Origin of the sequence: Pseudomonas sp. R37(2017) (genome assembly GCF_002113375.1) — a bacterium.
Taxonomy (GTDB): domain Bacteria; phylum Pseudomonadota; class Gammaproteobacteria; order Pseudomonadales; family Pseudomonadaceae; genus Aquipseudomonas.
The window spans coordinates 1-57,671 of the sequence record NZ_NEHO01000015.1 but is presented as its reverse complement, the minus strand read 5'-3'; the positions used below and the strand labels follow the sequence as shown (position 1 = coordinate 57,671).

51 protein-coding genes are annotated in these 57,671 nt (G+C 60.9%); 28 read left to right on the top strand and 23 right to left on the bottom strand.

What is annotated here, in order from left to right:
- The first annotated feature begins 173 nt into the window (after positions 1-173).
- Entirely contained in the window at positions 174-1,463 is a 1,290-nt protein-coding gene (locus tag CAG47_RS21380; RefSeq protein WP_085727120.1) for a hypothetical protein, read from the top strand.
- Positions 1,464-1,538: 75 nt separating this feature from the next.
- The gene (gene nhaB, locus CAG47_RS21375) at positions 1,539-3,041 is read left to right on the top strand and encodes a sodium/proton antiporter NhaB (protein ID WP_085727117.1); all 1,503 of its coding nucleotides are present in this window, start codon (positions 1,539-1,541) and stop codon (positions 3,039-3,041) included.
- A 196-nt stretch (positions 3,042-3,237) separates the two neighbouring features.
- Here nhaB and zwf read toward each other — a convergent pair whose 3' ends face one another.
- The gene (gene zwf, locus CAG47_RS21370) at positions 3,238-4,752 is read right to left on the bottom strand and encodes a glucose-6-phosphate dehydrogenase (protein WP_085727115.1); all 1,515 of its coding nucleotides are present in this window, start codon (positions 4,750-4,752) and stop codon (positions 3,238-3,240) included.
- Positions 4,749-5,753, bottom strand: a complete 1,005-nt coding sequence (gnd, locus tag CAG47_RS21365) for a phosphogluconate dehydrogenase (NAD(+)-dependent, decarboxylating) (RefSeq protein ID WP_371917234.1) — start codon at positions 5,751-5,753, stop codon at positions 4,749-4,751. Before gnd ends, zwf begins: the two co-directional genes overlap by 4 nt.
- A gap of 249 nt (positions 5,754-6,002) precedes the next feature.
- Between gnd and CAG47_RS21360 the strand changes: the two genes are divergently transcribed.
- The 3 genes from CAG47_RS21360 to CAG47_RS21350 all read left to right on the top strand — a co-directional run bounded on the left by CAG47_RS21360 (position 6,003) and on the right by CAG47_RS21350 (position 8,496).
- Entirely contained in the window at positions 6,003-6,185 is a 183-nt protein-coding gene (locus CAG47_RS21360) for a DUF6026 family protein (protein WP_085727111.1), read from the top strand.
- 197 nt (positions 6,186-6,382) lie between these two features.
- Positions 6,383-8,119, top strand: a complete 1,737-nt coding sequence (locus CAG47_RS21355) for a phosphoethanolamine transferase CptA (protein ID WP_085727108.1) — start codon at positions 6,383-6,385, stop codon at positions 8,117-8,119.
- 167 nt (positions 8,120-8,286) lie between these two features.
- Entirely contained in the window at positions 8,287-8,496 is a 210-nt protein-coding gene (locus CAG47_RS21350; protein WP_085727106.1) for a hypothetical protein, read from the top strand.
- Between the two features lie 82 nt (positions 8,497-8,578).
- Here CAG47_RS21350 and CAG47_RS21345 read toward each other — a convergent pair whose 3' ends face one another.
- The 5 genes from CAG47_RS21345 to CAG47_RS21325 all read right to left on the bottom strand — a co-directional run bounded on the left by CAG47_RS21345 (position 8,579) and on the right by CAG47_RS21325 (position 13,076).
- A complete protein-coding gene (locus CAG47_RS21345; protein ID WP_085727104.1) occupies positions 8,579-9,070 on the bottom strand; it encodes a GNAT family N-acetyltransferase in 492 nt (163 codons plus the stop codon).
- Between the two features lie 118 nt (positions 9,071-9,188).
- A complete protein-coding gene (locus CAG47_RS21340) occupies positions 9,189-9,770 on the bottom strand; it encodes a DinB family protein (protein WP_085727102.1) in 582 nt (193 codons plus the stop codon).
- Between the two features lie 26 nt (positions 9,771-9,796).
- Positions 9,797-10,915 (bottom strand): cell division protein ZapE, encoded by a 1,119-nt coding sequence (gene zapE, locus CAG47_RS21335; RefSeq protein WP_085727255.1) that lies wholly within the window; start codon positions 10,913-10,915, stop codon positions 9,797-9,799.
- A gap of 93 nt (positions 10,916-11,008) precedes the next feature.
- Positions 11,009-11,968 carry an agmatinase gene (gene speB, locus CAG47_RS21330; RefSeq protein ID WP_085727100.1) on the bottom strand — a complete coding sequence of 320 codons (960 nt, stop codon included), beginning with the start codon at positions 11,966-11,968 and terminating at the stop codon, positions 11,009-11,011.
- A gap of 16 nt (positions 11,969-11,984) precedes the next feature.
- Complete coding sequence (locus tag CAG47_RS21325; RefSeq protein WP_085727098.1) at positions 11,985-13,076, bottom strand: polyamine ABC transporter substrate-binding protein; 1,092 nt, start codon at positions 13,074-13,076, stop codon at positions 11,985-11,987.
- Positions 13,077-13,177: 101 nt separating this feature from the next.
- On the opposite strand from CAG47_RS21325, the gene CAG47_RS21320 reads away from it, so the two are divergent.
- The 3 genes from CAG47_RS21320 (at position 13,178) to CAG47_RS21310 (ending at position 16,480) form a co-directional block, all read left to right on the top strand.
- Entirely contained in the window at positions 13,178-14,071 is an 894-nt protein-coding gene (locus CAG47_RS21320; protein ID WP_085727096.1) for a LysR family transcriptional regulator, read from the top strand.
- A gap of 147 nt (positions 14,072-14,218) precedes the next feature.
- Positions 14,219-15,325 carry an enoyl-CoA hydratase/isomerase family protein gene (locus CAG47_RS21315; protein WP_085727094.1) on the top strand — a complete coding sequence of 369 codons (1,107 nt, stop codon included), beginning with the start codon at positions 14,219-14,221 and terminating at the stop codon, positions 15,323-15,325.
- Positions 15,326-15,328: 3 nt separating this feature from the next.
- A complete protein-coding gene (locus CAG47_RS21310) occupies positions 15,329-16,480 on the top strand; it encodes an acyl-CoA dehydrogenase family protein (protein WP_085727092.1) in 1,152 nt (383 codons plus the stop codon).
- A gap of 122 nt (positions 16,481-16,602) precedes the next feature.
- On the opposite strand, the gene CAG47_RS21305 is transcribed toward CAG47_RS21310, so the two are convergent.
- The 6 genes from CAG47_RS21305 to CAG47_RS21280 form a co-directional block, all read right to left on the bottom strand.
- A complete protein-coding gene (locus CAG47_RS21305) occupies positions 16,603-17,376 on the bottom strand; it encodes an enoyl-CoA hydratase (RefSeq protein ID WP_085727090.1) in 774 nt (257 codons plus the stop codon).
- A gap of 15 nt (positions 17,377-17,391) precedes the next feature.
- A complete protein-coding gene (locus CAG47_RS21300; RefSeq protein ID WP_085727088.1) occupies positions 17,392-18,519 on the bottom strand; it encodes an acyl-CoA dehydrogenase in 1,128 nt (375 codons plus the stop codon).
- Between the two features lie 134 nt (positions 18,520-18,653).
- Entirely contained in the window at positions 18,654-19,847 is a 1,194-nt protein-coding gene (locus CAG47_RS21295; RefSeq protein WP_085727086.1) for an acetyl-CoA C-acyltransferase, read from the bottom strand.
- 12 nt (positions 19,848-19,859) lie between these two features.
- On the bottom strand, positions 19,860-20,621 hold the full coding sequence (locus tag CAG47_RS21290) for an SDR family NAD(P)-dependent oxidoreductase (protein ID WP_085727083.1): 762 nt from the start codon (positions 20,619-20,621) through the stop codon (positions 19,860-19,862).
- A gap of 16 nt (positions 20,622-20,637) precedes the next feature.
- Positions 20,638-22,302, bottom strand: a complete 1,665-nt coding sequence (locus tag CAG47_RS21285; protein WP_085727081.1) for an AMP-binding protein — start codon at positions 22,300-22,302, stop codon at positions 20,638-20,640.
- Between the two features lie 135 nt (positions 22,303-22,437).
- The gene (locus tag CAG47_RS21280) at positions 22,438-23,361 is read right to left on the bottom strand and encodes a carbon-nitrogen hydrolase family protein (RefSeq protein ID WP_085727079.1); all 924 of its coding nucleotides are present in this window, start codon (positions 23,359-23,361) and stop codon (positions 22,438-22,440) included.
- A gap of 84 nt (positions 23,362-23,445) precedes the next feature.
- Between CAG47_RS21280 and CAG47_RS21275 the strand changes: the two genes are divergently transcribed.
- Positions 23,446-24,354, top strand: coding sequence for a LysR family transcriptional regulator (locus CAG47_RS21275; RefSeq protein WP_085727077.1), 909 nt, complete (start codon positions 23,446-23,448; stop codon positions 24,352-24,354).
- Between the two features lie 9 nt (positions 24,355-24,363).
- On the opposite strand, the gene CAG47_RS21270 is transcribed toward CAG47_RS21275, so the two are convergent.
- The gene (locus CAG47_RS21270; protein ID WP_085727075.1) at positions 24,364-24,618 is read right to left on the bottom strand and encodes a hypothetical protein; all 255 of its coding nucleotides are present in this window, start codon (positions 24,616-24,618) and stop codon (positions 24,364-24,366) included.
- A 479-nt stretch (positions 24,619-25,097) separates the two neighbouring features.
- Here CAG47_RS21270 and CAG47_RS21265 point away from each other — a divergent pair, with 479 nt between their 5' ends.
- Positions 25,098-25,367 (top strand): YqjD family protein, encoded by a 270-nt coding sequence (locus CAG47_RS21265; protein ID WP_085727073.1) that lies wholly within the window; start codon positions 25,098-25,100, stop codon positions 25,365-25,367.
- 136 nt (positions 25,368-25,503) lie between these two features.
- Here the strand turns inward: CAG47_RS21265 and CAG47_RS21260 are convergent, their stop codons facing one another.
- Positions 25,504-26,544: an Ldh family oxidoreductase gene (locus CAG47_RS21260; protein WP_085727071.1), complete on the bottom strand. Its 1,041-nt coding sequence runs from the start codon at positions 26,542-26,544 to the stop codon at positions 25,504-25,506.
- A gap of 234 nt (positions 26,545-26,778) precedes the next feature.
- Here CAG47_RS21260 and CAG47_RS21255 point away from each other — a divergent pair, with 234 nt between their 5' ends.
- Both CAG47_RS21255 and CAG47_RS21250 read left to right on the top strand, forming a co-directional pair.
- Positions 26,779-31,599 carry a dermonecrotic toxin domain-containing protein gene (locus CAG47_RS21255; RefSeq protein ID WP_085727069.1) on the top strand — a complete coding sequence of 1,607 codons (4,821 nt, stop codon included), beginning with the start codon at positions 26,779-26,781 and terminating at the stop codon, positions 31,597-31,599.
- 174 nt (positions 31,600-31,773) lie between these two features.
- Entirely contained in the window at positions 31,774-32,775 is a 1,002-nt protein-coding gene (locus tag CAG47_RS21250; protein WP_085727067.1) for a FecR family protein, read from the top strand.
- Between the two features lie 57 nt (positions 32,776-32,832).
- Here CAG47_RS21250 and CAG47_RS21245 read toward each other — a convergent pair whose 3' ends face one another.
- The gene (locus tag CAG47_RS21245) at positions 32,833-35,178 is read right to left on the bottom strand and encodes an acylase (RefSeq protein WP_085727065.1); all 2,346 of its coding nucleotides are present in this window, start codon (positions 35,176-35,178) and stop codon (positions 32,833-32,835) included.
- A 248-nt stretch (positions 35,179-35,426) separates the two neighbouring features.
- Here CAG47_RS21245 and CAG47_RS21240 point away from each other — a divergent pair, with 248 nt between their 5' ends.
- On the top strand, positions 35,427-35,798 hold the full coding sequence (locus tag CAG47_RS21240; protein WP_015094968.1) for a hypothetical protein: 372 nt from the start codon (positions 35,427-35,429) through the stop codon (positions 35,796-35,798).
- On the opposite strand, the gene CAG47_RS21235 is transcribed toward CAG47_RS21240, so the two are convergent.
- Positions 35,799-35,987 (bottom strand): hypothetical protein, encoded by a 189-nt coding sequence (locus CAG47_RS21235; RefSeq protein WP_085727064.1) that lies wholly within the window; start codon positions 35,985-35,987, stop codon positions 35,799-35,801. It lies immediately after the preceding gene.
- A 156-nt stretch (positions 35,988-36,143) separates the two neighbouring features.
- Here CAG47_RS21235 and CAG47_RS28770 point away from each other — a divergent pair, with 156 nt between their 5' ends.
- The gene (locus tag CAG47_RS28770) at positions 36,144-36,281 is read left to right on the top strand and encodes a hypothetical protein (RefSeq protein ID WP_177409050.1); all 138 of its coding nucleotides are present in this window, start codon (positions 36,144-36,146) and stop codon (positions 36,279-36,281) included.
- 152 nt (positions 36,282-36,433) lie between these two features.
- Here CAG47_RS28770 and CAG47_RS21230 read toward each other — a convergent pair whose 3' ends face one another.
- On the bottom strand, positions 36,434-36,964 hold the full coding sequence (locus CAG47_RS21230; protein ID WP_085727062.1) for a hypothetical protein: 531 nt from the start codon (positions 36,962-36,964) through the stop codon (positions 36,434-36,436).
- Between the two features lie 358 nt (positions 36,965-37,322).
- On the opposite strand from CAG47_RS21230, the gene CAG47_RS21225 reads away from it, so the two are divergent.
- From CAG47_RS21225 to CAG47_RS21200, 6 genes are all read left to right on the top strand, one after another.
- On the top strand, positions 37,323-37,769 hold the full coding sequence (locus CAG47_RS21225) for a DUF411 domain-containing protein (protein ID WP_085727060.1): 447 nt from the start codon (positions 37,323-37,325) through the stop codon (positions 37,767-37,769).
- Positions 37,766-38,203, top strand: a complete 438-nt coding sequence (locus tag CAG47_RS21220) for a YqaA family protein (RefSeq protein ID WP_085727058.1) — start codon at positions 37,766-37,768, stop codon at positions 38,201-38,203. Before CAG47_RS21225 ends, CAG47_RS21220 begins: the two co-directional genes overlap by 4 nt.
- Before the next feature lie 90 nt (positions 38,204-38,293).
- Positions 38,294-39,247 carry a D-2-hydroxyacid dehydrogenase family protein gene (locus tag CAG47_RS21215; protein WP_085727056.1) on the top strand — a complete coding sequence of 318 codons (954 nt, stop codon included), beginning with the start codon at positions 38,294-38,296 and terminating at the stop codon, positions 39,245-39,247.
- Positions 39,248-39,656: 409 nt separating this feature from the next.
- Positions 39,657-40,199 carry a tetratricopeptide repeat protein gene (locus CAG47_RS21210; RefSeq protein ID WP_085727054.1) on the top strand — a complete coding sequence of 181 codons (543 nt, stop codon included), beginning with the start codon at positions 39,657-39,659 and terminating at the stop codon, positions 40,197-40,199.
- 66 nt (positions 40,200-40,265) lie between these two features.
- Positions 40,266-40,748, top strand: a complete 483-nt coding sequence (locus CAG47_RS21205) for an RNA polymerase sigma factor (RefSeq protein WP_085727052.1) — start codon at positions 40,266-40,268, stop codon at positions 40,746-40,748.
- Positions 40,748-41,509 carry an anti-sigma factor gene (locus tag CAG47_RS21200; protein WP_085727050.1) on the top strand — a complete coding sequence of 254 codons (762 nt, stop codon included), beginning with the start codon at positions 40,748-40,750 and terminating at the stop codon, positions 41,507-41,509. Before CAG47_RS21205 ends, CAG47_RS21200 begins: the two co-directional genes overlap by 1 nt.
- Before the next feature lie 45 nt (positions 41,510-41,554).
- Here the strand turns inward: CAG47_RS21200 and CAG47_RS21195 are convergent, their stop codons facing one another.
- From CAG47_RS21195 to CAG47_RS21185, 3 genes are all read right to left on the bottom strand, one after another.
- Positions 41,555-41,830, bottom strand: a complete 276-nt coding sequence (locus CAG47_RS21195) for a hypothetical protein (RefSeq protein ID WP_085727048.1) — start codon at positions 41,828-41,830, stop codon at positions 41,555-41,557.
- A gap of 116 nt (positions 41,831-41,946) precedes the next feature.
- A complete protein-coding gene (locus CAG47_RS21190) occupies positions 41,947-43,248 on the bottom strand; it encodes an ATP-binding protein (protein WP_085727046.1) in 1,302 nt (433 codons plus the stop codon).
- Positions 43,249-43,252: 4 nt separating this feature from the next.
- Positions 43,253-43,954 (bottom strand): response regulator transcription factor, encoded by a 702-nt coding sequence (locus CAG47_RS21185; protein ID WP_085727044.1) that lies wholly within the window; start codon positions 43,952-43,954, stop codon positions 43,253-43,255.
- 291 nt (positions 43,955-44,245) lie between these two features.
- On the opposite strand from CAG47_RS21185, the gene CAG47_RS21180 reads away from it, so the two are divergent.
- From CAG47_RS21180 to CAG47_RS21145, 8 genes are all read left to right on the top strand, one after another.
- Positions 44,246-45,403: an efflux RND transporter periplasmic adaptor subunit gene (locus CAG47_RS21180; protein WP_085727042.1), complete on the top strand. Its 1,158-nt coding sequence runs from the start codon at positions 44,246-44,248 to the stop codon at positions 45,401-45,403.
- Positions 45,404-45,418: 15 nt separating this feature from the next.
- Positions 45,419-48,517 (top strand): efflux RND transporter permease subunit, encoded by a 3,099-nt coding sequence (locus CAG47_RS21175; protein ID WP_085727040.1) that lies wholly within the window; start codon positions 45,419-45,421, stop codon positions 48,515-48,517.
- Positions 48,518-48,684: 167 nt separating this feature from the next.
- The gene (locus CAG47_RS21170; RefSeq protein WP_085727038.1) at positions 48,685-49,326 is read left to right on the top strand and encodes a DUF1345 domain-containing protein; all 642 of its coding nucleotides are present in this window, start codon (positions 48,685-48,687) and stop codon (positions 49,324-49,326) included.
- 173 nt (positions 49,327-49,499) lie between these two features.
- On the top strand, positions 49,500-50,525 hold the full coding sequence (locus CAG47_RS21165) for a LacI family DNA-binding transcriptional regulator (protein WP_085727036.1): 1,026 nt from the start codon (positions 49,500-49,502) through the stop codon (positions 50,523-50,525).
- A gap of 151 nt (positions 50,526-50,676) precedes the next feature.
- Positions 50,677-51,459: a sugar phosphate isomerase/epimerase gene (locus CAG47_RS21160; protein WP_085727035.1), complete on the top strand. Its 783-nt coding sequence runs from the start codon at positions 50,677-50,679 to the stop codon at positions 51,457-51,459.
- On the top strand, positions 51,452-52,438 hold the full coding sequence (locus CAG47_RS21155; RefSeq protein ID WP_085727033.1) for a sugar kinase: 987 nt from the start codon (positions 51,452-51,454) through the stop codon (positions 52,436-52,438). The genes CAG47_RS21160 and CAG47_RS21155 overlap by 8 nt, the downstream gene beginning before the upstream one ends.
- A gap of 88 nt (positions 52,439-52,526) precedes the next feature.
- On the top strand, positions 52,527-53,825 hold the full coding sequence (locus tag CAG47_RS21150) for an MFS transporter (RefSeq protein WP_085727032.1): 1,299 nt from the start codon (positions 52,527-52,529) through the stop codon (positions 53,823-53,825).
- A 21-nt stretch (positions 53,826-53,846) separates the two neighbouring features.
- Positions 53,847-54,824 carry a D-glycerate dehydrogenase gene (locus CAG47_RS21145; protein WP_085727030.1) on the top strand — a complete coding sequence of 326 codons (978 nt, stop codon included), beginning with the start codon at positions 53,847-53,849 and terminating at the stop codon, positions 54,822-54,824.
- 146 nt (positions 54,825-54,970) lie between these two features.
- Here the strand turns inward: CAG47_RS21145 and CAG47_RS21140 are convergent, their stop codons facing one another.
- Entirely contained in the window at positions 54,971-56,158 is a 1,188-nt protein-coding gene (locus CAG47_RS21140) for a pyridoxal phosphate-dependent aminotransferase (RefSeq protein ID WP_085727028.1), read from the bottom strand.
- 87 nt (positions 56,159-56,245) lie between these two features.
- Positions 56,246-57,388 carry a glycerate kinase gene (locus tag CAG47_RS21135; protein WP_085727026.1) on the bottom strand — a complete coding sequence of 381 codons (1,143 nt, stop codon included), beginning with the start codon at positions 57,386-57,388 and terminating at the stop codon, positions 56,246-56,248.
- Between the last annotated feature and the right edge of the window lie 283 nt (positions 57,389-57,671).

Below are 57,671 nucleotides of genomic sequence, written 5' to 3'. Positions count from 1 at the left end.
CGATACTTTGCAGGCTTGCCATTGGTTCGAAAAGACACTGTTGTGGCACACAGCGACTCTCCGTCCGTTAGTTATCACAGTTGTGCAACTCCCCATTCAGGGATTGAATATTCTCCCTACACAGTCGCCACCCCAACTTCCGGATCAGGACGACTCGCAAGGAGGTGCGGTTCATGCCAATCCAGTCCGCTATTGCCTACTCTCCCACCCGGAAAACTGCTGGCGCGCTCGATACGACGTTTGCCGCCCAAGGCAAAACCCAGGTGTATTTCGCCGACAGCCTTTACAGCATGACCAACGACATTGCGATCGATGCCCAGGGCCGTTTGCTGGTGGCGGCCAAGATCACCACGGCCGAAGGCAGCCGCTTCGGCCTGGCCCGTTTGCTGGAGGATGGTTCGGCAGACCTCGCGTTTGGCAAACAAGGCAGCGTCATCGGGCAATTCGAATCGGGCTTCGAAGCCATGGGCGCCAAGGTACTGGTCATGCCCGACGGCAATATCCTGTTGGCCGGTCTGCAATACGAAAACGCCCATCGTACGCTCCCTGCTCTGGCATTGTTCGATCAAGAGGGGCACCTGGTTCAACGCTTTGGCGACAACGGCCGCCGGGTCGTGCGCTTGCCTGGCGGCCTGTCCCTGGGCATACGCGATCTCTGGCTGCCACCCGGTGTGCCAGGCGCGGAAGCCTGCGATGTGGACATACAACAAGACGGCCGGATCCTGATCCTGGCCAATCATCACTACGAACTGGCCGATCACGTCGGCCTGTTGATACGACTGGATGTCGAAGGCTCACTGGACTGTTCGTTCAATGACCGCGGTTTTGTCGTGGTCAGACACCTATTGACGAACACCTGGCTCAGCAGCCTGACGGTACAACGCGACGGTCGGATTCTGGTGGGTGGATCGATCAACTTCCCCGAGGAAGGCTTGCTGGCACGCTACCTGGCTGATGGCCGCCTCGACGACAGTTTTGCCGTGGATGGGTTCATGACCTTCAAGGCGCAAGGGCTTGGTGCTCAGGTCCGTCAAGTGGTCCAGCAACTCAATGGCGATATCCTGTGTGTGGGCAGCAGCCACGAACCGATGCATTGCCTGACCTACAAAATGCACAGCAACGGTCGCCCCGACAAGCACTGCAACGGCGGCAAGCCACAACGCCTGTCTATAGGCCACAGTGGCTGCCAGTGGAATGCCGCGCATCTGCAGCCCGATGGCCGTGTGCTCATGGCGGGCGCAACCATCGGCGGCGTTGAGGCAGACTTCATTGTCGGGCGGTACCTGGCCGACGGCCATCTCGATTGCCGTTTCGGCACAGGCTGCGGGTTTACGCGTAGCCGCCTCGGCCCCAGCCTGGATACGGCCACCTGTGTCGCGGCGCAGACCGATGGAAACATCGTCGTAGGCGGCTATTCGCTGCAAGGGAATTACAAGGCAATTGTCGCGCGATATCTGGGCTGAACCGTTGCATCCCCGCGCTTGATCTTCTCGCCCGCTTACGGCAAGTTGCGCGCTTCTTAAAACAAGGAGCAGCCGATGTCCGGTTCAATGGCCCAGGCGTTCGCGCACAACTTTCTCGGGAACTCGCCCCGCTGGTACAAGGCCTGCATCGTCGGCTTTCTGATTCTCAATGCCCTGGTGCTGTGGACACTGGGCCCTGTGGCCGCTGGCTGGCTGCTGGTATTGGAGTTCATCTTTACCCTGGCCATGGCGCTCAAGTGTTATCCGCTGATGCCCGGCGGCCTGTTGTTGATTGAAGCCCTGCTGCTGAAGATGACCACGCCCCAGGCGCTGTACGACGAGTTGCAACACAACTTCCCGGTGATCCTGCTGCTGATGTTCATGGTGGCCGGGATCTATTTCATGAAGGACTTGCTGTTGTACCTGTTTTCGCGCCTGCTGCTCGGGGTTCGCTCCAAGGCCCTGCTGGCGCTGATGTTCTGCTTTTTGTCGGCCTTTCTGTCGGCGTTCCTCGATGCCTTGACCGTGACGGCGGTGATTATCAGTGCCGCCGTCGGCTTCTACTCGGTGTATCACCGCGTCGCCTCGGGTAACGATCCGCGCCAGGACAGCGAGTACAGCGACGACAAACATCTGCCGACCCTGCATCAGGGCGATCTCGAACAGTTCCGCGCCTTTCTGCGCAGCCTGCTGATGCACGGTGCCGTGGGCACCGCATTGGGCGGTGTCTGCACACTGGTCGGCGAACCGCAGAACCTGCTGATCGGCCATGAAATGGGCTGGCACTTCTCCGAGTTCTTTACCCAGGTTGCGCCGGTATCCCTGCCGGTACTGGTTGCCGGGCTGCTCACCTGCGTCCTGCTGGAAAAACTGCGCGGGTTCGGATACGGCACGCTGCTGCCGGATAACGTCCGCGCGGTACTGGCCAACTACGCCGCCGAAGACGATGCCGAACGGAGCACTCGCCAGCGTGCCGCGCTTCTTGTGCAAGGCGTCGCTGCATTGATTCTGATTGTCGGGCTGGCGTTCCACATTGCCGAAGTGGGCTTGATCGGCTTGATGGTGATCGTGTTGATCACCGCGTTTACCGGCATCACCGATGAACACCGACTCGGCACCGCATTCAAGGACGCCATGCCGTTTACCGCATTGCTGGTGGTGTTTTTCGCCGTGGTCGCGGTGATTCACGATCAGCAACTGTTCGCGCCACTGATCCGCTGGGTGCTGACGCTGCCGGCGGATCGACAGCCAGGCATGCTGTTCATTGCCAACGGCCTGCTGTCCGCCATTAGCGACAACGTGTTCGTGGCAACCATTTACATCACCGAAGTGAAGCGCGCATTCCTGGCGGGCGAGATGACCCGGGAGCATTTCGAGACGCTGGCCATTGCGATCAACACCGGCACCAACCTGCCAAGCGTGGCGACACCCAACGGCCAGGCGGCATTTCTGTTCTTGCTGACCTCCGCGATCGCGCCGCTGGTGCGTCTGTCTTACGGGCGGATGGTCTGGATGGCGCTGCCATACACCGTGGTGATGGGTGTGCTGGGGTGGTATGCGGTGAGTTACTGGCTCTGACACCGCCGCCCCTTTGTGGCGAGGGAGCTTGCTCCCGTTGGGCTGCGCAGCGGCCCCAAAACCTGCAACAGCGGTGTATCAGGTACTCCCCGTACGATGAAATTGCGGCTGCTTCGCAGCCCAACGGGAGCAAGCCCCCTCGCCACAAAAGCTCGCTCCCACAAGGTTTATGCGTTGTTGGAGAGGGAGGATTCGTTCATCCAAGACGGTGCCAGACGCGGCCGTCACGGGTGAGCAGCTCTTCGCCGGCCTTGGGGCCGTTTTCCCCGGCGAAATAGCTCTGCACGCTGGAATCCTGCTGCCAGGCATCCAGGAACGGCTGTACGGCGCGCCAACCGTTTTCGATGTTGTCAGCGCGCTGGAACAGCGTCTGGTCGCCCGTCAGGCAATCATAGATCAGGGTCTCGTAGCCGGTGGACGGCTGCATCTCGAAGAAGTCCTTGTAGGCAAACCCCAATTCGATGTTATCCATCTTCAGGGCCTGACCAGGGCGCTTGGCCAACAGGTCGAACCACATGCCTTCGTTCGGCTGGATCTGAATCCGCAGATAGGTCGGCTGCAATTCGTCGACCTCGGTATCGCGGAACTGCGCATAGGGCGCCGGCTTGAAACAGATGACGATCTCGGTGTCACGCACACTCATGCGCTTGCCGGTACGCAGGTAGAACGGCACCCCGACCCAACGCCAGTTGTCGATCATGACCTTGAGGGCCACATAGGTTTCGGTTTTGCTGTCGGGTGCGACCCTGTCTTCCTGGCGATAGCCCGGCAGTGCCTTGCCGTCGATTTGACCCGCGGCGTATTGACCGCGCACCGAGTTGGCGCGGGCCTCCTCGACCGTCCAGGGCCTGATCGCGCCGATGACCTTGGCTTTCTCCCCGCGCACCGCATCGGCGCCAAACGCGGCGGGAGGCTCCATCGCCACCATCGCCAGCAGCTGGAACAGGTGATTGGGCACCATGTCCCGCAACGCGCCGGTGTGCTCATAAAAACTGCCACGGGTTTCCACCCCGACGGTTTCGGCGGCGGTGATCTGCACGTGGTCGATGTAGTGATTGTTCCAGAACGCTTCGAACAGGCTGTTGGAAAAACGGCTAACCAGAATGTTCTGTACCGTTTCCTTGCCCAGATAGTGATCGATCCGGTAGATCTGTTTTTCCGTCATCACCTTGAGCAGGCAGGCATTCAAGGCCTCGGCCGTTTGCAGGTCGGAGCCGAAGGGCTTTTCGATCACCACCCTCCTGAACGCCTCGGGGGTTTCTTCCAGCAAGCCGGCGGCACCCAGACGGCGTGCCACTTCACTGAAGAAACGCGGCGCGGTGGCCAGGTAGAACACCGCATTGCCGGTTCCGCTGTCGGCGATTTTCGCCGCCAGCTTTTGATAGGTGCTGTCGTCCAGGAAATCACCCTGGACATAGCTGATGCCTTTGGCCAGTTTCGACCAGACCGCTGGGTCAAGGGTGTGGTCACCCTTGCCAGCCATCTCGTTTCGAATGAAGTCTTCGAGCTTTTGCGCAAAGCCTTCATCGCTGATGGCGTTGTGGTCAACGCCGATGATCCGCAGTCCATCCCCGAGCAGGCCGTTGCGCTTGAGGTTATACAGCGCCGGCACCAACAGCCGCTTGACCAGGTCACCATGGGCGCCAAACAGAAACAGCGTCGTCGCGGGCGCGGGCTCAGCCTTGGACTTCCTGCGGATCACATGGGTCATTTTTTCGCGGTCTCCACATGACCGCCGAAGCCGAAGCGCTGGGCCGAGAGAATCTTGTCGCCAAAAGTGCCCTGCCCACGGGAACGGTAGCGCGAGAACAGCGAGTTCGACAGCACCGGTACCGGCACCGCTTGCTCCATCGCGGCTTCGATGGTCCATTGGCCTTCACCACTGTCAGCCACCGACCCGGAGAATCCGTCGAGCTTCGGATCGCTGGCCAAAGCATCGGCCGTCAGGTCGAGCAGCCACGAGGACACCACGCTGCCACGACGCCAGACTTCGGCGATGTCGGCGACGTTCAGGTCAAAACGCTGCTCTGGCGGCAGGCTCTCGCTGTTTTTGGTTTGCAGGATGTCGAAGCCTTCGGCAAAGGCCTGCATCATTCCGTACTCGATGCCGTTGTGGATCATCTTCACGAAATGCCCGGCGCCGGCAGGACCGGCGTGGATGTAGCCACGCTCGGCACGATCGTCGTCGGACTTGCGGTCCTTGGTGCGCGGGATGTCGCCCAGGCCCGGGGCCAGGGTTGCGAACAGCGGGTCAAGACGCCTGACGGTCTCGGTATCGCCGCCGATCATCATGCAGTAGCCACGTTCCAGGCCCCAGACGCCGCCGGACGTACCGACGTCGATGTAATGCAGACCCTTTTCCGCCAGGGTCCTGGCCCGGCGAATATCGTCCTTATAGAAGGTGTTGCCGCCGTCGATGATGGTATCGCCGGCTTCGAGCAAGGTGCTCAGGGTGTCGATGGTTTCTTCGGTCGGCGCGCCAGCTGGCAGCATGACCCACACCGCACGAGGCTTCGCCAGGCCAGCGACCAGCGCCGGCAGATCGGTGACGCCGGTGGAACCCTCTGCGGCCAGGGCTTCGACAAAGGCGGTATTGCGGTCATAAACAACGGTGGTGTGCCCGTTGAGCATCAGGCGCCGTGCAATATTGCCGCCCATGCGGCCCAGTCCAATAATCCCGAGTTGCATGTGCTGATGCTCCCTACTACAAATAAAATGTGTGTCAAAGGTTATAGCCCAACGGGACTCATGAGGTTAGTCCAGAGCGTTGGCGTGAAGTTTCCGGGCATTGTGCCCGATCCTGATGGATAACGTCGGGAATCAAACCGAAGACACAACGACAATGAAAAATAAAAAAGTTCCATTCTGGAGCAAAAGAAATCAAGATTGGCGCCGATAGTAGATCAGCCGTTGATTTCGAGGCGGTTCTACAGTTGAGACACGCCATTTGCGAGGTGAGCAATGGGCACAGTACACACCGCACTGCCAGCACAAACCCTTTACGTCACTATCCGTCGCGATGAATTGCGTCAGTTGAAGGACGAACGCGATCAATTGAAACAGGAACTGGCACAGTTACGCATGCTGCTGCAAGCCGGACAGACCCACCCCCTGACTGTGACACAGCGCGCCCCGCTCGCCTGATTCTCCCCCCTTCAAGCGGGAGCAGCCTGCGCTGCTTCCGCACCGGCTCACGCCCTGCCGGCTCCGGCAACTCACAAATTTTTCACAATTGTTTCACGACAATTACCTGTTCAGGTCGCCCGATTCCGCGCGGCCATCGTTCGTCGTCCGCGATCCAAGTCCCGGCGGTGGTAGTGATTTCTCGGCTGGAGCGCTGAATGTCTTTGTTCAAACGCAGCAATACGACTGCGGCAGGTTTTGATTGGGCCGGGTTTATCTGGCTGTTTGTTTTCTTCTGGTACTTTTCCGGCATTACCCAACTTTTGATCCAACTGACGGGCACCTCCGGCTTTACCGGATTCCGCCAGGCCTTCGTCATGAGCGCGATCTGGCTGGCGCCGATGCTGCTGTTCCCCAGACAGACCCGTGCCATGGCCGCCGTGATTGGCGTCGTGCTCTGGGCGTGCTCCATGGCGAGCCTGGGCTACTTCTTCATTTACCAGCAGGAGTTTTCCCAGAGCGTCATCTTCATCATGTTCGAGTCGAACGTGGCTGAAGCCGGCGAGTACATGACCCAATACTTTGCCTGGTGGATGGTCCCGGCATTCCTGGCCCACAGCGCTTTTGCCTATTTCCTGTGGACTCGCCTGCGCCCGGTGTATCTGCCCCGTGGCAAGGCCATCGCGGCAGCGGTGGCCATTGTCGTGGCGGTGGTGGGATATCCGCTGATCAAACAGACTTCGCGCACCGGCAGTTTCGCCGAAGGCTTCGACAAGTTCGAAACCCGCATCGAGCCGGCAGTGCCATGGCAGATGGCCGTGGCCTATCACCGTTACCAGGAAACCCTGGCCGGCATGCAGGACATGCTCGACAGCGCCAGCAGGATTCCACCACTGCACAACCTCAAGGACGCCATGGCGAACACGCCTGCGACCCTGGTGCTGGTGATCGGCGAGTCCACCAACCGTCAGCGCATGAGCCTGTACGGTTACCCACGGCAAACCACGCCGGAGCTGGACAAGCTCAAGGATCAACTGGACGTTTTCGACAACGTCATCACCCCGCGCCCCTACACCATCGAGGCGCTGCAGCAGGTCCTGACCTTCGCCGACGAAGAAAACCCGGATCTGTACCTGTCGACGCCATCGCTGGTCAGCATGATGAAACAGGCCGGCTACAAGACCTTCTGGATCACCAACCAGCAGACCATGACCAAGCGCAACACCATGCTCACGACCTTCTCCGAACAGGCCGACGAACAGGTGTACCTGAACAACAATCGCAACCAGAACGCCGCCCAGTACGATGGCGACGTGATCGAGCCGTTCAACAAGGCCCTGGCCGATGCGGCACCGCGCAAACTCATCGTCGTGCATTTGCTGGGCACGCACATGAGCTACCAGTACCGTTACCCGTCGACCTTCGACAAGTTCCAGGACCGCACGGGTGTGCCTGCCGGTATTCGCGATGACCAGTTGCCGACGTACAACAGCTACGACAACGCCGTGCTGTACAACGACTTCGTGGTGTCCAGCCTGATCAAGGACTATGCCAAGAGCGATCCGAACGGGTTCCTGTTGTACCTGTCCGACCACGGCGAAGACGTGTTCGATTCCGTGGGCCACAGTACCCTGGGGCGCAACGAAAACAAGCCGACTGCGCCGATGTACACCATTCCGTTCATGGCCTGGGCTTCGCCGAAGTGGCGGGCAAGCCATGACTGGAACCTCGCCGGCGATCTCTCGCGCCCTTACAGCAGTTCGCACCTGATCCACACCTGGGCCGATCTGGCGGGCCTGAGCTTCGACGAACTCGATCGCAGCAAAAGCCTGGTCAGCGACAGCTTCAAGGCCCGGCCACTGATGATCGGCAACCCCTATGAGCGTCAACAGCGCGCGTTGATCGACTTCAGCCTGATGAAGCCAAAGGCGTCACCCGCGCTCGCCCAGCAATAATCCATTCAGGGGCCAATTCCGGCCCCTTTTCATGCTCCCGTTACAGCCATGAAGGTCGCTGGTGAAGTTAATTCCCATTTAACCGAATCGGCGGATAATGTCATTTCGACACTGATTCATTGATTCATGGACGAAAGGCATCCGACATCCGTAGTGGGAGGCAAACCATGAAACGCACCGCATTGATCCTCGCGGGCCTGATGGCCCTGGGCTCAACCAGCGCTTTTGCCGAAGGCGGGGCAGAACGCATGCGCTATTACTTCGAAAGTCTGCGACTGGCCCAGCAACAAGCCCTGGGCCACCCCATCCAAAGTACCGAGTTGCGGGTTCCGGACGACCAGACCGCACAAATGACTGAAACCTACAGACCGAAATGATCCATGTGCCTCTGACTGCGGCTCTACAGTTGGAGATCATTGTCGGGCGTCCTGATGGACGCCCCTTTTTTTGCCTGTCGGGTCAGAGGCTCTTGGTCCAGAACAGCATCCGCCCATGGGCCGGGTCGAGCATCCCGGCGCTGAAGCCGGCTTTTTCATAGGAACCCTGCGCCACGGCATTGCCTTCCAGCACTTCGAGGGTGAGTTTGCAGCAACCACGCTGACGGGCGATGTCCTCGACCTTTTGCAGCATTTTCTGGCTCAGGCCCAGACCGCGAAATTTTTTCACTACCGACACGTCATGCACATTGACCAGGGGCCGGCAGGCAAAGGTGGAAAAACCCTCGAAGCAATTGACCAGCCCGGCAGGCTCGCCACCGACAAAGGCCAGCACACTGAAGGCATGTGGACGCCGGGCAAGCTCTGCCGGGAGTTGCTCGAGTACAGCGGGCGGCAACGACTGGCCACCCCCCATCGGGTCCTCGGCGTAGTGGTTCAACACCAGACAAATAGCCTCGGCATGCACCGGATTGGTGTAGCTGGCCTGAAGCACAAGAATTTCTGCGGAGTCCATTTCCATCCTCGATCACACATGAAGTAGCCCCCAGCATGTATGTCACGCTGAAGTGCCCGCCGACCATAGCGCGAGCACTGTGTTATCGACAATCGCTACCGCACAAAATCTTTGAGGCTCAAACGCCCCAGATCAAGGCTTCCGTCCACCCCAGCTCGGCAAAATCCTCAGCTCGCAAGTGCGATTCACCTGCGCAGAAGAACTCGTCGAGCTGCGGCGGTTTGACCGAAGTGCCGCTGAGCATGGCGTGAACCTGGCCGCGGTGGTGGATCTGGTGTTCGAACAAATGCGACAGCAGGCGTGATCGGCTGTCGTATTGCGGGGTTTCGCGGGCGATGGTCACGATTTTGCCGAGGTCGGCGTCACGCATCTGCTCGCAGTAGGCAATCAGCCGGCGGTCGACGCGGGCCTGTTCAACCATCAGGTCCGTCGCCAGGAGGCAGGGCTCGTCTTCCTTGAAAAACACCCGGCATTCGGGATGCGGATCGTCGCCGCGCAGTTCGCGCTCCAGGGCGTCTACATAAAACCAGTCACAGGTAAGGATGTGGTTGAGGGTGGCACGGATGCTGGGGAAAAAACTGACCCGGGGCGCGCTCAGCTCCTGCGCGGTCAACTGTCGCCAGGCCTTGGCCAGTCGGTGATTGGCCCAGGCGTTCTGATAGGCCATGGTCAACAGATGGTGGGACAAGGGCTGGTTCATGTTCGCTGCTCCCGAACGAATCCCGATCAAACTTCGGCAAACCGTTGCAATTGCATTTCCTGCAGGCGGCTGAGGGTGCGGCGGAACGGGAACTCCAGATAACCCTCGGTGTAAAGCGACGCCATTGGCACTTGCGCTTCGAGGTACAGCGGCACCTTGCGGTCATAGCACTCATCCACCAGGGCAATGAAGCGGCGTACACCGTCGTCATGCACCGACAACTGCGGCAACTCGCGATCCCCCGCCGCCACCCGCTCAACACCGTCTTCGGTGCCGCGGGCAATGCGCCCGGCGCGTTTCTGCGCACTGAGGTTGGGGACATCACCCAACAGAATAGCGCTGTAGGTATCGCACAGCGCGATGAAATCCATGGCCGCGAAAGGTTGCTCACACAACGCGGCGTAACATGTCCAGAGCACTGTCGGGCTGGCATTGACTACGTCAAGCGAGCGGTAGCCGACCTGGATCGGCTCGCTCGATACCGACTGGCCGACGCTCAACCCCTGGAACACTTCACCCAGCGCGCCTGGCTCACCGGGCTCGGTCACCCAGTAGCGCTGCGAACCGGCCCCGGGATGCAAGCGATGGTCTTCCCCGCCATCCACCGCAATCACTTGCATATGCAGCTTGATCGCCGTGATGGCGGGCAGGAAACGGTCGCGATTGAAACCGTCGGCGTACAACTGGTCCGGCGGCAGATTGGAAGTGCAGACCACCACCACGCCCTGCTCGAACATCACCTGGAACAGGCGCCCGAGAATAATCGCATCGCCGATGTCATTGACGAACAGTTCGTCGAAACACAGAACGCGCACTTCTTTGGCCAATTCACGGGCCAACGCCTTGAGCGGATCGGCGGTGCCGGTCAGTTGAAACGAGCGCTGGTGCACCCAGCCCATGAAGTGATGAAAGTGCTGACGGCGAGCCGGTACGCGCAGGCTTTGGTAGAACTGGTCCATCAACCAGGTCTTGCCCCGCCCGACCGGCCCCCACAGGTATACGCCGGAAATGGGCGAACGGCCTTCGTGCAGCGCTTCGTGGCATTTTTGCAGCGCCCACACGGCGTGTTCCTGGGCCTCGTCCTGGACGAAGCCCCTTTGTTCAATGGCACGCTGCCAGGCGCTCAAGGGGGAATCGATAGTCATGGGCGGCAGTATGCCATTGCGCAGGGGCAGTTTTGTGCAGGAAGACATGAAAAACTGTAGGAGCGGGTGCTCGCTCCTACGGGTTCGGGTGCATTATTTGTCGACCTTGTGTCTGGCCGCGTACAGGCACAGCATCTCCATCGCCAGCGTCGCCGCCGCCAATGAGGTGATCTCTGCGCTGTCATAGGCCGGCGCCACTTCCACCACGTCCATGCCCACCAGGTTGATCCCGCGTAATCCGCCGAGAATCTCCAGCGCCTGCACCGTACTCAAGCCGCCACACACTGGTGTTCCAGTGCCAGGCGCATACGCCGGATCGAGGCAGTCGATGTCGAACGTCAGGTACACCGGGTTGTCGCCGACCCGTGCGCGAATCGCCTCGACTATCGCTTCGCAGCCACGGCGATGCACTTGTCGCGCGTCCAGCACCTGAAAGCCCTGGTGATCGTCATTGGTGGTGCGCAGACCGATTTGCACCGACCGCGACGGGTCGACCAGCCCTTCCCTGGCCGCGTGCCAGAACATGGTCCCGTGATCGATGCGCTTGCCCTCTTCGTCCGGCCAGGTGTCGCTGTGGGCGTCGAAGTGGATCAGCGACAAAGCCCCATGCTTGCGCGCATGTGCCTTGAGCAACGGGTAGGTGATGAAGTGATCGCCACCAAAGGTCAACATTGCCGTGCCAGCATCGAGGATGTGCTCGGCGTGGGCTTCGATGCATTCCGGGGTCGATTGCGGCGAGCCGTAATCGAAATCGCAATCGCCGTAGTCGATCACCGCCAGGTGATCGAACGGATCGAAGGTCCATGGCCAGTGCCGTTCCCAGGCGATCCCTGCCGAGGCGGCGCGAATCCCCCGTGGCCCGAAACGCGCTCCGGGACGGTTGCTGGTGGCCGTGTCGAACGGCACACCGCTGACCGCTACGTCTACGCCACGCAAGTCACGGCTATAGCGACGACGCATGAAACTGGTAATGCCGGCGTAGGTGCTTTCGGCGGCCGTGCCGTAAAGGCTGTCACGGGTAAGGGCCTGGTCGTTCTGCATCGGGACGTCCATTGATGTCTCCTTTTTATTAGTGGCGGCTACGGAAAGTGGTCCACAGGCGGGTGCGCTGGCGCATGTCCTTGAGGCTCATGCTGCGGTCGGCATACAGCCGCTCCCGCACATCGGCCAGGGGGTAGATGTCCGGATCGGTGCGCACCGCTTCATCCACCAGCGGCGTGGCGGCCTGATTGGCGGTGGCGAAGAACAACGTATTGGTCAGTGCCGCAACGGATTCGGGACGCAACATGAACTCGATAAAGGCCCGGGCGGCCTCGGGGTGCGGCGCATCCTTGGGAATGGCCAGATTGTCCTGCCACACGAGGGTGCCTTCCCTGGGAATCCGGTAGGCGATTTCATAGGGTTTGTTGGCCTTGCGCGCCTGATCGGCGGCCATGCTGGCGTCGCCGTTGTAGGTCAATGCCAGACAAACGCTGCCATTGGCCAGATCGCTGATCTGCCGCCCGGTGGCAACGTACAGCACGTTCGGCTGTAGCTGATGCAGCAAGGCCTCGGCGGCTGACAGATCGCTCTTGTCCGTGCTGTAGGGATCTTTACCCAGGTAATGCAGCGCCAGCCCGATGACCTCTTGCGGCGAGTCGAGGATAGCGATGCCGCAGTCCTTCAACTTGCTGGCGTACTCGGGCTTGAACAGCAGGTCCAGGCTGTTGAGTGGCGCATCCGGCAAACGCTGCCTGACCGCCTCGACGTTCATGCCCAGACCCAGGGTGCCCCAGGTGTACGGCACGCCGTAGCGATTGCCCGGGTCGACGGCGGCGAGCTTTTCCAGCAGGTCCGGATCAAGGTTGGCGTAGCCCTTCAGGCCTTCATGGGGAATCGGTTTCAACGCCCCCGCCGCAAGCCCCCGGGCCAGCACGCTGGAGGACGGCACGACTACGTCATAACCGCTGCCGCCGGTGAGCAACTTGGTCTCCAGCACTTCCGAAGAGTCGAAGGTGTCGTAGCGCACATGGATGCCGGTTTCCTGCTCGAACCGTTGCAGGGTTTCGGGAGCGACGTAGTCGGCCCAACTGTAAAGATTGACCTCCTTGTCCTCGGCCTGGGCCGAAGCGGCGACGGCGAGTAACAGCGCGGGTAAACACAGCTTGAACATGGGAGCCATGACGAACACCTGACCAGAAGAAGTGGTTGCAGGATGCGTCGTCGGATACATTGGTAAAATACCAAGTTAATTATCCTGACTTTATGACGGAGTAATGTTTGATGCTCGGCCAACTCCACGATCTGGATCTGCAATTGCTGCGACTGTTTGTCAGCGTGGTGGAATGCGGCGGTTTCAGCGCTGCCCAGGGCGATCTGGGCTTGAGCCAGTCGAGTATCAGCCAGCAAATGGCCAAACTCGAAACCCGCCTTGGTTATCGCTTGTGCAGTCGCGGCAAGGGCGGATTCAGGGTCACCCCCAAGGGCGAACAACTCCTCAGCGCCACCCGTGGATTGTTCCAGTCCATCGAAGCCTTCCGCCATCAATCCAATGGCGTGGCCGGGCGCTTGATCGGCGAAGTGCGCCTGGGACTGTCCGAGGCCCTCGATCAATCGGTGCTGCAACGGGTGGCCGAGGCGATCCGGCACTTCCGTGAGCGGGACGAATCAGTGCGCATCGAGCTGATCAGTGCCATGCCCGGCGAAATGGAGCGCCTGCTGCTGCAACAGCGCCTGGACCTGGCCATCGGCTATTTTTCGCAAGTGCAAAGCGCGTTCGACTACCGCCAATTGTTTGTTGAAACCCAGCATTTGTACTGCGCCCCCGGTCATCCGCTGTTCGACAACACCGCCCCGGACGATCAGGCTCTGCAGGCCAGCGACCGGGTCGATCACCCCTACCGTTTCCTGCGCAGTGACGAACCCTTTCAGGGCAAGCGGTGTTCCGCACGCTCGGAGCAGGTCGAAGGCACCCTCGCCTTCATCCTGTCCGGCAAGCATGTCGGCTATCTGCCCAGCCACTTTGCCCGTAGCTGGGAGGACAAAGGGTTGCTCAGGGCCGTGCGTCGCAGCGATTTGAGTTTCGATGTAGCGTTTCACCTGGCCCGGCACCGGGCGCAGGTGGCCGGCGATGCGCAGAAAGCCTTTGAAGAGGATCTGCTGGCGGCGTTTGCCTGAATACCCGGCCTACCCACAACGACATGCAAAAATGCACAGACAACCTGCACTTATCCGGGTTGTACACGGCAAATTTGCACTGATACGATCCCACATCGCTCGCGCGCGAGCATCTCGATAAAGAACAATAAAAGCAGGGAGTTAGTGATGACTGCTCAAGTTTCATCGAAGGGAGTGCAGTCCATGGAGGCCATGCAAAACGAAGTGCTGGCCGAAGTGCGCAACCACATTGGTCATCTGACCCTCAACCGCCCCGCCGGCCTCAATGCCCTTACCCTGGACATGGTGCGCACCCTGCACCGCCAGCTCGACGCCTGGGCCCAGGATTCGCAAATCCATGCCGTGGTCTTGCGTGGCGCCGGCGAAAAAGCCTTCTGCGCCGGCGGTGACATTCGCTCGCTGCATGACAGCTTCAAAAGCGGCGACACCTTGCACGAAGACTTCTTCGTCGAGGAATACGCCCTCGACCTCGCGATCCACCGTTACCGCAAACCGGTGCTGGCGCTGATGGACGGTTTTGTCCTCGGCGGCGGCATGGGCCTGGTGCAAGGCGCAGATTTGCGCGTGGTCACCGAAAAAAGCCGTCTGGCGATGCCGGAAGTCGGCATCGGCTATTTCCCGGACGTCGGCGGCAGTTACTTCCTGCCACGGATCCCCGGTGAACTGGGGATATACCTCGGCGTCAGCGGCGTACAGATTCGCGCTGCCGATGCACTGTATTGCGGGCTGGCCGACTGGTACCTGGAAAGCGACAAACTGGGTGCCCTGGACGAGAATCTCGACCAGCTCGAATGGCGCGACACGCCACTCAAGGACCTGCAAGGCCTGCTGGCGAAATGTGCCGTACAGCAACTGCCCGACGCGCCACTGGCGTCTTTGCGCCCGGCCATCGACCACTTCTTCGCCCAACCCGATGTGCCGAGTATTGTGAAACAACTGCGCGAGGTAACGGTCGCCGACAGCCACGAGTGGGCTGTCACCACCGCCAACCTGCTGGAAACCCGCTCGCCGCTGGCCATGGCCGTGACCCTGGAAATGCTCCGGCGCGGGCGCGAGTTGCCGCTTGAGCAATGTTTCACCCTGGAGCTGCATCTGGACCGCCAGTGGTTCGAGCGCGGCGACCTGATCGAAGGCGTACGCGCCTTGCTGATCGACAAAGACAAGACACCACGCTGGAACCCGCCTACCCTCGAGGCGCTGGACGCCGAACACGTGGCGAGCTTCTTCAGCGAGTTTGACCAAAGCGGGAGCTGAGCCATGCACGATATCGAATTGAGCGAAGAGCAAGTGATGATCCGCGACATGGCCCGGGATTTTGCCCGTGGCGAGATCGCGCCCCATGCCCAGGCCTGGGAAAAGGCCGGCTGGATCGATGACGGTCTGGTGGCGAAGATGGGCGAGCTGGGCTTGCTGGGCATGGTGGTCCCCGAGGAATGGGGCGGCACCTATGTCGACTACGTGGCCTACGCCCTGGCCGTGGAAGAAATCTCTGCCGGCGACGGTGCGACCGGCGCTTTCATGAGCATCCACAACTCCGTGGGTTGCGGGCCGGTGCTCAACTACGGCAGCGAAGAACAGAAACAGACCTGGCTGGCGGACCTGGCCAGCGGCCAGGCCATCGGCTGCTTCTGCCTGACCGAACCCCAGGCCGGTTCCGAGGCGCACAACCTGCGCACCCGCGCCGAACTGCGCGACGGCCAGTGGGTGATCAACGGCGCCAAGCAGTTCGTCAGCAACGGCAAGCGGGCCAAGCTGGCGATCGTGTTTGCCGTGACCGATCCGGACCTGGGCAAACGTGGCATCTCGGCGTTCCTGGTACCCACCGACACCGCTGGTTTTATCGTCGATCGCACCGAACACAAGATGGGCATCCGCGCTTCCGACACCTGCGCGGTGACCCTGAACAACTGCACCATCCCCGAAGCCAACCTGCTCGGCGAGCGCGGCAAGGGCCTGGCCATCGCCCTGTCCAACCTCGAAGGCGGCCGCATCGGCATTGCCGCCCAGGCGCTGGGCATCGCCCGCGCGGCGTTCGAAGCGGCGCTGGCCTATTCCCGCGACCGGGTGCAGTTTGGCAAAACGATCAATGAACACCAGAGCATCGCCAACCTGCTGGCCGACATGCACATGCAGTTGAACGCAGCACGCTTGCTGATCCTGCACGCCGCACGCCTGCGCACGGCCGGCAAGCCCTGTCTCTCGGAGGCCTCGCAAGCCAAGCTGTTTGCCTCGGAAATGGCGGAAAAGGTTTGCTCGTCGGCCATGCAGATTCATGGCGGTTACGGCTACCTGGAAGACTATCCGGTGGAGAAATACTATCGGGATGCGCGGATCACACAGATCTACGAAGGGTCGAGCGAGATTCAACGGATGGTGATTGCCCGCGAACTGAAGAACTACCTGGTGTGAAAACTCAATAGCTTCGTCGGAACGCCGCCCGGAGCAAGCCCGCGCCCACAAGGGACCTCATAGATGCTGAGACCCAATGTGGGAGCGGGCTTGCCCGCGAAGGCGTCAGTCAGACCGCCATTTTACTTATCCTGGAACTCGGCCTCACGCTTGGCAATGAACGCCGCCATCCCTTCCTTCTGATCCTGCGTCGCAAACGCCGCATGGAATACCCGACGCTCAAAACGCACACCTTCGGCCAGGCTCACTTCAAAGGCGCGATTGACGCTTTCCTTGACCATCATCGCGATCGGCAGCGACTTCCTGGCGATCAATGCCGCGACTTTCAGCGCTTCATCCAGCAGCTCATCGCTAGGCACGATGCGCGCCACGATCCCGCAACGCTCCGCTTCCACGGCATCGATCAAACGCCCGCTCAGGCACATTTCCATGGCCTTGGCCTTGCCCACGGCACGGGTCAGGCGCTGGGTGCCGCCCATGCCCGGCAACACGCCGAGGTTGATTTCCGGCTGGCCGAACTTCGCATTGTCGCCCGCCAGAATGAAGTCGCACATCAACGCCAGTTCGCAACCGCCACCCAGGGCGAAACCGTTGACCGCCGCAATGATCGGCTTGCGGCGGTTGGCCACGCGGTCGCTGTCGCTGAACAGATCGTCAATGTAGATCTGCGGATAGGTCAGCTCGGCCATTTCCTTGATGTCGGCACCGGCGGCGAAGGCTTTTTTCGAACCGGTCAGGACGATGCAGCCAATGTTCGAGTCAGCCTCGAAGCCATCAAGGGCATGGTTCAGCTCGCTGACGATCTGCGCGTTCAACGCGTTCAGCGCCTGTGGACGGTTGAGGGTAATCAGACCCACGCGGCCGTGGGTTTCCAACAAAATCGTTTCGTAGCTCACAGGGGGCACTCCTTCTTATAAATTGCGCGAAATGACCATGCGCTGAATATCACTGGTGCCTTCGTAGATCTGGCACACCCGCACGTCACGGTAGATGCGTTCCAGCGGGAAGTCGTTGAGGTAACCGTAGCCACCGAGGGTTTGCAGCGCCGAGGAGCATACCTTCTCGGCCATTTCCGAAGCGAACAGTTTGGCCATCGAGGCCTCCACCAGGGCCGGTTTGCCACTGTCACGCAAGGCGGCAGCGTAATGCACCATTTGCCGCGCAACGGCGATCTGGGTCGCCATGTCCGCCAGGCGGAACGCCACGGCCTGGTGCTCGATGATCGGCTTGCCAAAACTCTCTCGCTCACGGGCGTAATCGCGAGCCGCTTCGAACGCGGCGCGGGCCATGCCCACCGATTGCGAAGCGATGCCGACGCGACCGCCTTCAAGGTTGGCCAGGGCGATTTTGTAGCCTTCGCCCTCTTCACCCAGGCGGTTTGCCACCGGGACCTTTACGTCTTCAAAGAGAATCTGGCAGGTGTCGGACGCATGCTGACCGAGCTTGTCCTCAACCCGCGCGACGGTGTAGCCCGGCGAGTCGGTGGCCACGATGAACGCACTGATGCCGCGCTTGCCGGCGTTCGGATCGGTCACCGCAAACACGATCACCACCCCGGCATTCTGGCCGGAAGTGATGAATTGCTTGCTGCCATTGAGTACGTAGTGATCGCCTTCCAGGCGGGCACGGGTTTTCAGGCCGCTGGCATCGGAGCCGGCCTGGGGCTCGGTCAGGGCAAAGGCACCGAGCATCGCACCGCTGGCCAAAGGCTTGAGGAAACGCTCTTTCTGGTCGTCGTTGCCGTAGTTGAGGATCGGCACACAACCCACGGAGTTATGCACGCTCATGATGGTCGAGCAGGCACCATCGCCGGCGGCGATTTCTTCCAGGGCCATGGCGTAGGCGAGGTAACCGGTGTCACACCCGCCCCACTGCTCCGGCACCAGCATGCCGAAGAAGCCCAGCCCGGCCATCTCGCCGATGGCCTCCTTGGGAAAGCGGTGCTCGCGATCCCATTCGGCGGCGAACGGCTTGAGCCGATCCTGGGCAAAATCCCGGGCCATGTCGCGGATCTGTTGTTGGTCGTCATTGGGGATCATGGTGAATCCTTAAAGTTTGATTGCCCTTCTGTAGGAGCGAGCATGCTCGCGATGAGGCCGTGTCAGTCGACATCATTTTTGAATGACACACCGCTATCGCGAGCATGCTCGCTCCTACAGGAGACTGCGCAGTCTTAGTACAGGCATTCCACGGCCATGGCCGTCGCTTCGCCGCCGCCGATGCAAATCGCCGCAACGCCGCGTTTCAGGCCTTTCTGGCGCAGGGCCGAGAGCAGCGTTACCAGAATTCGCGCACCGGACGCCCCGATTGGGTGACCGAGGGCGCAAGCACCGCCGTGCACGTTGAGTTTCTCGTGGGGGATTTCCAGTTGCGTCATCGCCACGAGGCTGACTACCGCAAACGCTTCGTTGATTTCAAACAGGTCGACCTGGTCCAGCGACCAACCGGTCTTTGTCACCAGCTTCTTGATCGCGCCGATCGGCGCCACGGGGAACAGGCTCGGGGTGTTGGCGAACGCGGCGTGGCCATGAATCACCGCCAATGGCTTCAAGCCTTGTTTCTGTGCCTGGGACTGGCGCATCAGCACCAGCGCGGCCGCACCGTCGGAGATCGAACTGGAGTTGGCCGCCGTCACCGTACCGCCATCGCGGAACGCCGGCTTCAACGAAGCGATCTTGTCCAGTTTGGCTTTTGGCGGCTGTTCGTCATTGCTGATCACGACCTGCTCTTTGCCCACTGTCACGGTCAGCGGAACGATCTCGGCCTGGAAGCTACCGTCCTTGATCGCCTGCTGGGCGCGAGTGGTCGAGGCAATGGCGAACGCGTCCTGGGCTTCGCGGCTGAAACCATGGGCTTCGGCACAGTCCTCGGCGAAGGTCCCCATCAAACGGCCCTTGTCGTAGGCGTCTTCGAGGCCGTCGAGGAACATCGAGTCCTGCACCCGGCCATGGCCCATGCGATATCCACTACGGGCGCGATCGAGCAGGTAAGGCGCATTGGTCATGCTTTCCATGCCACCGGCGATGACCACGTCGGCGCTGCCAGCGAGCAGCATGTCGTGGGCCAGAATCGTCGCTTCCATGCCCGAACCGCACATCTTGTTCAGGGTCGTGCAGCGGGTCGATTTATCCAGCCCGGCACCCAGCGCCGCCTGGCGCGCGGGCGCCTGGCCCTGGCCTGCCGGCAGTACGCAGCCGAACAGCACTTCGTCGACGCTGTCACTGGCGACTCCGGCGCGCTCCACCGCGGCCTTGATGGCAGCTGCGCCGAGTTGCGGCGCGGTCAGGCTTTTCAGATCGCCCTGAAAACCACCCATCGGGGTGCGGACGGCGCTGACGATAACAATTGGATCGTTGGACATTGTCATGACAAATCCTCCTTATTTGGCGGCCATGCGCAATGCACCGTCGAGACGGATCACCTCGCCATTGAGCATGCTGTTTTCAATGATATGCCTGACCAGCCCGGCGTACTCGGCGGGTTTGCCAAGACGCGGCGGAAATGGCACGCCAGCGGCCAGGGAATCGCGGACTTCCTGGGTCATGCCGGCCATCATCGGTGTTTCGAAAATGCCGGGGGCGATCGTCATGACACGGATGCCGAAACGCGCCAGTTCACGGGCAGCGGGCAAGGTCAGGCTGACAATGGCGCCTTTGGACGCCGAGTAAGCCGCCTGGCCGATCTGGCCGTCGTAAGCCGCAGCCGAGGCGGTGTTGATGATCACCCCGCGCTCGCCATCGGCATCCGCTTCGGTCTCGGCGATCGCCGCTGCCGCAAGGCGCAGCATGTTGAAGCTGCCAATCAGATTGACGTTGATCACCTGGCTGAAACTGGCCAGCGCGTGCGGACCGTTCTTGCCGAGGATTTTCTCGCCGCGCACGATGCCGGCGCAGTTGACCAGACCGTTGAGGCCGCCAAACGCCTTGACCGTCGCCTGCACGGCGGCTTCGGCCGCCGCTTCGTCGCTGATATCCGCCACCACGCTGTGCGCACCCAGGCGTTGGGCCTGGGCTGCAACGGCTTCGGCGTTCATGTCCACCAGCATCACTTTCGCACCGGCGGCAACCAGCACCTCGGCGGTGGCGGCACCGAGGCCGGAAGCGCCGCCGGTGACGATAAAAATCTTGTTCTCGATCTGCATCATTGTTTCCCTGGGTTCAAGCTGGAACGTTCTTCGCCGCAGCCTCTTGAGCCTTGGCGATTTCCTGGTTGCGCAAGATAAAGCGCTGCAATTTGCCGCTTGGGGTTTTCGGCAATTCGCTGACAAATTCGATTTCACGGGGGTACGAGTGCGCCGCCAGGCGCTTGCGCACGTGCTGGCGCAGCTCTTCGGCCAACTCGGGGGCGGCGCGGTATTGCGCGCTGAGCACGACGAAGGCCTTGACCAGTTCGGTGCGCTCCGGATCGGGCTTGCCAATCACGGCGGCCTCGATCACGGCCGGGTGTTCGATCAGCGCACTTTCCACATCGAACGGACCGACCCGGTAGCCGGACGTAGTGATCACGTCATCGCTGCGCCCGACGAAACTGATGCTGCCATCCGGGTTCCACTCGACGGTGTCGCCACTCAGGTAATAGTCGCCGACAAAAGCCTTGGTCGGCCCGCCTTCGTAGCCGGCGAACCAGCACATCGGCGATTGGCTGCGGTCGATGGCCAGAATGCCCGGCTGGCCTGTGCCCAGTTCCTTGCAGTCGTCATCCAGCACCACAATGCGATGGCCCGGTGAGGCGAAGCCGGCGGCGCCCAGGTGGATCGGGTGCTCGAGGCCGTGATGGTTGCACAGCACCATGCCCAGTTCGGTCTGGCCGTAGTGATCGTGGATGACCACGCCGAGGTTATCGGCGAACCAGCGGATCACTTCCGGGTTCAGCGGCTCGCCGGCACTGCTGACGATACGCAGTTTGCCCTTGATCGATCTGGCGAACTCCGCGCCGCCGGCAATCAGCAGACGGTAGGCCGTCGGCGAACCGGTGAGGTTGGTAATTCCGTACTTGTTGATCACCCGGCAGGTGCTTTCGAGGGTAAACGGGCCATCGTAAAAAGTGATCGGATGCCCCATGGCCATCGGTCCGGTGACACCGAAATAAATACCGTAGGCCCAACCCGGATCGGCGACGTTCCAGAACGCGTCTTCCGGGCGCAGATCCACGGCATCGCGGGTATAACTCTGGAACGCAACGATGGCCTTGAGCGGCACCGACAATGCTTTCGACGGGCCGGTGGTGCCCGAGGTGAACATCAGCAGAAACGGATCTTCCCCGGTCAGCAGCACCGGTTCGCAGTCGGCGGAAAAATTGGCCAGCTCGGCCCAGAAACTGAAATCGCCACGAACCAGGCCTTGCCCTTTCGGACCGGTGACGGTCACCGTGGTCGGGCAATCGGCGACCTCGGCAAGTTTCGGCCGGTTCACCGCATCGGTCACCACCACTTTGGCGCCAGAACAGCTCAGGCGGTGCTCGATGGCTTTGGGACCGAACGCGGTAAACAACGGTTGATAAACAGCGCCGATGCGCCAGGCGGCGAACACGGTGATCAACAATTCGATATTGCGTGGCAGCAGGCCGGCGACCTTGTCGCCTTTCTTCACGCCCTGGGCCAGCAGGAAATTGGCGAAGCGCGCGGCCTTGTCCTGCAGTTCGGTGAAAGTGTAAGCCGCGCTGGTGCCGTCGCGCCCTTCCCAGAACAGCGCAATGCGCCCCGGCAAGGCATGCCGGTCGCAGCATTCGACACAGGCGTTGAGAGCCGTCAGGTCGCCTGCGAGCGCAGCGTCGACGGTTTGCTGATAATTGAACTGAGAAGTAGCGGACAAGTAATCGCGCATTGCCAGAATCCCTCTGTGTTTCTTATTAGGTTGGGGGAACCGTAATCAACAGGGAAATACTCGCTCTGCGCGGGGTGTCGGGCAATGGTCAAAGTTATCAAGTTGCCTGACTGGTTTGGCCAAAGCCCTCAGGCATCAGCACGTGAAGCGCACCCCCGGCCTGGCGCGCTCGTCCACGGTCAGCTCGAAGACATCCGGGCGAGCGTAATGACCGACCACGTCATAGTCGTAGCGGGCGCGTATCAGGTCGTCGGTATCGATTTGCGCGGTGAGCAGGCCGGCACTATCGCGCAATGGTCCGGCGAGAATGTCGCCCATGGGTCCTACAATCACGCTGCCGCCAGCGATCAATGGCCGATCCGCCGGCCAGTTGGCGATGTCCAGGCCCAGGGCCTGGGGCGATGCCTGGACCTGACAGGCGCTGACCACGAAACAGCGCCCCTCATGGGCGATGTGACGCATGCTGACCTGCCACATCTCTCGTTCGTCCACGGTCGGCGCGCACCACACCTCCACGCCTTTGGCATACATCGCCGTGCGCAGCAGCGGCATCATGTTTTCCCAGCAAACCACCGCAGCGATGCGTCCGACCTGGCTGTCGATCACTGGCAGCGTCGAACCATCGCCCTTGCCCCAGATCAGCCGTTCGGTGCCGGTGGGCATCAGCTTGCGGTGTTTGGCCAGCAGCCCGGCCTGGGGATCGAAGTACAGCGCGGTGCAGTACAGGGTGCTGCCGGCGCGTTCGATCACGCCGATCACCAGATTGGCTCCGGTGCGTGCGGACAGCGCCGCCAATGCCTCGGTTTCCGCGCCGGGCACGTCAATGGCATTGGCAAAATAGCGGGCAAAGGCTTCGCGTCCTTCCGGCAGGCGATAGCCCAGTTGCGTGCCAAAGCCCTCGCCTTTGGGATACCCGCCCAGCAGCGCTTCGGGCATCACCACCAACGCGGCACCGGACTCGATGATTGCGTTTTCATAGGACAGGATCTGTTCCAGGGTGTCGGCCTTGCCACCAGGCATGGCGCCGATCTGCAGGGCAGCAACGATTGATTTGGGCATCTCGAAAACTCCATTCACATCGGGTGTTGCTCATTCTCCAGCGCCACGTGATCATCAATAAAGACCGATTGACTGCTGAATGATATGAGCCAAATGAATATCACCGACATCGACCTCAACCTGCTCAAAGTCTTCGAAGCGCTGCACGAAGAGTCCAGCGCCAGCCGTGCCGCCTTGCGCCTGGGCGTGACGCAATCGGCAGTCAGTGCGGCCTTGCGGCGGTTGCGCGAGGTGTATGGCGATCAACTTTTCGTGCGCACCGGGCGCGGACTGGCGCCCTCGCTCAAGGCCAATCAGCTCAAGCCAGTGGTCAGCGATGCCTTGGACAAGTGCCGGCAAAGCCTGGCGATGGTCGATCCGGCCGCGCAACAGTACGAAGGTCGCTCGGTGACTGTGGGGATGTCGGATGATTTCGAAATTGCCTACGGCCGGCGGCTGATCGAAGAAATCGCCCGCCGCGCACCGAAGTTGCGGTTGATATTCCGCCAGACCCACAGCCAGATCGTCGCCCAGGCATTGATGGAGCGCAGCATCGACCTGGCGATTGCCGCGGGCGGGTTTGCCGAGCGGCTGCTCAGCCGCCAGGTGTTGGGGGAAGGCGGATACCTGTGCCTGGCAGACCCGTCGAGCCTGGTCGCGGGCCAGCAGAGCATCAGTCTTGAAGAGTTTGTGGCCCGCGAACACATTCTGGTGTCGTCCGGCGGTTTTATCGGGATTACCGACGAGGGACTGGCGGCGCTGGGATTGAATCGGCGGGTGTGCGCCTCGACCACGCACTTTGCCGCGCTACCGCACTTGCTCAAGGGCAGCCAGGCCGTGGCGACCATACCGGCCCATGCGGCGCAAAGCATCGCAACGCTCAGCGGACTGGCATTGCTGCCCTGCCCCCTGGCGCTGCCGCGGTACCCGATCGAGCTGGGTTGGCGCACCAGCACGCAGCTCGATCCGCTGGTGTTGAAAGTGCGTGAAGCGATTGTCGCGAGTTTCGCCTGACGACCGAGGTTACTTGTTGGCCGCCATCAGGCGATTGACTTCGCTGCGCACCATGTTGGCGAGTTCCGGGGGTGACATGCCGTCCAGTTCGGCGCGAACCCATTCCGCCCACTTGCCTTTGCGCTTGGCCCGTTCGCCAAACAACCGCGCGGCCTCACCCTTGGCTTTGCCCAGGTTGTTTTGCCAGAGTTCGAACAGACGGGATTTCTCGTCTTCCAGCGCAGCGCGCTCGGCGAGGGGTTTGTCGGCCAGATTGAAGCTCATGGGAATTTCCTGCTGCGTAAAATAGGCGACATCTTACACTGTAGGACGAAATGTCCTGCGCCGGTTTTTCAGCAAAATGGCCTCCCCAGGCAAAATAGCTGCAACTTTTCCGACGACGGCAAACTCCATTGTTCACTGTCCACTCACCTGCAAGGAGTAGTTCAATGGCCCGCAAAACCAACGCGCAAGCCGCCGAAGATCAAATCAAGGATCCAGGGGGCGTTCTCAATTAGTTTCCCCGCCGCGTTGTGCCTTAAAGCGAGTCAGGCAAGGCGCAGGCCGCTGGGAATGGTTGTTCCCTTTCCAAGGCCTGCAACGCAGCCTGACCCGCTTTAAGGCACAACCCGAAGGGCCGGGCCTGCTGTTGTGCAGGGCTGTGTTGCTCGAAGCTTATTTGGAATGACCAAACCACGCTTCTCGCGCCTTGCCCTGCACAACAGCAGACCCGGCGCGGCGGGGAAACTAATTGAGAACGCCCCCTGGCATTCAGCGAGCTACAAGCACTGATCGAAGAGTCGGAAAAGCTGCTGAAAAACAGCGCCTCACTGGTCGGTGAGGAAGCGGAGACCCTTCGCGGACAGATCGCCCTGAAGCTCCAGCAGGCCGGGGATTCGGTGTCCCGCGCGCGAGACCGGACCCTGCCCGCGGTCGAGGCCACTGAAACCTACATCGGCGGACATCCATGGCAAACCGTGGCGATTTCCGCCGGGTTTGGTCTGGTGGTGGGATTGTTGTTGGGGCGGCGGTAAATACTGGCAAAAACTGAACCCTGTGTGGGAGCGGGCTTGCTCGCGAAGGCGGTGTGTCAGCAACCAGGATTTCGGCTGACACCACGCCTTCGCGAGCAAGCCCGCTCCCACAGGTTCCATACCCAGGCCGACAGAGTCAGACGCCCGCCAGCTCCCGCAGGTTCGCCAGCGTCCGGGCATCCAGCTCAATGCCATTGACCTGCGACTTGGCGCGCTGATGATGACGCCGGTCACCCGGCAGACGCTTCAGGCCGACACCGTGCATTTGCCGCACCAGTTCCTGGCTGCGTTCGGCAAAACTTTGCCCGGCGGCCTTGCTCGGATCAATGACGATAAGCAATTGGCCAGTCCAGGGTGTCTTGGCGCCGGGGTGGTCCTTCCAGTCGAATTCGAAGGAAAAATTGCCGCCGGTCAGTGCCGCCGCGAGCAACTCGACCATCATCGACAACGCCGAACCTTTGTGCCCGCCAAAAGGCAACAACGCGCCGCCCTCGAGAATCGCTTTCGGGTCGGTGGTCGGCTGGCCGAGACTGTCCACGCCCATCCCTGCCGGCAAGCGTTCGCCCTCGCGTGCGGCAATTTGCACATCGCCATGGGCGATGGCACTGGTGGCCAGGTCGAAGACAATCGGTCCGCCATCGGCCCGCGGCGCAGCGAAGGCAATCGGGTTGGTGCCGAACAGTGGCCGGTCGGCGCCGTGGGGCACCACGCAGGTCATGCTGTTGACCACGCTCAATGCCACCAGGCCCTCATCGGCGAAGGGTTCGACATCCGGCCACAAAGCCGCGAAATGGTGCGAATTACGGATCGCCAGCACCGCAATGCCGGCACTTCGGGCCTTCTGCACCAGCAACTCGCGTGCCGCCGCCAGGGCCGGTTGCGCAAAACCGTTATTGGCATCGACCCGCACAAACCCTGAGGCCACATCTTCGACCACCGGAACGGCCTGGCCATCGACCCAGCCGCTTTGCAGCGTCGAAACATAACCTGGAATCCGGAATACCCCATGACTGAGGGCACCATCGCGCTCGGCACCGGCACAGTTTTGTGCCAGCACCCTGGCAACGTCGGCCGACGTGCCATGACGCAGGAAAATCTTCTCCAGCAAAGCGCTCAGCGCCTGGAGTGACAGGTGTGATGAAACCGCGGTAGACGCGTGATCGTGTGGCGCAGACATCTGAAGCTCCAGACTGATTATTGGAGGGAACAACAGCGTACAAAGACCCGCCGATTAACAACGCGCGGCGAGCGACCTGTCAACCTTTCGCTCAGCGTCGTTCGCGTTTATCGGTGTCACAAATGTCCGCGCCCTGTGCGTTAGCTATTTACCACCTGGGTCAATGCACCGGCTTTTAGTCTCGATGCTCAACCCACAAGTGCCTTTGAGTGGCACCTTGAACGAGACTCGACGATGTCTACACCTGTAACTCCGCTGTTTTTCCCCCAGGCCCTGTCGATGCCCGGCCTCTGGCGAGAACTGGGCAAAACCCACGGGCTGACGCAAAAGGATTTCCAATGGTTCAGCCAAATATCACTGGCGAGCCAGGCCCTGCGCGATAGGCAGACGCCACCCATGCTGGCCAAAACCATCCAGCTGAAAATACCGGGACTGGAACCTTTGCCACTGGCTGGCAGCTTCCTGCTGACCGCGACGCCGGATGACAACGGCGTGATTCTCTACACCCCGTACGGCGGAATTCAGAAATTCGCCAACCGTGCGGCCCTTGCCGAAGAGCTGGAGACACAACTCAAGAATGCTGGCGAAGGCGACGAATTGCTGGCCTTCATGGCGCTGTCACAACGCAAGGCCGTGGTGGCGGCCGGCGAAATCGAACTGGACTTTCAAACCATCGAAGGTGACGTGTTCGAAGATCAGCGCACCAGCGTCTCCAACTGCCAGCAACTCAATGACAAGGCCTTGCTCGACGAGCTCAAAGCGCTGCCGTCCCTGAAGTCGCTGCTTGAGGCATTGCTGGACCGACAGTTGGCGACGTCTTTCCCCGGCCTGGATCAGAGCCAGACCCGAGTGAACTTCTACCTGACGACAACGCCAGAAAATGCTGACGAAAGCCATTCGACGCAACGCTGGGTCAACTCCCTGTCCCTGAGTGAAGCCGTACTCCTGCGCTATCGCCATCAGCGTTGGCCGTCCGGGCAGGTCCATGAGTTTTCCCATCCCCGAAAGTCCCCGGCAAAAGATGACCAGGGACACTGGGAAACTGCGGTCACGACAGTCTCGCGCAAGCTGGCCAGTCTGCTGGTCGGGCAGCTCGAACACTATTGGAACGCGGCGAGCGCCGATGGTGTATCGCGTCGCGAATTCTTCAACCGGGCCATCGCCGATCAGTTTCGAGTGCAACTGCTGCTCAAGCGCGAAGCCGAGATCATTACCCCGGAGCAAAGCCGCGATCTGCACGCGCTGATCTCGACGGCCAGCCCAACAAAGGTATCGATGACAATCGAAACCGTGCGCCTGTGGGAATACCAGGCCAATTATGTGGAGTTGGCCGGCTCACTGATGCTCAGCGCCAGCCAGGCATTTCTGTACACGCCCACCGAAGGCTTGCAGGTGCTCAAGGACTATCCGGACTTGCGCGACACCATACTCGGCAAGTTCAGCGCGGCCGGTCACGAAGATGAACTGTATGGCCTCCTGAGCCTGGATGAACGCCAGCGATTCATTGGCTTTGATCGGCCGAATGTGACCGGAGAAGTGATCTCCGGCAGGATCTTCGGCAAACTCTTCGACACCATCGTCACCAAGCAACTGCAGAACATGGAGTACGCCCTGCATGTGTTTCGACACAGTGACGGCAACGTGGACATCCACGCCCTGTTCGACAAGGCGCTGGATATCCGCTCGATGATCAGTGAGCGCCTGCTGACGCTGGAGACCGACGGACGCTGGAGCACGCGCCCCGTGTTATCCGGCGATCAGCACCCCTCCACGGTGCTGGCCGACAAGGCGGCAGCTTTCATCAAAACCTTCAGCGACATCGAAACACTGATCAACGCAGATTTTGCAGCGCAACCGGTTGCTTCTCTGGCCTTGCAACGGGTCTACCTGGAAAACATGAAACCCCGTCTGGCCCATGCACTTTCCGTTGGCATCCGTGGCGAGGCCAGTCTGCGGGTGCTCGGTGCGACACTGCGGGAGGCGGACCGGGCCATTGTCGAAACGGTCTTCAACCCGGACCAGCCCCACCGGCAAACCCGCCTGTCACTCAAGGGCTTCCGGCCCGATGCCTACTCGTTGACGCTGGAGTGTTCCGGTCAGAGGGATGTCGTGCCCCTGGCCCATTGTCTGCTCTTGACCGAGCGTGGCGGACTCGACCCCTCACATTCCGGCCGGGCGATACTGTGGACACCTGGCGGAGGCCTGGAGGCCTTTGACACCATCAGTCGTGCACGGCAAGAACTGAATCGCCGCCTGCTCGACCCGCAACAACGCCTGGCGATTCTGGAAAACCTCACCCCGGCCCAACACGCCTTTCACCAACGCTACTCGCTCGGTCCGCTGCGGCTGATTGAAGGGTCTGCATTGGAGCGGGTCGCGCAATCGTCCATCGAGCACTTTCTGGCTCGCTGCGAACAGGTACGCACTTTCGATCTGAGCGACGCGAAGAAGAAAAAAGCCCTGGAAACCCTGACCACAACGGTTTTCAACACCAACCTGCATAGAGCCACTTCGATTTCCCGCGCGATCAGCCAACAGCAGTCCCTGCCCGCCTGGCTTGGAATGGCGCCGCTGGAAGACCAGCGACTGCACCTTGAACTGCTGGAGCAATACCGCAACAGCGTTGACGAGGACAAAGACTATTTACACGGGATCGAATCCCTCAAGTCGTATGTGCATGGAACGTTGAAGTCGTTGCTCGACAGCCGCTTCCCCGCCAAAGCGCTGGACCCCGACAACATCGAAATCACCCCTGACCTGGCCCTGGCCGGCCCCGCCCAAAGCCTCACCGAGTTCGCCTTGAACCACATCAACATCGCGCAGGGCAGCGGGTTCAACGTCGGTTCGGCAAGCACCAGGGCATTACCCGAGGGACTCGACCAGAGCGCTGTGCGCCAACTGCTGCTGTCACTGAACATCGCGCAGAACTACGCCAGACAAGTCACGGACAGCTTGTCGAATCGAGCGGCCGACGTCGAAAGCCGGATGTTGCGCTTCGTCAAACAGCTGCCCTGGCAATTGCTGCAGCACGCCCACGAACTGAAACTTCAGCAACGGCTGTCCGACAGCGCTTTCGATTGCCTTCGGCAGGTGCTGGACATGCCGGACGCCACGGCCCGGGCGACTGTAGAAGGCGCACACGCCATTGCCCGGCCACTGGAGCTGATCAAGACAACCGGCGCCGCGGCCGTGAAGGCACTGGGCCTGTACCTGATTGGCCCGGGCGGTGGCAAAGCAGGCCCACAAGTGCTCTATGCCCCTTACCACCCCGGTGGCTCTCCGTTTATCGAGTTCGACAATGAGGCCGGCGTTGTCTCGGCGTTCAATACACCGGGGCCATTGCAGGACATGTTGATTCGTCGACTGCCAACCCGCGAGCAATCGCTGTTTCGCAACCTGTTCGCGTCCACCGTCGGCCAAGCGAGCGAAATCACCCTCGCCTCAAATCCCATTGATGGCAATCTGCTCACCCGCTTGTTCCATGACAACACTCAGTTACTGGTACAGATGTCAGGCAGCCAGTCGCATGCTACCGGTCAGTCGGACTGGGAGACTTTCAAGCAACTGTTCGTTTCTGGCCTCAAGCGCATCACAGGCCTGCTGCCGGGCAAGCTTGCGTATGGACAGTTTCTTTGGAACGCCTACAAGGATGCCCTGAATTCCGCTGAAGCCCTGCAGGACCATCACTGGACGAACGCATTGCGCGACTTTATCGCCGGTGCGACACAACTCGTGTCATTGGGCCGGCTGTCGCTTGACGGATGGGCTGACACGGCCGAAACGGTTGATCAGACAGCTGCCACTGCCGTGAACGCGCAACCCTGGTCACAGGTCCGGTCGACGGCACCGCTGCGTACGCGGCTGCAACCATTCGAAACCACGGTCGAACTCAAGGGCTTGACGAAAAACAGCGCTGACGGCACCTACCTCGATGTGGCGAGCAAAAAAACCTACGCCCCCATCGCCGGCAAGGTGTACGGCGTGAACAAGACCGGGGCGGTCTGGCGAATGGTCAAGGGCGAGGAAGAAGGCCCCGTATTGCTGACTGCGCCAGACAAGAAATGGCTTATCGACCCGGATCTCCATACCGTCCATTTCGGCAAGGGCATGTCGAAAATGCACAACCGGTTTGCCCATGCCCAAATCGCCAGGGATGTGTTGAACGTCGAAGCCCGGGGGATGGAAGAAATTCGTGCCAGACAGCCCGAAAAAGCCCGAATGATCGTGCAGGCCATCGACATGGCCCGTTATTACGCATTCAACAGTTTGCACAACATGGTGCAGTTGCGCAGACTCGTCCCCGGTACCCGGCTGGACAGCTTCCTCAAGCGTTTCTTTGGTGTGGGTCAGGTGAACACTGCGCTGCTCGACAAAATCAAGGACGCCATCCTCCCCATCTGCAATGCGCTGGTCGACCCCGATGAAGACTGGATGAACTCCAACCGCTTTATCGTGGGTTCAAGCCGGGCCCCACAAAGCAACATGCTCGCGTTTGTCCTGGACAAGGATCAACAGCGCAACGTGCATTTCACCGAACTGTTTTTCGATCAACGGCTCGACTGGTACAAATCCTGTCTGACTGAACCCTTCAACGTCGACGGCCACAGCCAGGCCGCCACGCTCATCCACGAGTTCGCCCATTTGTTTTCCAAGGCGGTGGACATCGCATACCTTGAAGCCCGGCGCCCCTTCAGCGATCTGGTCGCGCCGATCACGGCCTACGGCTCAGCCATGAAACAGGCTCAGATGGACTTCCAGCGAGAAGCCTTGTCGCTGGACACACCAAAAGAGGAACTGTTCGCGCGCTGGCACAGTGGCTTGCAATCCTGGATCAGTCTGGACTCGATTACGAACGCCTATCACGTCGGCAAGGCCATTCTGAAGCTGACGGGCAGCAAGACCATGGAGCAGGCACGGGAAGCATTCCTGGATGTTGAAAATGCGAACTCCAGGATCGATGTCATTTTGCACAATGCCGATTCGCTCGCGTTCCTGATCTGCGAAATGGGCCGGCAACTGGACCCGGTACCGGCCGCCTCGGCCTCTGGAACCTGATCCTGACATCACAACGCGCAGATCACCCGGATTTGCGCGGCACCTTGGTCACGACGGCACTGTATCGCGAGGCGAGGCGTTGAAAAAAAGCTACACATTGATGGTTAAATGCCATGACTGATGTTCTCGCAGGCTTTCCCCAAAGGTTAGAATGCAGGAAATCAGGATGAGCCAATGACCGAACACTCGCTCTCGGAAGCCGAATACGACGCCATCACCGATGCCGCTGCGCATTGGTGCATGCGTCTGCACGCCAATGACTGCACCGAGCAGGAACGCCAGGCGTTCGAGCAATGGCGTGATACACACCCGCTGCATGCCTTCGAGTATGAAGCGATGCTGGAGATCTGGGAGGTCGCCGGCGACTTGCCCCATCCCGAGCCCGTCGTGCCGCTGGTTCGACCCCAACCGGAAACCCCCTGGCGCCGCCTGGCCATTGCCGCGGCGATCTGTGCCCTGGCGCTGCCGCTGGCCGGTTATGGGGGCTGGCACCTGGGCTGGGTACCGAACGCGTACCAGCATTTCGAAGCCACCGACAATGTTCGAACGGTCACCTTGAAAGATGGCAGCCAGGTGGAGTTGAACCTGGGCAGCGAACTGACGTACAGCAACTACAAGGATCATCGGCAAGTCACGCTGAAAAAAGGCGAAGCCTTCTTCAGTGTCAGTCATGACACCCGTCACCCGTTCGTGGTCAAGGCCGCCGAAGGCCGGATCCGGGTGACCGGCACCCAATTCAACGTGTGGATGTATGAAGACCAGGTCAAGGTCAATCTCATCGAGGGTTCGGTACTGGTCAGCAGCAACGCCAACCTGCCCGGCGACGGTTTGCGCCTGGGCCCGGCAATGCAGGCCAGTTATCGTCAGGGCGACTATATTCCCCGCATCAGCCAGACCTATGACAATGACAGTTCGCTGGCCTGGCGCCAGGGCAAACTGGTGCTCGACGATCTGGCCCTGAACGATGCACTGCCGCTGATCAATCGTTACCTGGACAAGCCGCTGATGATCTCGGACAACAGCACCGGCTCGATTCACATTGGCGGTATCTACAACATCAAAGAGATCGACGGCCTGGTGAAGTCCTTGCCGCGGGTCCTGCCGGTCTACCTGACCCGTAACCAGAATGGCAACCTGGTGATCAACGCGATTCCGCAAAAGAGCCCGAAAAGCTGAAAAGGCCGCCACCCTTGCGGGGTGCGGCCTTCGGTATCCATTCAACGCTCCATTTCTTTACTGCGCGGCGACCTTGGCTGCCGTTGCATCCTGCTGGCTGATCGTGTGTACCTGATAGTTAGGGTCGGACAGGATCTGTTGCTCAGTGAAAGGCAGCACGCTCCATTGTTTCGTTGAAAAGGCCTGGGTCTGATCCCGCGAGAACTTCGACGCCGGGTCGCTGGACAACGAGAACGCCAGCAGCCCTTTGGCCTGTGGTCCGTTTTCATCGAAGGTCACCACTTGCAGGTAACTCGTGCCACTGACCACTTCACGTTTACCGTCGCTGTGCGGCACGCTCTGGATGGCGTTGTAGACGCCGAGCGTACCCGGCCCACCGTGGATCGGTATTTGCTGGCCGCCGCTGCTGACCACCTGGATATCACCCCAGCGACTGTTCGCCTTGAGGCCAGACGCCTTGACCTGCTCAACCGAAGCCAGCATCGCGGCCCGTAATGCCTGCGCCACGTGCGGGCGATCAACCGCCAGGCCACGCGGGGTATGTTGCGGGTGCAGCGGATCGAAGGCGACACGCCATACGTCCGGCACAGACTCCAATGCCTCCATGACATTCTGGAAGTGCACAAAACCCACACCGCTGTTCAGGTTGGCCTTGCGGTCCCAAGCCTGGAGGCTGGCGCACAGTGGCGCGAGTGTTTTGGCCTCGGCACCGAGATCCCCTGCGCAGAATTGCACCAGGTCCGGCATCACTTGAGTCGCCTGATACACCTGATCGTCCATGACCATGTGCTGCAAGTCCGCCAACGCGATCTTGCCCGCCCGGCTCAGCGTACTCAAACGGTCCAGGGCAAAGCGTGAACGCAGGCCCAATGGCTGGCTGTCCTGGCTGATCAGCGGCGAATAGCCCGTCAGCGCTTGCGCCGGGTTGACCATCCAGGCCGAGTCGTTGGAATGCTGGACGAAATCCTTGCGCAGCAATTGCGGCAACTTGTCCGCTGCAAAGATGCCCTGCTGTGGCGCCTGCGGGTCGATGTCCCAGGCGCAGGCGCTGTTGGAACCGTCAAGAATGATCATCTGCAGGCCGATCCGCGGATCGCTGCATTGCGCCAGCTTGTCGACGCTGACATTGGGCACCACCGAGAGGTTCATGTACAGCGTCTGCCCCTGATCGTCCGCCGCCAGGGTGTTGACCCACGGAATACCCTGGATCTTGTGCACCGTGGCCTGGAATTCCTTGAGGTTTTCGGCGCGGTTCATGGCGTACCACTGCTGCAGCACGCGGTCGTTATCCAGGTTGGCGTCGCGCAGGCTGAAGGCGTACTGATGATCCCAATCCAGTTTGCCCGGCCATTGCACCACCGGTCCGAACTTCGAGCTGTAGATCACACGGGACATCCCATGGACCTGCCCGTCCGCCTGCCGGACGTTGACGCTCACGGTCTGCTTGTCCAGCGGCAACGACTGGCCATCGAGCAGGTATCGGGTCGAATCATTGGGGTCGAGTTGCAGGCGATACAACGTGAAATGCCTGGACGAGTCCACCGTGTGTGTCCAGGCCAGGTGTTGATTGAAACCGATGTTGATCAACGGCAGGCCGGGCAACGCCGCCCCCATCACGTCCAGTTTGCCGGGAATGGTCAAGTGCATCTGGTAAAAACGCATGCCGCCCACCCACGGGAAGTGCGGATTGGCCAGCAACATGCCGCGCCCGTTGAAGGAACGCTCGCTGCCGATCGCCACCGCGTTACTGCCGCGGTCCAGGGCAAAGCGCTGCATTCGCGTGGCGGCCACCTGGAACGCTGCCTGCGCACTCGACGCCTGAGCCACGGCTTTCGGTGGCGTGGCAGCGGCCAGGGCTTCGGCAAACTGGCCGACGCCACCTTCGACCAGCAAGCGCCGGGTCAGCTTGACCACATCCAATGCCGTGATGTCCCGGACCCAATCGCCCTGACACTGCGGCGGCAAACCCTGGGCGCGACGTTCGCTCAAGGAACGGTTGTACCCCGCCACATAGCCTTCAACCCTTTCACGCACCTCCGGCGACTGGGCCTGCCAGAAACCGGAGACGGCCTGCGGGGTGTTCAACCAGGTGAAAAACACATCGCTGACCAGGTTCTCACGCTCCTCGACGGTGAGCTTATCCGCTCCGAAATAACGCGAACGCTCGCCATTCACCGTGGTGATCTCGTTGGCCAGCAGGCACAGGTTGTCCTGGGCGTAGGCATAGCCGATGCCGTAGCCGAGCCCGCGCTCGTTGTCGGCTCGAATGTGCGGCACGCCAAAACTGGTTCGGCGAATGTCGGCGCCCGTTTGCGCAGGCATATCGCTCGCGCTCGCCGCAAGGCTCAACCCCAGAGTCACACCCGCCAGGCTCAGCCTGGTTAACTGGCTGGAAATAATCACGCTCGCTCCTGATCGAAAAAACGATGGCTGACCGTGCGCATGCCCACGCGCACTGCGCCTCCCTGTAGGGACGAAGCTCACATCAAAAATTTAGGACCTTGGCTGCGCACAGCGCCTGGACTAACAGGTTGATCACACGACGGCGACAAAATTTCTACATTTGAGCCTTCATGATTTGGGTTGCTCATACGTCCAGTCATGTAGGAGCGACCATTTTTCCTGATCAGACTCTGAAAAGGAGTTTTGCAATGTACAACTCGCAACTGCCAACGGACGGTAGCAACGCGCCAAAGGGTACTTCCATGGGAGTCGGCGTATTCGAGCCGCGTACCGACCGCCACGGCAACGAGCGGATCAGAATCCTGCTCAAAAGCTATGGCCTGCGGACCAGCCTGATCCGCCTGAAAGTCATCGATGCCCTGCTGACGGCCGCCGAAAGCGACCGCAGCCTTGGCGTGCGTGGTGTGCACAGCCAATTGCTGGACCTGGATATTCCCCTGTCCTTTCTCAGTGTGCGTGAAGTGCTGAAGCGCTTGTGCAGCGAAGGCGTGATTGTGCTCAATCCGGACAAAAGCTACAGCCTGCATCCACAGGCTGCCGCCATTCTGCGCAACCAGTGATCAGGGCTTGACCTTGCGGCGCATCACGCCATTGATGACCACCACGATCACCGCCACGCCAATGGCGATGTACTGGAACATCTTCTCGCTGATGACGCCGGTGTTCTGCAACCAGGAAAGGCCAAACATGATCCCCAGTACTGCCAGGGAGATCAGAATCGAGTATTTCAAACGTTGCGACTGAGTCATTGCGGGTTCCTGAATCTGAAAATGTATCCGGTGTGTATCGATACGCATGCCAAGCACTTACCCGGTTTGGGGAATAATCGGCTACAAGCGGGGTCTCATGTTACAGCCGATGAAGCTTTTTAGCTTCATTACGGCGATAACCATGAGGACTTTCAAATGTTGCGTCGAATCACACCGCTGATTCCCCTGCTGGCCATCCTGACCCTGAGCGGCTGCATTATTTACCCTCACGGGGGCCGGCACCACGATCACTACTACAACCATGGCGGATCGGGTTATTACCAGCATCGCTGACGGCGGCTCAACCTGCTGAATCCTTGCGGTAAAAATCAAGCGCTGGAGGCACTCTTTACAGCGACTGCGTTATCCGCAAGACGTCATGAAACTGCTCGACCGCCAAGCGTCGCCGGCCCGTTCGATGCACCGGACGGGCCGCGCAAATGGTGTCAAGCCTTGGCCGAGACACTACTGCCTGGCCGCTCCATGGGGCCGTTGCTCTTGCCGTAGGTTTCCAGGTTTTGCAGGACGTAGATCGCTTTCTTGAACTCGGGAATCAAGTAATTGGCGTACTTGTTGCCCTTCAGATTGTTGCTCTGGATGTTGTCCAGTTGCGTGGCAAAGTATTCCAGCGCATTGAACTTCGCGTCAGGGTCCTTGATGCCAAAGCGGTCGAACTTGTCACCGGCATTACTCAGCGTAACCGCCGTTACATCGCTGATCAGGCCACGTTCTTTCAGAAAGACACTGAGCGTGCCCATGGACTTGACTGAAACATTGGCAGGGTCAAAACCCTTCATCTGCTTGCGCAATTGCATCTTGTCCATCCTGGCTGTATCCAGTTCAACCGGATTACTGCCTACCAGGGCCAGCATCTGCTTGACCTTGACGCTCTGGGACACAGGTTTTGAACTGCTGGCGTTATCTCTAACCAGCAGGCCCGCCTTCGGGGTCCAGGCGCCGGTATAACCGATAGTCATTGAAAAACTCCATGTCTGACCGAATTCAGTGGTCACCGAGTATCAACGGCACACATGAAGCCACCAAACTTAAATTCAGAGTTTTTACAATTATCGTACAATTCTGAAACAACCCGTACATACAGCTCTGCCCGTTTTTATTTTTTGTACACTTCGGTTAGTTCATTACTATCAATCAGGACATACTCTTTCGGCGTTTCAACCTGACGATTTTGTAATGTGCCCCTCATCTGCCTGACAGCATTGATCTACCATCATCGGATGACGGATCTTTGTAGCAATCTGAAACACTCCTTGAATGCCTGACCAATAAAAAGGGTCAGAATGCGTTTTTTGCCCGCTAGTCGAGACCAATCCCATGCGAAACCCTCTGCGTCTGATCGCCCTGAGCGCCCTGTTCATGTCCTCCCTGGCCCAGGCCGCCGATCTCATTCCGATCGAGGTGCATCGCGATGCCAATTGTGGTTGCTGCAAAAAGTGGATCAGCCACCTGGAGGCCAATGGTTTCAAGGTCGAAGACCACGTCGAAGCCAACATGAGTGAGTTCAAGCAACAGCACGGCGTGCCGCCGCGCCTAGCGTCGTGCCACACCGCGTTGATCAACGGCAAATTCGTTGAAGGCCACGTTCCGGCCGACCAGGTCCTGGCCCTGAGCAAGCGCGACGATCTGTTGGGCGTCGCGGCCCCTGGCATGCCCATGGGTTCGCCTGGCATGGAGATGGACGGCATGAGTGACGCCTATCAGGTCATCGGCCTGAAAAAGGACGGCACTGACCTGGTGGTTGCGGACTACCCGGCCCATTGAGTTGGGGTGCGTACTTCGGGCTGTTTTTCGCAGCATTCGGTGCGGCTTCGCTGCTGCCGCTGCAATCCGAAGCCGTGCTGGTGGGCCTGTTGCTCAGCGATCGGCATTGGCTCTGGGCACTGCTGGCGGTGGCAACCCTCGGCAACGTTTCGGGATCGCTGCTTAACTGGTGGCTGGGACGCGGAGTCGACCGGTTCCGTGACCGGCGCTGGTTTCCGGTAAGTCCCCAGCACCTGGAAAAAGCCCGGTTTCATTACCAACGCTACGGCCACTGGTCGTTGCTGCTCAGTTGGCTGCCGGTGATCGGCGATCCGCTGACGCTGGTCGCCGGAGTCATGCGCGAGCCGCTGGGGCGCTTCCTGCTGATCGTCACCTTGGCCAAAGGCGCCCGTTACGGCGTACTGGCCGTGGCGACACTGGGCTGGATGGGCTGAACCTTCAAGGGCGACGATTGCCTTTGTTTGATGTCGCCCTGCTCGCCAGGCTGAACAAAACCAACCCCGTGCGTTGAAGAGGAAAGGCTGATGCCTGTACAGATTGCAGTGCTTGATGATTGGCAGGATGTGGCGCGGGATGTGCTGGACTGGTCGGCGCTGGACAGCGTCGGCCAGGTGAGTTTCCTCCATGACTACCCCGCCGACAACCAAGCCCTGGCCAAGCGTCTGGCCGGGTTTGAGGTGATTTGCGTGATGCGTGAGCGCACCCGCTTCGATGAAGACCTGCTGCACCGCCTGCCGAAGCTCAAGCTACTGGTGACCGGCGGCATGCGCAACGCGGCCCTGGACCTGAAAGCCGCCGCGGCCCTGGGCATTCAGGTCTGCGGTACCGACAGCTACAAACACGCCGCACCGGAACTGACCTGGGCGCTGATCATGGCGGCAACCCGCAATCTGGTGCTCGAAGCCAACGCCTTGCGTTCCGGCCAGTGGCAACAAAGCCTTGGCGGCGACTTGCACGGCAAGACACTGTCGATCCTCGGCCTTGGCAGCATCGGCCAGCGCGTCGCGCAGTTCGGTCAGGTGTTCGGCATGCGCGTCATCGCCTGGAGCGAAAACCTTACCGCTGAACGTGCGGCACAAGTCGGTGTAACCCGTGTCAGCAAGCAGGAGCTGTTCGTACAGGCCGACGTGCTGTCGGTGCACCTGGTGCTCGGCGAGCGCACTCGGGGCCTGGTGGACGCACAAGCCCTGGGCTGGATGAAGCCCACGGCGCTGCTGGTGAACACCGCTCGCGGACCGATTGTCGATGAAGCGGCGTTGATCAAGGCGCTACAGAAACAGCGGCTGGCCGGCGCCGCACTGGACGTCTTCGAACATGAGCCGCTACCTGCCCACCATCCGTTCAGGACCCTGGACAACGTGCTGGCGACGCCCCATGTCGGGTACGTAAGCCAACAGAACTACCAATTGTTTTTCTCGCAAATGATCGAGGACATCCAGGCCTGGTCGGCGGGGGCGCCGATTCGTCTGCTGGGTTGATAGCGCGTCAGGGGGCAAGAAGATCAAAAGCCAAAGCGCATTTGAATTCATTCCCCTGTAGGAGCGAGCATGCTCGCGATGGACGTCAACGATAACGCGTGCTGCCTGAATGCCCGCGTTGTCCTGGCGTTCTTCGCGAGCATGCTCGCTCCTACAGACGAGCAGAGCCATCAGGTCGAGCGTTAGCTCGCCTGCAGTTCTTGATCCCTTCAGGGCTCGATTCAAGCTTTCCTTGAAACCACTGGCAGAACGTAATGAATAATTGTTCATGCTGCGGTGTTCTCAGGACATTGACCATGAACATGAGATTGCCGGCGCAGTCAGCCCCCTTCAAATGTACAGGCCGCTTGCGCTGCATTCGACGGGGCGCACTATGATCTCAAACGCATGAATCGATGGAGCAAAGCCCATGAATATTCGTTTTGCAGTTCTGATGACCCCGCTGTTGCTGAGCGTTGCACTATCCGGCTCCCTCGCCCTGGCCAACGGTGGTGGCGGCGGTGACGAGCCGCCTGCCAGACCCAATTGCCCCAAGGGTCAGGTGCTGGATACCCGGTCGCAGCGCTGTGTCAGGCAGACCAGCAACCTGGTGCCTGACGAAGATCGCACCAATTATGCCTATCAACTGGCCAAGGACGGGCGTTATGAAGAAGCCCTGGCGCTGCTCGACACGCTGAAACAGCCAAATACCGCAAAAGCGCTGAACTATCGCGGCTACGCCACGCGTAAACTGGGGCGCACCGACGAAGGCATCGGTTATTACCTGCAATCGGTGAAACTCGACCCGCAATACGCGCAGGTCCGCGAATACCTCGGCGAGGCCTATGTGATCAAAGGCCGGCTGGATCTCGCGCAGGAGCAATTGCAGCAGATCAAATCCATCTGCGGCAACACCCAGTGCGAGGAGTACCAGGACCTGGCCGAAGCCATCAACGATTCATCGAAAACCTGAAAACCCGAGCGGACGGAGGTCGCCATCGCCAGCGATCAGGAAATACGAACGGAACTGAACCAGCATCTGGCGCGTTTATGGCGCTACGGCCTGCTGTTGTCCCGACAGCGGCACATCGCCGATGACCTGGTGCAGGCCACCTGCGTGCGAGCGTTGGAGCGGGCCGCGCAATTCGTGTCGGGGACGCGCATGGACCGCTGGCTGTTGAGCATTCTGCATTCGATCTGGCTCAACGAAATCCGCGCCCAGCGAGTGCGCCAGGGTCAAGGCCAGGTGGATGCCGATCAGGCCTTGTCGTTCGATGGTGAAGCCGTGGCCCAGACCCACGTATTGGCGGCACAGGTCATCCGCCGCGTCGATGCGTTGCCCGAGGCCCAGCGCGAAACGGTGTTTCTCGCCTACGTCGAAGGCCTGTCCTATCGCGAAGTCGCCGATGTGCTGCAAGTGCCCATCGGCACGGTCATGAGTCGCCTCGCCGCCGCCCGGGCGAAACTGGCCGAGTATCCACCGTTGCACGCGGTGCCCCACCCTTACCGAGGAGAACATTGATGAACGCGAAACCCTCGGACGAACTACTGGTGGCTTACCTCGACAACCAACTCGATGTCGAGCAGCGCTCGCGCATCGACGCGGCCATCATTGCCGACCCCATGCTTGGCCTGCGCCTGCAATGGCTGGATCGCAGCAGCCTGCCGTTCAAGGAGGCCTACGATGAACTGGCCCGGCAGGCACCGGTGGATAGCCTGCAAGCCATGCTCGCCACACTTCCCTCCCCCGTGCGCCCTGGGCTCAATCGACGCTGGTTCCTTGCCGCCGCGGCCGGACTGTTGGCCGGTGGCGTGCTGGCCGACCGTTTGTTTCTCGGCTGGCAAGCGAGTCGACAGACTCACAACTGGCGCGGTCTGGTGGCCGATTACATGGCGCTCTATGTGCCGGCGACCCTGGAGCATTTGCCCACTGACGAAGCCACCCAGCGGGCCCAACTGCGGACGATCGATGCGCGCCTGGGCCTTGACCTCGCGCCGGCGAAACTGAGCCTGCCCCGCGCCGAGTTCAAGCGTGCGCAAATCCTCGAGTACGACGGCGCCCCCATCGCCCAGATCACCTACCTCGATCCCGCGCATGGTCCCATGGCGCTGTGCGTTACCCGTTCCAACAGCGGCAGCCGGCGTTTGGCCCGGGAGCAACGGCGCGAACTGAACATCGTGTATTGGGCGGACCAGGAACACGCCTGGATGCTGATCGGGCATCAGTCGATGACGGACTTGGAGGAGATGGCCACGTTGTTGCGGAAGCGGCTGAGCGCGTGATGGGGAGGCACAGGCTTGCGGGGTCGTGAAAGGCCCCGCGGCTCGTCATGCTCTCCAGCTTTCGAGGCCCGACTTTTCGAGCCCATGAGCCTGTTGCGGCTCTCCGGTCGCCCCTTTCGACATCGTATATTTCACCGCATCGCCCACCAGAAAACAGGCGTGTCCCTCGGCGGTCACGTTAGGCCCGATTCTGATTGCCACGGTGCTGAAACCGCCATCCGGCATGACCATCGCAAACTTTGTCGACAGGTTTTCGATCCTGACGTCCCTGATTGCACTGATCGTACCCTGCCCGCTGGTTTTTATTGTTGGCGCGCTCATTCGTCTCCTCCAGCCCTGCCGCCTTGTCCTGGCTATACGTTGCAGACTCATGAAACGCGCAAGCTCAGTGCGTTGCTACTGTCAAACCTGACAGATGATGCTGCCGCTTGTCGTAATCAAACCGAAGCCGGCAACCACAATCGAAAGCGCGCCCCGCCCAACGGCGAGGCTTGCACCGTAAGCGTGCCGCCCTGGGCCTCCAGTGCGCGGCGGCTGATCGCCAGCCCCAGACCGAAGCCGCCGGTGGCACGATCGCGGCTACGGTCGAGGCGGTAGAAAGGTTCGAAAATTCGCTCGCGCTCGTCGTCCGGAATGCCGATGCCGTCATCGTCGACCCAGATTTCACAGCCGCCGGTGTTGACCTGCACACCAATCTGAATACGCTTTTCGCAATAGCGCATGGCATTGCGCAGCAGGTTTTGCAGGGCGCGGGCCGTCAGGCGCGGATCCAGGCTGAAGCGTTCCAACTGACCATGGAGCAACACGTCGATAACGATTTCCGGGGACTCCATTTCTTCGTCGACGCTGCCAAGAATGCTGTCGATGAATTCATCCAGCGACACCTCGACCTGTTCCGGCAGCCGCGCCGGGTTTTGCAGGCGACTGTAGGACAGCAGTTCCAGCACCAGTTCATCGAGTTCACGAATGTGCGCCACCAGGCTTTGCAGGCGCTCGCGACTGGCTGCCGGCAAGTCATCCGAGAGGGCCAGCGCCAGGCCGAAATCCAGGCGCGTCAGCGGCGTGCGCAATTCGTGGGACACGGCATTGAGCAGGTCGCGCTGCTGGTTGAGCAGGTTCTCGATATCGCCGGCCATGGTGTCGAACACACTGGCCAGGCTGCCGATGTTGGAATTCGGGGAAATTTGCGTGCGCTCGCCCAGGTTGCCCTTGCCAAAGCGTTCGGCCGCGCCCTTGAGGCGCTCCAGGTCACGCCAGTGCGGGCGCAGCCACAACAACAGGCACGCGAGCATGGTCGCGCCGATCAGTACGTTGATGCTCCAGTACAACAGATTGACGTCCAGCGGATCCGGAGGCACCACCATTTGCACCACGGTGCGCTCGTTCAGCGGCGCGACCGCCAGCGTGCGCCAACCCCAGTCGCCCACGCGCACGACGTTCTCGCCGCGCTGCAGGCGCTGCTGCTCATCGGGCGTCAGGCTGCTGTCGTCATTGCTGCTGAGCACGATGCGCAGCGGATTGAAATCCTTGTCCATCTCCGCGGCCAGGGTCGCCCACTGTTCGGCCGGAACCGAGCGAAACTGTTTGACGATCAGCGTTTGCAACCCGCGCGAGTAATCGAGGTTGTAGGTGACAAAGCGCTCGTGGAACACCTTGACCACCAGATCCGGCACCAGGTAAATCGCGGCGCTGAATGAAACGATGGTCACCAGGTACAGGCGAAAGAGGATTCTGAACATCGGCTCAGCATTCCCACTCGGAACGACTGAACAGGTAACCCTTGCCCCACACGGTCTTGATCTTGCGCGCCTCGCCGGCGTGGTCGTCGAACTTGCGCCGCAACTTGGAAATCGCCACGTCCACCGAACGGTCGGTGCCATTGAATTCGATACCGCGCAGACGCTGCAGGATCTGGTCGCGACTCAACACTTCACCGGCATGCCGGGCCAGCACCACCAGCAGGTTGTACTCACCGCTGGACAATTCCACTGGTTGCTGGCGCCAGGTGACGGTGCGTTCGGACAGGTCGATGCACAAGTTGCCCATCAGAATGCGGTCATTGGCGGTCTGCGGCTCGCTGAGGCTGCTGCGGCGCAACAGGGTCCGCACCCGGGCCAACAGCACCCGTGGCTCACAGGGTTTGGTCACATAGTCGTCGGCCCCCATTTCCAGGCCAAGCACTTGGTCATGACTGTCGTCGCGGGCGGTGAGCATCAGGATCGGCAAGGTCGCCGAATCGGCGCGCAGCAGGCGACAGACCTGCAAGCCGTCGAGGCCGGGCAGCATCAGGTCGAGGATCACCAGGTCAGGTGGATCGAGCCGCGCACGTTCGCGCACAGGGTCACCGCGACTGATCACGCTGACGGAATAACCGTTGCGTTCCAGGTAGCTGGCGATCAGTTCGGCGAGGGCGGTGTCGTCTTCGACCAGGAGGATGTTGGGCATGGGGTGTTTCCACAAAGTGCTTTGGCGTCTGTTCCGGCCTCTTCGCGAGCAGGCTCGCTCCCACAGGATTTGCGGTGAACACAAATGATCTGAACATCACTGGCCACTGTGGGAGCGGGCCTGCCCGCGAAGCGATCTCTCAGACGCAATAGAAATCAAGGACTGAAGGATATACGCCCTCACTCGTTCCTGAGTAAAACCCTTACACAATTTCACACAGCGCCAACAAAGCTTCACCGCTACCCTCGCCTGCGCCCGGTAGCATGCCGGGAGTCATTATTGGGGTATTACATGTCGAAGAATCTGCTTGCCAGGCTCAGTCTGATTGCTCTGGCGTTGACACTGGGGGCGTGTGACAAGTCTTCGAACGCCGAGGAACAGACACCGCTGGCCACGGTGCGCATCGAAACCGTCGAAGCACGGCCACTGACCATCAGCAGCGAGCTGAGCGGGCGGATCGCCGCGCCCCGTGTGGCCGAAGTGCGTGCCCGCGTGGCCGGCGTGGTCTTGCAGCAGACCTTCCGTGAAGGCAGTGATGTGAAACAGGGCGATGTCTTGTTCCGCATCGATCCGGCCCCCTTCAAGGCGGACCTGAACAGCGCCGAAGCGGTCTTGCGCAAAGCCGAGGCCAACGCGTTCCAGGCCGGCTTGCAGGAGCGACGCTACGCCCAGTTGATCGATGACAAGGCCGTCAGCGCCCAGGACTACGACAATGCCCGGGCCATCGCACGGCAAACCGCCGCCGACGTCGCCGCCAGTAAAGCCGCCGTTGAACGAGCAAAACTGAACCTCGGCTATGCCACCGTCACCGCGCCGATCTCCGGTCGCATAGGCCGGGCGCTGGTCACCGAAGGCGCGTTGGTGGGGCAGAACGAAACCACGCCCCTGGCGCTGATTCAGCAACTGAACCCGATCCACGCCGACCTGACCCAGTCCACCCGCGAACTCAACGAACTGCGCCGGGCCTTCCGCTCCGGCCAGTTGCAGCAGGTCGGCCAGGGCCAGGCCAGGGCCACGCTGATTCAGGATGACGGCAGCCTCTATCCCCTGCCGGGCAAACTGCTGTTCAGCGATATCACGGTCGACCCGGGCACCGGCCAGATCATCCTGCGCAGCGAGTTCCCCAACCCAGACCTCGACCTGCTGCCCGGCAGTTTCGTACGTGTACGCCTGGAACAGGCGGTCAACCAGCAGGGCATCAGCGTGCCGCAACGGGCGATCCAGCGTGACAGCGCCGGCATCGCCCAGGTGCTGCTGCTCGACGCTGAGCAGCGGGTCGGCCAGCAACCGGTCGAACTCGGCGCCGTGCAGAACGATCGCTGGATCGTCACCGGCGGCCTGAAGGCAGGCGACCGCATCGTCATCGAAGGCCTGCAGCACGCCCGTCCCGGCGAGAAAGTGCAGATCGACGACACCCCTCTTCCACTCGCCCAGGTGACTGGTCAGTAAGCAGGACGCTTTTTTATGCCGCAGTTCTTTATCGACCGTCCGGTGTTCGCCTGGGTGGTTGCCCTGTTCATCCTGCTGGCCGGTGCGCTGGCCATTCCGCAATTGCCGGTGGCGCAATACCCTGATGTGGCGCCGCCACAAATCGAAATCTACGCCGTGTACCCGGGCGCTTCGGCGCAAACCGTGGACGAAAGCGTGGTCAGCCTGATCGAGGAAGAACTCAACGGTGCCGATCACCTGTTGTATTTCGAATCCCAGAGCAGCCTGGGCAGCGCCACCATCAAGGCCACCTTCCAGCCCGGCACCAACCCGGAACTGGCCCAGGTGGACGTGCAGAACCGCCTCAAAGCCGTGGAGTCAAGGCTGCCGCAAGCGGTGATCCAGCAAGGTCTGCAGGTGGAGAAAGTCTCCTCCGGCTTCCTGCTGCTGATCACCCTGACCTCCAGCGACGGCAAACTCGACGACGTGGCGCTCAGCGATTACCTGGCGCGCAACGTGATGAACGAGATCAAGCGTCTGGACGGCGTCGGCAAGGCGCAGTTGTACGGCGCCGAACGGGCGATGCGGATCTGGATCGACCCGCAGAAGCTGCTCGCGTTCAACCTCACGCCGGCGGACGTCAATACCGCGATCGTCGCGCAAAACGCCCAGGTGTCGGCCGGCAGCATCGGCGATCTGCCGACCCGTACCACCCAGGAAATCACCGCGACCATTCTGGTCAAGGGTCAGTTGTCGACCCCTGAAGAGTTTGCCGACATCGTCCTCAAGGCCAACCCGGACGGCTCGACCGTACGCATCGGCGATGTGGCGCGGGTCGAGATCGGCAGTCAGGAATACCAGTTTTCCACGCGCCTGAACGGCAAGCCGTCCACCGCCGTCGCCGTGCAGCTGTCACCCGGTGCCAACGCCCTGAACACCGCGACCCTGGTGCGGGCGAAGATGGATGAACTCAAGCGCTACTTCCCGGCGAACGTCGCATACTCGATTCCGTACGACACCTCGCCCTTCGTCAAGGTGTCGATCACCAAGGTCGTCTACACCCTCGGCGAGGCGATGCTGCTGGTGTTCGCGGTGATGTTCCTGTTCCTGCAAAACATCCGCTACACGTTGATTCCGACCCTGGTGGTCCCGGTGGCGTTGATGGGCACCTTTGCGACGATGCTCGCACTCGGGTTTTCGATCAACGTGCTGACCATGTTCGGCATGGTGCTGGCCATCGGCATTCTGGTGGACGACGCCATCGTGGTGGTCGAGAACGTCGAGCGGATCATGGCCACCGAGGGCTTGTCGCCCAAGGAAGCGACGCGCAAGGCCATGCGGCAGATCACCGGGGCCATCATCGGCATCACCCTGGTGCTGGTCGCGGTGTTTATTCCCATGGCGTTCATGCAGGGTTCGGTCGGGGTGATCTACCAGCAGTTTTCGCTGTCGATGGCCACCTCGATCCTGTTCTCGGCCTTCCTTGCCCTGACCTTGACCCCGGCCCTGTGCGCGACGCTGCTCAAACCGATCGCCAAAGGCGAGCACCACGAAAAGACCGGGTTCTTCGGCTGGTTCAACCGCCGCTTCGAACAACTGACCGAGCGCTATCAGGGTTGGGTGGCCTATGCGTTGAAACGCACTGGGCGCTTCCTGTTGATCTACGGCGTACTGTTGATCGGACTGGGCCTGGCGTTCACTCGCTTGCCCTCCTCGTTTTTGCCGGTGGAAGACCAGGGCTACACCATCACCGACATCCAGTTGCCACCCGGTGCGAGCAAGAACCGCACGGTGCAGGTGGCTGAACAGGTCGAAGCACACAACGCCGGGGAACCGGGCATCCGCGACAGCGTGGTGATCCTCGGTTTCAGCTTCTCCGGCAGCGGCCAGAATGCGGCGCTGGCGTTCAGCACGCTCAAGGACTGGTCCGAGCGCGGCAGCGACGACTCGGCGGCTTCGATTGCCGACCGCGCCAACGTCGCCCTCGGCCAGATCAAGGACGCGGTGACGTTCGCCGTCCTGCCGCCGCCCGTGGATGGCCTGGGTACGTCCAGCGGATTCGAGTTCCGCCTGCAGGATCGCGGCGGCCTCGGCCATGAAAGGTTGATGGAAGCCCGCACCGAGTTGCTCGCGGCGGCGGAAAAAAGTCCGATCCTGATGAACGTGCGCGAAAGTGCCCTGGCCGAGGCACCGCAGGTGCAACTGGTGGTCGACCGCAAGCAGGCCAACGCACAGGGGGTGTCCTTTGCCGACGTCGGCAACGTGCTGTCCACGGCCGTGGGCTCGGCCTACATCAACGACTTCCCCAATCAGGGGCGGATGCAGCGCGTCGTGGTCCAGGCCGAGGGCGATCAGCGCAGCCAGGTGCAAGACCTGTTGAAGATTCACGTGCGCAACACCCACGGAAAAATGGTGCCTTTGTCGGCCTTCGTGCAGGCCAAATGGACTCAGGGCCCGGCGCAGTTGACCCGCTACAACGGCTACCCGGCGATCAGCATTTCCGGTGAACCGACACCAGGCCACAGCACCGGAGAAGCCATGGCCGAGATCGAGCGGCTGGTGGCGCAAGGCCCGGCGGGCCTGGGCCAGGAATGGACCGGGCTGTCGTTGCAGGAACGGCTGTCCGGCAGCCAGGCGCCGATCCTGCTGGGGCTGTCGCTGTTGATCGTGTTCCTGTGCCTGGCGGCGTTGTACGAGAGCTGGTCGATCCCGACCTCGGTGCTGCTGGTAGTGCCGCTGGGTGTGCTCGGCGCAGTGCTGGCCGTGACCTTGCGCGGGATGCCCAATGACGTGTTCTTCAAGGTCGGACTGATCACCATCATCGGCCTGTCGGCGAAAAATGCGATCCTGATCATCGAGTTCGCCAAGAGCCTGTACGACGACGGCCACGACTTGATCGACGCGACCCTGCAAGCCGCGCGCCTGCGGTTGCGGCCGATTGTCATGACCTCCCTGGCGTTCATCCTTGGCGTGGTGCCCCTGGCTTTCGCGACCGGCGCCAGTTCGGCGAGCCAGCAGGCCATCGGCACCGGGGTGATCGGCGGGATGATCTCGGCGACCCTGGCCGTGGTGTTCGTACCGGTGTTTTTTGTGGTGGTGATCAAACGGGTGCGCAAGCGCCACAAAACCACCTGACCAAGCATCGCCCCCTGTAGGAGCGAGCAAGCTCGCGATGGCGCCGTGTCAGTCGATGACGATGTTGACTGTAAGTCCGCCATCGCGAGCAAGGGGGTCTCGGTGATTTCAAGATTGTGCTCGCCTGGGCTAAGGTGTTGGCATAGTCCGAAGCCCATCGAGCCTCCATGTCCTTCCTCCCCCGCACCCACCCTCGCCTGTCCGCCGCCATCCTGCTGGGTATCGCGGTGGGCATTCTGGTCCCGGCCGATTCGCCGATCAGCAAGATCCTCATCGGTTGGAATGCCGGCGTCTGGATCTACCTGTTGCTGATGTTCTGGCTCACTGTGCGCTCGAAAGCGACTGACGTTAAACGCATCGCCGAAACCGAAGACGAAAACGCCGGGCTGGTGTTGGCGCTGGTGTGCATTGCGGCACTGGCCAGCCTGGCGACCATCACCTTCGAACTGGCCGGCAGCAAAGACCTGGAAACCACCCGCAAGCTCCTGCACTACGGCTTCACTGCGTTGACGGTGATCGGTTCCTGGCTGTTGATCGGGGTGATTTTCAGCGTGCATTACGCGCGCCTGTTTTACACCTGGCAAGGCAAAGAGCCGGCGCTGCGCTTTGCCGAAGGTCTGACGACACCCAATTACTGGGACTTCCTGTACTTCTCGTTCACCATCGGTGTGGCAGTGCAAACCTCGGATGTTGGCGTGGCCACGCGGGGCATGCGCAAGATTGTGCTCGCGCAGTCGTTGATCGGTTTTGTGTTCAACACGGCCATTCTCGGTTTTTCGATCAACATCGCGGCCGGCCTTTTCGGCTGATGACTGCACACCCTCGGTCGAGGCGTGAAACAGCCCGGCCCTGCCTGGGTGTTCGCTCGGCAATCCACAATCGGGCTTGACAGCGAATTGGCTTTTGGTGTCTTCTGAAACCGGTTTCAGCACTATCTCGCGAAGCGCTCGACCTTATAAATCCAAAAAGAAGGTTTCAGACCGTGAACGATTTCTCCGCCGCCCAGCGCAGCCGCGTGACCATGCTCGATGTGGCCGAACACGCCAGGGTCTCCAAGGCCAGCGTTTCGCGATTCATCGGCGAAGACCGCGCCCTGCTCTCCGATGCCATTGCCCAACGCATCGAGCAGGCGATTGCTGAATTGGGCTATCGCCCGAACCAGATGGCCCGCGGCCTGAAGCGCGGGCGCACCCGCCTGATCGGCATGCTGGTGGCCGACATCCGCAATCCTTATTCAATCGCCGTGATGCACGGGGTGGAAACCGCCTGCCGCCAGCACGGCTACAGCCTGGTGGTGTGCAACACCGACCGCGACGACGAGCAGGAACGTCAACACCTGGCCCTGCTGCGCTCGTACAACATCGAAGGCCTGATCGTGAACACCCTCGGCCATCACCGTGACGAGCTGCACGAACTGCACCGGGAAATGCCGCTGGTACTGGTGGATCGCAAGGTCGAGCACCTTGAAAGCGATATGGTCGGGCTGAACAACCCGCAGGCCATCGAAATGGCCCTCGACCACCTTGAGGAACGCGGTTACTGCGATGTATTGCTGGTGACTGAGCCGTTTGATGGCACCAGCTCACGAATTGAGCGGGTCAGCAGCTTCAAGGCGCAAATCGAGCAACGCCCGGCGCTTCGCGGCACCCACATCGAAACCGGCAGCGAACTCACCGCACAATTGAAAATGTTCCTCGACACGCCTGGCCCCGGCCCGAAAGCACTGTTTTGCGCGAACGGGGTTGCCGCGCTAGCCAGCACCCATGCGTTGCGTGAGCTCAAGTGCAACTTGTTCGATGACATTGGCTTGATCGCCCTCGATGACCTGGATTGGTACCCGTTGGTGGGCAGCGGCATTACCGCCCTCGCGCAGCCGACCACCGAAATGGGCGCCAGTGCGTTCGAGTGTCTGCTCAAGCGACTGCGCGGGGATGACGGGGCGGTGCGGACATTGGATTTTTCGGCGCGGTTGATTGTTAGAGGGTCGACCCTTGGGAATTTACGTTGAATGTCAGGGCCCCTTCGCGAGCAGGCTCGCTCCCACAATGAGCCTCTATTCTCAAATCAACTGTGGGAGCGAGCCTGCTCGCGAAGGGGGCCAGGAAGCACTGCAAATTTTTTTGAACAAAAATGAAATCGGTTTCAGAGGTAGAAAAACAATGAAAAGACCAGCCGTTTCCATCAGCCTGTCCAGCTACGGCGCCGACCTTGTGCGCCAGCGCGGCCAGGGCAGCTTCATCGGGATTCTCGCCGCCGCCGGCGCTTCTCGCATCGAATGGCGCGAAGAATTACTGACCACCGAGAACCCAGCTCAACTGGCCGACACCACTCAAGCAGAAGGCCTTGAGAGCGTTTATTCGTCGCCAATGGAGCTATGGCTGGCCGGGCAATCCAGGCCCAATCCCGAACTGATCACGGCCCTGCAACGCGCCCAGGCGTTCGGCGCCAAATGGCTGAAGGTATCGCTGGGCTACTTCACTGAAAACAGCGATCTGCAAACCCTCGCCCGAGTGCTGGGCGAAAGCGCCGTGCAGTTGCTGGTGGAAAACGACCAGACTCTGCACGGCGGCCGCATCGAACCCTTCCAGCGTTTTTTCGCGGATGTGGAGCAGCACGGGCTGCCGATCAAAATGACCTTCGACATCGGCAATTGGCACTGGCAAGACCAGTGCGCCGCCAGCGCCGCGCGATTGCTCGGCCGCCATGTCGGTTATGTGCACTGCAAGGCGGTCACGCGCCGTGCCGACGGCAAACTGGTTGCCATCGCGCCCGCCGTCAGTGACCTGCAACAATGGGAACACTTGCTGCGGCACATGGCCCAGGGTGTAACGCGGGCCGCGGAATATCCGCTGCAAGGCGATGACCTGGTGCAACTGACCACCGAGCACGTCGCAGCCCTCGCCCACCTCGGCCAGTCGCAGCTGGAGAGTGCTCATGTCTGACATCGATATTCTGTCTTTCGGCGAGACCATGGCGATGTTCGTCGCCGAGCAGGCGGGTGATCTGGCCAGTGTCGGCGCTTTCCACAAACGCATTGCCGGGGCCGACAGCAACGTCGCCATAGGCCTTTCCCGATTGGGTTTCAACGTGGCATGGCTGAGCCGTGTCGGCGCCGATTCGCTGGGCCGGTTCGTGGTCGACACCCTGGAAAAAGAAGGCCTTGATTGCCGCCACGTCGACATCGACACCGCCCACCCCACCGGTTTTCAGCTCAAGTCGCGCACCGACGATGGCAGCGATCCCACCGTCGAGTACTTCCGACGTGGCTCTGCGGCCAGTCACCTGTCGTCGCACTCGATCGTCCCCGACTTGCTCAAGGCCCGGCACTTGCACGCCACCGGCATTCCCCCGGCGCTGTCGGAAACGGCCCGGCAGATGTCGTTCGAACTGATGACCCGCATGCGCGAGGCTGGGCGCAGTGTGTCCTTCGACCCGAACCTGCGCCCGAGCCTGTGGGCCAGCGAGCAACAGATGATCACCGAGATCAACCGCCTCGCCGCCCTCGCCCATTGGGTGTTGCCGGGGTTGAGCGAAGGTCGCTTGCTGACCGGCTTCGAGGACCCGGCTGACATCGCCGCCTTCTACCTCGACCAGGGCGCCGAAGCCGTGGCAATCAAGCTTGGCCCGCACGGGGCTTACTACCGCAGCCATTTTGACCAGGGTTTCGTGGCTGGCGTGCCGGTGGAAACAGTGGTCGACACCGTGGGCGCCGGCGATGGTTTTGCCGTCGGCATGATCAGCGCGCTGTTGGAAAACCACAGCTTTGCCGAGGCCGTGAAGCGTGCCAACTGGATTGGCAGTCGCGCGGTGCAGAGCCGTGGGGATATGGAGGGGTTGCCTACCCGTTCCGAAATGGTCAACGAATTTGAGGCCGCCATCGCGAGCGGGCTCGCTCCTACAGGGGATTTGTGTCGAACCTAGATCACCTGCTCGCGATGAGGCCAGTACAGGCACTGAAAAACAACCCGTTACCTGCTGCGACAAAAACAACAAGCTCAGGAGCACCACCATGAAAACCGCAACGCTCACCACCCGCCGCTGGTGGTACATCATGCCCATCGTGTTCATCACCTATAGCCTGGCGTATCTGGATCGCGCCAACTATGGGTTCGCCGCCGCATCCGGCATGGCGGCGGACCTGATGATCACACCCGGGCTGTCATCGATGCTCGGCGCGCTGTTCTTCCTCGGTTACTTTTTCTTCCAGGTCCCCGGCGCGATCTATGCGCAGAAGAACAGTGTGAAGAAACTGATTTTCGTCAGCCTGATCCTCTGGGGCAGCCTGGCGACGTTGACCGGGATTGTCTCCAATGCCTATTGGCTGATCGTCATCCGCTTCATGCTTGGCGTGGTCGAAGCCGCCGTGATGCCGGCGATGCTGATCTATCTCTGCCACTGGTTCACCCGCGCCGAACGCTCACGGGCCAACACCTTTCTGATTCTCGGCAACCCGGTGACCATGCTGTGGATGTCGGTGGTCTCGGGCTATCTGGTGCAGCACTTCAGTTGGCGCTGGATGTTCATCATCGAAGGATTGCCCGCGGTGTTGTGGGCATTCATCTGGTGGCGCCTGGCCGATGATCGTCCGTCACAAGCCAAGTGGCTCGACGATCAGGAAAAGCAGGATCTGGAAAGCGCACTGGCCGCCGAGCAGGTCGGTATCAAGGCCGTGAAGAACTACGCCGAAGCGTTTCGCTCACCCAAAGTGATCATCCTGGCCCTGCAGTTTTTCTGCTGGAGCATTGGCGTGTACGGCTTTGTGTTGTGGCTGCCGTCGATCCTCAAGGCCGGCGCGCAGATGGACATGATCCAGGCCGGCTGGCTGTCGGCGCTGCCCTACCTGGCGGCGGTGATCGGCATGCTGCTGGTGTCGTGGGGGTCGGACAAGCTGCAAAAACGCAAACGTTTCGTGTGGCCACCCCTGCTGATTGCCTCGATTGCCTTCTATGGTTCCTACGCCTTGGGTGCCGAACACTTCTGGTGGTCCTACACCCTGCTGGTGATTGCCGGCGCCTGCATGTACGCGCCTTACGGACCGTTCTTCGCGATCATTCCGGAGATCCTTCCGGCCAACGTCGCGGGTGGCGCCATGGCGCTGATCAACAGTATGGGCGCCCTCGGTTCCTTTGGCGGCTCCTATCTGGTCGGCTACCTGAACAGCGCCACCGGCTCGCCCGGTGCCTCGTATCTGTTGATGAGTGGTGCGTTGATGTTCTCGGTGCTGTTGACGATCTTCCTCAAGCCCGGCGCCAGTGATCGGGAGCGGCCTTCGGCCACGGTAACGCACGCCGCCACGGCACATTCCTGAATTGAAGTTGAGATCTCGAAGATGAAAAAGCAGGTCGTCCTGTACAAAAAGCTCTCGCCGCTGTTGATGGCTCGCCTGCACGAGCAGGCCGAAGTGACGCTGATCGATAACCTTGATGCCGAGGGCCTGGGCAAACTGCGCGATGCCCTGCCCCGCGCTCAGGGCTTGCTGGGTGCCAGTCTGAAACTGAATGCCGAACTGCTCGATCTGGCACCCCACCTTCAGGCGATTGCCAGCGTCTCGGTGGGTGTCGACAACTACGACATCGACTACCTGACCCAGCGGCGCATCCTGCTCAGCAACACACCGGATGTCTTGACAGAAACCACCGCCGACACTGGTTTCGCGCTGATTCTGGCAACGGCCCGGCGCGTCGTGGAACTGGCAAACATGATTCGCGAAGGCAAGTGGACCCGCAATATCGGCCCCACGCATTTCGGCAGCGACGTGCACGGCAAGACCCTGGGCATCATCGGTATGGGGCGCATCGGCGAGGCCCTCGCGCAACGCGGGCATTTCGGTTTTGGCATGCAGGTGATCTATCACAGCCATTCGCCGAAACCTGCGGTGGAACAGCGTTTCAATGCGCGCTACCGCAGTCTGCCGGAGCTCCTGCAACAAGCCGATTTCGTTTGCCTGACGTTGCCACTGACCGCTGAAACCGAAGGGCTGATCGGTGCAGAACAGTTCGCCCTGATGCGTCCGGAAACCATCTTCATCAATATTTCACGGGGCAAGGTAGTGGACGAAACAGCGTTGATCGAAGCCTTGCGTACGGGCCGGATTCGCGCGGCGGGGCTGGATGTATTCGAACGCGAACCGTTGAACCAGGACTCACCGCTGTTGCAGTTGAACAACGTTGTGGCGACACCGCACATCGGCTCGGCCACCCATGAAACACGGGAGGCCATGGCCAGATGCGCGGTGGACAACCTGTTGGCGGCGCTGGCGGGTGAACGTCCGGCCAATCTGGTGAATGTTGGGGCGTGGAAAGCCTGAGGTATTGGGCGCCTGGACTGGCCCCTTCGCGAGCAAGCCCGCTCCCACACTGGATCTTCAGCGTTCACAGGTATTGTGTACAACCGAGATCAAATGTGGGAGCGGGCTTGCTCGCGAAGGGGCCAGTAAAGACAATGTAAAATCCTTCAGGCGCGCCGCGCCTCCAGCAATTGCGCCGCGCACAAAGAAATCCGCCGGCATGCTTCAGCCAGCTTCATCCGGTCCACTACCAGGCCTATGCGGATATGCCCCGCCGCGCTCGGGCCGAAGGCCTCACCGGCCAGCACGGACACGCCATAGCCCTCCAGCAGGTGTTCGGCGAAGCGCTGGGCCGACAAGCCGGTCTGACTTACATCGACCATCACGAACATGCCGCCGTCCGGACGAATCGGCCTGAGGCCCGGACATTGATCCAGACTTGCACACACCAGGTCACGACGCTGGCGATACTCTTCGCGCATCGCGGCCACTTCCGGCAGGTCCCGGTCCAGAGCCAACTGTGCGGCGTTCTGCACGAAATCCGGAATGCCGAAGAGCATGCTCAGCGACAGATTGACCAGGTGTCCGGCCATGGGTTTGGGCCCGATCACCCAGCCCACCCGCCAACCGCTCATGGCGTGGGACTTTGACAGGCTGTTGATGGTCGCCGTCCGTTCGGCCATGCCCGGCAGGCTCGCGGGGCTGATGTGCTCGCCTTCGAACAGCAGATCGCTGTAGACCTCGTCGCTGATCAGCCACAAATCGTGACGAACGCACAACGCCGCCAGTTCCTGCCAGATCGACAGTGACAAACTGGCGCCGGATGGATTGTTCGGACTGTTGAGCAGGATGGCGCGTGTTTTCGCCGTGATTCGTGCCGCGACATCCGCCGGGTCGACGCGAAACCCGTTATGCGGACGCACTGGCACGGGGATCACTGTGGCCGCACAGGCGCCGATCACGCCTTCATAGGTCACGTACATCGGCTCGGCGACAATCACTTCATCGCCCGGATCGAGCAGACATTGCGCCACCGAATACACCGCGCACTGCGCGCCTGGAAAGACAATCACATGTTCGGCATCCACCACCTGACCACTGCGCTGCCGATGTCGGCGAGCGATGCTATCGCGCAGCCCTCGACTGCCGCGCACTTCAGGGTAGTGCGTTTCACCGGCCAACAGGCTGGCGATGGCGGCCTGGACGATGGGTTGCGGCGTATCGAAATCGGGGTCGCCGATTGACAGCAGCAGGACATCGATGCCCTGTTCGCGCAATTGCAGCGCTCGATCGTGAATCTGCCAGGCCGCCGCTCCGTCACCGGCGATTCGTTGGGTCAAGGCTGAGTAGCGCATATCTGTCTCCTGTCGCGCGGGTGCTCCCAGCCACAACCCTATCTCAAATCACGAAACGCGCCACCATCGCTTTCAAACATGAACCAGTCAGTGCTTGCCAACGGCCATCCGCCAGACGCGCGCGATATCGGTCGCCCGCTCACGCAGCAAGCGCGGCGCCTCGGCACAGGCCTGCTCCAGGGTCATCGGCCCGCTTGCCAGGGCAAACGCAGCGTCGATGCCATGCTCATAGAGCGCCTGATATCCATCGCCCAGCGTGCCAGCGATGACGATGACCGGTACGGCCTGCTGCCTGGCAACACGCGCCACGCCAAACGGCGTCTTGCCGCGCAGGGTTTGCGCATCGAAACGCCCTTCGCCCGTGATCACCAGATCGGCGCCTGCTACCGACTCGGCCAGGCCCGCCAGTTCGCCAACCACCTCGACCCCGGCCTTGAACTGCGCGCCCAGGAACGCTTTGGCGGCAAACCCAAGGCCACCCGCGGCGCCACTGCCCGGTTCGTCGCGAACATCCTTGCCCAGGGCAGTCGCGCAATGGTCGGCAAAATGCCCCAGCGCCTGGTCCAGTTGTTCGACCTGCACGGGCGAGGCGCCTTTTTGCGGGCCAAAAATCGCCGAGGCGCCGTGGGGGCCGCAGAGCGGGTTGTTAACGTCAGCGGCAATGTCGAAACGCACCTGTGCCAGACGCGGATCAAGGTCGCTCAGGTCGACCCTGGCCAATTGCGCAAGTGCGAGCCCGCCCGGTGACAGCGTCTGCCCCTGGGCGTCCAGCAGTTTCACGCCCAGGGCCTGCATCGCACCGGCACCGCCGTCATTGGTCGCACTGCCGCCAATCGCCAGGATCACCCGAAGCGCACCGGCATCCAGGGCGGCGCGGATCAATTGCCCGGTACCGAAGGTGCTGCTGATGCACGCATCCCGTTGTGCCACCGGGACCAACTGCAAACCGCTGGCCTCGGCCATTTCGATGATTGCGGTGTGGCTCTGTGGCAACCAGCCCCAGGCGGCATCCACCGTGGTCCCCAGCGGCCCGCGAACCACGGTGCGGCGTAACTCGCCTTCGCACGCGGCAAGAATCGACTCGACAGTCCCTTCCCCGCCGTCGGCCATGGGGCATTTGATCAGTTGTGCATCCGGCCACACCTGCGCCAATCCCAATGCAATGGCATCGGCCACGCCTTGAGCGCTGAGGCTGTCCTTGAACGAATCGGGGGCGATCACGATTTTCATGGGAATTCTCCAGTTCCAATGTCCACATGCTGCCAGCCGCCATGAACAATAACGCCGGTCCGCTGCACAAGCGCCGATGGGGATTATTGTTCAATTCCACAAAACCCGGAGGTTTCACTCAATCCCTTGTGGGAGCGAGCCTGAACTGGCCTAATGATCCCGGACACCTCTTAAGGGCGATATGATTCGCCCAATCAGGAGGTTCCATGCAAGAGCGAAAGACCTATACCCGCGAGTTCAAGCAACGTGCTGCCAGCATGGTTCTTGATGACAACTGCTCGAT

Excerpts from the sequence above, each read along its gene's own strand:
- CAG47_RS21380 (WP_085727120.1), top strand. The coding sequence starts at position 174 with ATGCCAATCCAGTCCGCTATTGCCTACTCTCCCACCCGGAAAACTGCT.
- CAG47_RS21160 (WP_085727035.1), top strand. The coding sequence starts at position 50,677 with ATGAAAAGACCAGCCGTTTCCATCAGCCTGTCCAGCTACGGCGCCGAC.
- CAG47_RS21275 (WP_085727077.1), top strand. The coding sequence starts at position 23,446 with ATGAGCCAAATGAATATCACCGACATCGACCTCAACCTGCTCAAAGTC.
- CAG47_RS21310 (WP_085727092.1), top strand. The coding sequence starts at position 15,329 with ATGCACGATATCGAATTGAGCGAAGAGCAAGTGATGATCCGCGACATG.
- CAG47_RS21180 (WP_085727042.1), top strand. The coding sequence starts at position 44,246 with ATGTCGAAGAATCTGCTTGCCAGGCTCAGTCTGATTGCTCTGGCGTTG.
- CAG47_RS21230 (WP_085727062.1), bottom strand. The coding sequence starts at position 36,964 with ATGACTATCGGTTATACCGGCGCCTGGACCCCGAAGGCGGGCCTGCTG.
- CAG47_RS21280 (WP_085727079.1), bottom strand. The coding sequence starts at position 23,361 with ATGCCCAAATCAATCGTTGCTGCCCTGCAGATCGGCGCCATGCCTGGT.
- CAG47_RS21340 (WP_085727102.1), bottom strand. The coding sequence starts at position 9,770 with ATGAACCAGCCCTTGTCCCACCATCTGTTGACCATGGCCTATCAGAAC.
- CAG47_RS21210 (WP_085727054.1), top strand. The coding sequence starts at position 39,657 with ATGAATATTCGTTTTGCAGTTCTGATGACCCCGCTGTTGCTGAGCGTT.
- CAG47_RS21195 (WP_085727048.1), bottom strand. The coding sequence starts at position 41,830 with ATGAGCGCGCCAACAATAAAAACCAGCGGGCAGGGTACGATCAGTGCA.
- CAG47_RS21290 (WP_085727083.1), bottom strand. The coding sequence starts at position 20,621 with ATGCAGATCGAGAACAAGATTTTTATCGTCACCGGCGGCGCTTCCGGC.
- CAG47_RS21355 (WP_085727108.1), top strand. The coding sequence starts at position 6,383 with ATGTCTTTGTTCAAACGCAGCAATACGACTGCGGCAGGTTTTGATTGG.
- CAG47_RS21235 (WP_085727064.1), bottom strand. The coding sequence starts at position 35,987 with ATGACTCAGTCGCAACGTTTGAAATACTCGATTCTGATCTCCCTGGCA.
- CAG47_RS21350 (WP_085727106.1), top strand. The coding sequence starts at position 8,287 with ATGAAACGCACCGCATTGATCCTCGCGGGCCTGATGGCCCTGGGCTCA.
- CAG47_RS21325 (WP_085727098.1), bottom strand. The coding sequence starts at position 13,076 with ATGGCTCCCATGTTCAAGCTGTGTTTACCCGCGCTGTTACTCGCCGTC.
- CAG47_RS21250 (WP_085727067.1), top strand. The coding sequence starts at position 31,774 with ATGACCGAACACTCGCTCTCGGAAGCCGAATACGACGCCATCACCGAT.
- CAG47_RS21145 (WP_085727030.1), top strand. The coding sequence starts at position 53,847 with ATGAAAAAGCAGGTCGTCCTGTACAAAAAGCTCTCGCCGCTGTTGATG.
- CAG47_RS28770 (WP_177409050.1), top strand. The coding sequence starts at position 36,144 with ATGTTGCGTCGAATCACACCGCTGATTCCCCTGCTGGCCATCCTGACC.
- CAG47_RS21285 (WP_085727081.1), bottom strand. The coding sequence starts at position 22,302 with ATGCGCGATTACTTGTCCGCTACTTCTCAGTTCAATTATCAGCAAACC.
- CAG47_RS21320 (WP_085727096.1), top strand. The coding sequence starts at position 13,178 with ATGCTCGGCCAACTCCACGATCTGGATCTGCAATTGCTGCGACTGTTT.
- zapE (WP_085727255.1), bottom strand. The coding sequence starts at position 10,915 with ATGACTATCGATTCCCCCTTGAGCGCCTGGCAGCGTGCCATTGAACAA.
- CAG47_RS21315 (WP_085727094.1), top strand. The coding sequence starts at position 14,219 with ATGACTGCTCAAGTTTCATCGAAGGGAGTGCAGTCCATGGAGGCCATG.
- CAG47_RS21360 (WP_085727111.1), top strand. The coding sequence starts at position 6,003 with ATGGGCACAGTACACACCGCACTGCCAGCACAAACCCTTTACGTCACT.
- CAG47_RS21300 (WP_085727088.1), bottom strand. The coding sequence starts at position 18,519 with ATGATCCCCAATGACGACCAACAACAGATCCGCGACATGGCCCGGGAT.
- CAG47_RS21190 (WP_085727046.1), bottom strand. The coding sequence starts at position 43,248 with ATGTTCAGAATCCTCTTTCGCCTGTACCTGGTGACCATCGTTTCATTC.
- CAG47_RS21260 (WP_085727071.1), bottom strand. The coding sequence starts at position 26,544 with ATGTCTGCGCCACACGATCACGCGTCTACCGCGGTTTCATCACACCTG.
- CAG47_RS21240 (WP_015094968.1), top strand. The coding sequence starts at position 35,427 with ATGTACAACTCGCAACTGCCAACGGACGGTAGCAACGCGCCAAAGGGT.
- CAG47_RS21140 (WP_085727028.1), bottom strand. The coding sequence starts at position 56,158 with ATGCGCTACTCAGCCTTGACCCAACGAATCGCCGGTGACGGAGCGGCG.
- CAG47_RS21270 (WP_085727075.1), bottom strand. The coding sequence starts at position 24,618 with ATGAGCTTCAATCTGGCCGACAAACCCCTCGCCGAGCGCGCTGCGCTG.
- zwf (WP_085727115.1), bottom strand. The coding sequence starts at position 4,752 with ATGACCCATGTGATCCGCAGGAAGTCCAAGGCTGAGCCCGCGCCCGCG.
- CAG47_RS21225 (WP_085727060.1), top strand. The coding sequence starts at position 37,323 with ATGCGAAACCCTCTGCGTCTGATCGCCCTGAGCGCCCTGTTCATGTCC.
- CAG47_RS21185 (WP_085727044.1), bottom strand. The coding sequence starts at position 43,954 with ATGCCCAACATCCTCCTGGTCGAAGACGACACCGCCCTCGCCGAACTG.
- speB (WP_085727100.1), bottom strand. The coding sequence starts at position 11,968 with ATGGACGTCCCGATGCAGAACGACCAGGCCCTTACCCGTGACAGCCTT.
- CAG47_RS21150 (WP_085727032.1), top strand. The coding sequence starts at position 52,527 with ATGAAAACCGCAACGCTCACCACCCGCCGCTGGTGGTACATCATGCCC.
- CAG47_RS21200 (WP_085727050.1), top strand. The coding sequence starts at position 40,748 with ATGAACGCGAAACCCTCGGACGAACTACTGGTGGCTTACCTCGACAAC.
- CAG47_RS21345 (WP_085727104.1), bottom strand. The coding sequence starts at position 9,070 with ATGGACTCCGCAGAAATTCTTGTGCTTCAGGCCAGCTACACCAATCCG.
- CAG47_RS21170 (WP_085727038.1), top strand. The coding sequence starts at position 48,685 with ATGTCCTTCCTCCCCCGCACCCACCCTCGCCTGTCCGCCGCCATCCTG.
- nhaB (WP_085727117.1), top strand. The coding sequence starts at position 1,539 with ATGTCCGGTTCAATGGCCCAGGCGTTCGCGCACAACTTTCTCGGGAAC.
- CAG47_RS21175 (WP_085727040.1), top strand. The coding sequence starts at position 45,419 with ATGCCGCAGTTCTTTATCGACCGTCCGGTGTTCGCCTGGGTGGTTGCC.
- CAG47_RS21295 (WP_085727086.1), bottom strand. The coding sequence starts at position 19,847 with ATGACAATGTCCAACGATCCAATTGTTATCGTCAGCGCCGTCCGCACC.
- CAG47_RS21155 (WP_085727033.1), top strand. The coding sequence starts at position 51,452 with ATGTCTGACATCGATATTCTGTCTTTCGGCGAGACCATGGCGATGTTC.
- CAG47_RS21215 (WP_085727056.1), top strand. The coding sequence starts at position 38,294 with ATGCCTGTACAGATTGCAGTGCTTGATGATTGGCAGGATGTGGCGCGG.
- CAG47_RS21255 (WP_085727069.1), top strand. The coding sequence starts at position 26,779 with ATGTCTACACCTGTAACTCCGCTGTTTTTCCCCCAGGCCCTGTCGATG.
- CAG47_RS21135 (WP_085727026.1), bottom strand. The coding sequence starts at position 57,388 with ATGAAAATCGTGATCGCCCCCGATTCGTTCAAGGACAGCCTCAGCGCT.